The organism is Gabonibacter chumensis (assembly GCF_024741215.1).
GTDB classification, from domain to species: domain Bacteria; phylum Bacteroidota; class Bacteroidia; order Bacteroidales; family Marinifilaceae; genus Gabonibacter; species Gabonibacter massiliensis.
The window spans coordinates 1,211,097-1,268,767 of record NZ_JANSKB010000001.1; the positions used below are offsets into that span (position 1 = coordinate 1,211,097).

Consider the following 57,671-nt stretch of genomic DNA (forward strand, 5'->3'; position numbering starts at 1 on the left):
TACCGGTCGCTAAAATGACCGAAAAATAGAGATCCTACGGTGATACCTGTTAAGCCTGACGAGAAAACAAGACCTTGTAGCCAAGAGGAGAGTTCCGGATGATGGGTAATTGCTATGAGCGGAGCGATTACTCCGATGAGAACGGCTAATACTCCTCCGAAAAACTGTCCGGCAGATGCTATTATAAGTATACGGATATGTCCCCAACGCAAGGGCATCGTATCCATATTTACCATTTTATCTGGTGTCCTGTTTCCTGTCATATCGTTTATCATTAAGTTTCAATCGGGTTAACATACTCTCTGTCGTCACAATTGTTTCTGTGACGACAGAGAGAGTAAGAAAATTTTGTAATAGGTTATCCTGCTTGTAGTATTTTCTTATCCAGGTTGAGATGAGGCCAGAGGAATAACCAGGTGGCCACGCAGAACGGACCTGTAAGGGTGGGTAATCCGAAAGGGGTAAATAGGGTATCCATACCGGCTTGAATAAACACGGTGGCGAAAATGCCGACGAGACTCCATATGACGGTTCGCCAATTGACCTGATAAAACGTGATGCCTAAGGCGATTCCTGTCAAAACGGGACTGAAACCGAATAATCCGTTTGCGATATCGGCGCCGTTGCATTGATATAGGATGGCTGTCGCTAATGATAACGCCGAGGCGATTGCCGCCCAAATAGCTGCCCATTTGTTACTGATCGCCAATCCGATTAAAAAGAGTATGCCAGTTACCCATGAATTGATCAAAAATACCTGACTGATCCCTGTCAGCCAATAAATTACGAGATGGGAAAAGCCGGTGTCGAATGTCGAAGAGAAATTACCCGGTAATTCGGGAGCACTTAAGCCAGAATCCGGTAATCCGTGCATGATTCGGGCCGCTAATAAAACGAACCAGGTAATCAAGACAAAGGGAAACGTAAAAGAACTGACCTTGTATGGGACCAATAGATGATTCAGACCTACCATGACCCAGGTGGTCATGGACGAAAAGATGATTAAGGCTAACCACATCAAAGGAACGTTTCCCAGAAATGTAGGTAGAGCACATCCTACCAGTATTCCGTTAAATCCCCACAGGCCGATCGATCCTTTTTCAGCGGGATACTTCAACAGATATCCGGTGAGGGTGGATACGACGGTCCCTACAATAGCCCCCCAGGCTACGGCCGGATTTCCTGTTGCGTAAGATCCGTAAAATATCCCGGCCAGAAAAAACAGCCCCGTCCAGGCGTTGCCTTGGAACATGACTTGTCCGGCTCCTTTTAGTACCACTTTGATGAAACCAAAAGAAAAAATTCTTGGCATAGTAATTTCTGTTTCCATAATTTATTCGATGTTTAGTTATCTCCATACAAATTCGACCGGTACGGGTTTATTTTTTATCTGCATACGGACGACGGAACAAAATTCCCGGATGAAACGTTTTACGGGTTGTGTTTCTTTACCTAATACTTTTAAAATTAATCCGCATTTTTCCGGCAAATGAGTTATTCCTGCGGCAAGTTTTTGATGTTTATCCAAAAAAGCCCCGGTGTTTTTATAGATTTGTTCGGCATCTTTTTCCGGAGTTAATACCAGAACGTTGGCAAATACGTCGTAGTCGTGCATTATGCCGATACGACAAAGGGGATTTTCTTTCGGGGTTGCGACTAATTTTTCTCGAAAGAGAGGAGTGCCGTCCGGTCGATGTGCCCGGGTACAGACGGATAATAGATCGTATTCAAATGATTCGCCCTCACCGTAATACTTTCGTCCGCCCGTGTATATCTCCGAATAAAATAGTGTGGCGGTAGCGTCAATTTGAATATCCGTATCTGTAATGTATCGGCTATTTCTGCATGGAATAGTCGGTTCCGGGATGTATTCCAGGTATGCGTTTTCTTCCAGAACGAAAGATTGTTTCAAACCGGAAAAATTATAGACCATTTCGGCAATTTTTGTTGCCGCTCCGGTAGATAGGTGGGCGTATGCGTTTTTACATACCTTGAATTTGTTTACATAGCGGTCTCCGTCGATATTAGGGCCTCCTGAAGACAGAATGTATACGCAAGGCATTTCCGGCATTCCTTCGTCGAAATAGAGTTCTTGTTGCACGATCAGAGGAGCGCGTCTGTCCCAATGGCGCATGATGGATTTTCCGTTTTTGTCCAGTTCAAAAACGAGATCCAAAAGCCCGCATTTTCCCGGAGCTCCGACATGCATTGCCCGGGGTTCTGCCAGATAAGGGCGTAGCTCCCGGTTTTGTGAAAACTCTTTCATATTTTCATATCCTCCACCTCTTTTTGTGAAACGCGGTCGAACAGAGCCATATTCCGTATTAATCCGATTAACTCTTTGATTCCTTCTCCCGTCATGCAATTGGTAAAAACAAACGGTTTTCCGGGGCGCATGATTTCGGAGTCCCGTCTCATTACCTCCAAGTCGGCGTGGACATAAGGGGCGAGATCGGTTTTATTGATGACTAAAATGTCGGAATAGGTTATTCCCGGCCCGTCTTTTCGCGGAATTTTATCTCCGGCAGCCACATCGATGACATAAATAAAAAAGTCTACCAATGCCGGGCTAAAGGTTAAAGTCAGGTTGTCGCCTCCCGATTCTATCAAAACGATATCGCTATCCGGAAATTTCGCTTCCATCTCTTCCACGGCTGCAATATTCATGGAGGGGTCCTCGCGTACGGCGGTATGAGGGCAAGCTCCTGTCTCAACGCCGATTATACGGTCTTCCGCTAAATATCCTTTAAGCATTTTGCGGACATGTTTAGCATCTTCTGTTGTAACGATGTCGTTGGTAATGATTAAAACTTGTAAGCCTAATTTTAATAAATGGGGGGTTAGTGCCTCTATAAGTGCTGTTTTCCCCGATCCTACGGGGCCACCGACACCGATTCTGCATGTGTTACTCATATGGGTATATTTTTATTCGTTAATTCATAAACATTCTCATTTTTCCTTTTTCATGTAATGAAGCCATAATGTCCATTTCCGGTGCAAATGTTCTCATGTCGTCGAAAGTCATCTCTTTTATATTCTCGTAATCCGAAGCGGCCATGGAACAAAGCCGGTATAAAATGGATTGTGTTTCGTAGTGGGATACTTTTACACATCGTAAAGCCGCATTCAGTATCATATTTATGATGCCGTACTCGATAGAAACGAAAAGATCCTTTTCATGCAATCCGTTTTGCTGGAAAAAGATGGCTTGTGCAATCGGATAGGTGCCGGGAACCTTTTGATCAAATATGTCTTTTAACCATTGATTCATGAGAGGAGTTTCGGCGATTTGAATACTTATTTCCGCCATTTTTTTCCCCATTCGGGTAAGCATTAAGCGAGCTTCTTCATTCATTTTGCACCACATGATCTGTTGATCCGCCTCTTTTACGAGTGCGTAGTCGTTTTCGGCGACAGCCCGAAAAGCAATGAGTGCGGCGATGGCATCGCTGTATATGGTTTGTTGGACAGCCGTGCGCGTATATTGTTCGAGACTGTAAGCATCGGATACGATATTTTCAAAAGCAGCTGTTTCCAGTCCGTTGGAAAAAGAGAAGGTACCGACGGGAAATGCGGAGTCCGAAAATTCGAGAAGTCGCATCAACCTGGTAATTTCGTCAATCATAGTACTGAATTTTCAATGTAAAACTTCATGAGAATGACCCGTGTGTCCGTGTTCGTGATGGTGGTGTGATATTTCTTGCGTACTTCCCCCGAAAAGTTGGCGAATCTCGTGAGGTGCGAGGAAAGGAATCACCTCTTTACCCGGTTGGAATTCATAGGTGATGTCTTCGAAATGATGGGTATCCATAACGCTGGTCATTACTTTTTTGTCTACCGTTAACGGTACGTATAATTTATCTTTTTTGACAATGGCCGGCCAGTGTTGGTTACCGATGGCGTGTCCTATTTCGATACATTTACGTATGATTTCTTCCGGTTTTTTCTGTGCTATTGTTTTCAAATCTATGATAAGGACAGGTTTAAGATCGATACGAATTACGACAGCGCTATTGCTTTCCGGGTCGTACTCCAAAACATCCCCGTTTTCTATCTGAGAGTGACGTTTCAGGGCGACAGCATATTCGGCATGGTCGCTTTTAGCGATAAAACGACTTTTTTGAGCTGTCCATTGGTCCAGATCGAGGTAGGTTATCACACTATTTTTGAGTTTTTCCGCCCAAGTTGGGTCGGATATCATGTTTCCGATGACTTCAGAGAATATTTGCATACGAATATAATTAGTAAAGAAGGTTGCCTTACAAGTTTTCGGTCGGAAGACTTCAAGGCAACCTATCGATGAGTCTAAATGTTAACTAAACCAATATAATTGTGCCAGCGGGAATTTCTTGGCAGTTGGGATGTAAGCACTTTTACCGTCCACAAGTACCTCGAACGTTTCCGGATTGACATCGATTTTAGGCATGTTCCCGTTGAGTACCATATGAGGTTTGCCGATTTGCCGGCAACCGTGCACGGGGTATACGATTCTTTGGAGTCCGTATTTTTCCTTGATACCCGCATCGTGGGAAGCTCGTGAAACGAATGAGATGCAGCTATTGGGCATAGCTGAACCGAAACTTCCGTACATCGGTCGGTAATACACCGGTTGAGGAGTCGGTAACGAGGCATTCGGATCTCCCATAATTGCCCAATTAATCATACCTCCCTTGAGAACTAATTTGGGTTTGGTGCCGAAAAATTGAGGCTCCCACAGTACGAGGTCGGCCATTTTCCCTTTCTCGATAGATCCTAAAATATCAGAGAATCCGTATGTGATAGCCGGATTGATGGTCAGTTTGGCTAAATAACGTAATACCCGGAAGTTGTCATTCTCTGCGGAATCTTCGCTAAGTTTACCTCTTACCTGTTTCATGTAGCTTGCCATCTGGAAGGCTCTCATGAAATTTTCTCCTACACGTCCCATTGCTTGCGAATCGGAAGAGATCATGGAGATTACTCCCAAGTCGTGGAGTACGTTTTCGGCTGCTTGTGTTTCCGGGCGAACACGGCTTTCCGCGAAAGATACGTCAGACGGAATCTTGGGGTTCAGATTATGACATACCATGATCATATCGAACAATTCGGCCTGTGAGTTGATACCGAACGGTAGTGTCGGGTTTGTTGAAGAGGGTAACACGTTGGCCAAGGAAGCTACTTTCAGTAAGTCCGGAGCATGTCCTCCTCCGGCTCCTTCCGTGTGATAGGTGTGGATCGTTCTACCGTCGATGGCAGCGATCGTGTCTTCAACGAAGCCGCTTTCGTTTAATGTATCGGTATGAATCGCGACTTGTACGTCGAATTCGTCAGCTACACCCATGGTCTCCCGAATGGCGGCAGGCGTACTTCCCCAATCTTCGTGAATCTTGAAACCGCATGCTCCGGCTAACATCTGTTCGACTAACGGACGCCGTACCGAGCAGTTACCTTTCCCGAGGAGTCCGTAGTTTACGGGGAGTCCGTCAATGGCCTGTAACATCCTTTTCATATTCCAGGTACCGGAAGTTATGGTTGTCCCGTTCGTTCCGTCTGTCGGACCGACGCCACCGCCGACGAGGGTCGTAACTCCATTGCTTAAACAATGGTAAGCTTGCTGCGGAGCGATCATGTGTACGTGCCCGTCAATGGCAGCGGCTGTCAAAATAAGGTGCTCTCCCGAAATGGCGTCCGTGGCGGCTCCTGTTACCAATTCCGGGGTAACCCCTTGCATGATATTCGGATTCCCGGCTTTGCCGATTCCGGCGATTTTTCCGTCTTTGATACCGACGTCGGCTTTGATGACTCCTAATTTCGGATCGATAATCGTTACATTGGTGATGACAAGATCAAGGGTTCCTCCTTCGGAAGTTAAGGTATTTGCCAGTCCCATGCCGTCGCGCAAGGTTTTTCCTCCCCCGTAGATCACTTCGTCTCCGTATACGCAGAGGTCTTTTTCGATTTCCACGTAGAGATCTGTATCGCCTAAACGGATTTTATCCCCTACGGTTGGACCGTAAAGATCATTATATTGTTGTCTCGTTATCTGTGCCATATTACGTTATTTTTTGGGTTGTTTTTTTAGATTTGCTTCGGCGCTTGCTTCATCTATAACTTTGAAGCCTAACCTTCTGACATTTTCTGTCGCCTGCATTCTCCTCGGGTAGTAAGTAGGAGAATCTTCATTTCCGGTATATCCTTGCACGAGTCCGTTAAAGCCTATCACGTATTGTTTACCGGAGTAAGCGACGACTTCTACCTCTTTTTCGTCTCCCGGTTCGAAACGAATGGCAGTCGTGGCAGGAATATTCAAATGGCATCCGAATGCAGCGGCTCGGTCGAATTCCAGATAACGGTTCACCTCGAAAAAATGAAAATGTGAGCCCACTTGAATAGGACGATCTCCAGTATTATGAACAACTAATTTTGCCGTATATCTGCCTTCATTATACACGATGGGGTCAGTAGATAAAATTTCTCCTCCGACGGGAACATACTGTTTGGGCGTGAATCCCGGTGTAATTTCTTTAGGTGCAGGAGCACCCTTTTGTTTTTTATCCTCCATGATTTTCTACTTGATAGGTTGATGAATACTAACCAGGCGGCTACCGTCGGTAAAAACCGCCTCTACTTGTATCAGAGAGATCATATCGGCAACTCCCTCCATTACATCGTCTTTCGTTAAAACTTTAGTGGAGTCGGTCATGACTTCCTCTAATGTTTTGCCTTCTCTTGCCCCTTCCAAAGCTGCTGAACTGATGTAGGCAACAGCTTCCGGATAATTCAATTTAAGCCCTTTTTCTTTACGCCGTCCGGCAATAGCTCCAAGTGATAATAGCATTAGCTTATCAATTTCTTTTGGCGTTAAATGCATACTCTTTTACTTTTAGTGAATAAAATTGATTAAAACTCTCTGATTCATGAAGTTTATACCCCAATGAACATACTGTTCATATACGCTTGGGGTGAAGTCATGTTTCAAATATTATCAGAAATAATTTTAAACATGATTCGGTTTTACGAGATCATTGTTCGAACTTTTAGAATTTGTATGCCGTATGAGCAGGGGTAGCCAAATCAAAATTATATGACATGAAGAAATTTATTTTCGTTCCGTTTCTGTTGTTTGTAGTAAGCGTGTTTGCCCAAAAAGAAAAGGTGGATACCGTGTTGAATTTGCAAGAGGTTATTGTGACCGGATCGCGGGCGGAACGTCCATTGAGTCAGAGTCCCGGTCGTATTGATATTATTACGCCGTTGGTATTGAGGCATAGTCCGGCCTTGAGTGTCGATGACATTCTTTCTATGCTTTCCGGCGTGAACACGACTCGTTCGAGCGGTATGAGCACGATGCACACGAATGTTAGTGTCCGGGGGTTGGCGGGGGATGAACAGGGACGGACTTTGGTGTTGTTTGACGGAATTCCTATCAATACTTCTGACGAGGGGTCCGTGAACTGGAATAGTCTTCCTGTGGATAATATCGAGAGAATAGAGGTATTCAAAGGCCCCGGCTCTTCTTTATACGGGAATAATGCAATGGGAGGAGTGATAAATCTTATAAGTAAAAAAGCGGAACGTCCTTTTCTTGTTAATGCATCCGTGTCTTACGGTTCATTGGCGACCTGGCTTTATCATTTGGGAATATCGAGCAAGATCAATGATCGGTTTTCAGTCTTTGTCTCTGGCTATTACAATAGAAGTAGTGGATTTAATAACGTTCCGGACAGTTTGCGGACCGATCCAGATTACAGTGTAGCTCGTTTTATGAAAGAAGGAGGTTTTTACGGTAAGGTTTTATATACTCCTTCCGAATGGTTTAAAGTGGATGTATCCTATGATTTGTATAAAGATAAGCGTGGGGAAGGGGAAAAAATAAAGGCTCCTGACGGAGAGTATCGCCACTTTAATCATAACCGGTTTCAAGGGAGGTTTTACGGGGGAAAGAAATCGTTCTCTTATAATGTGGCTTTGTATTTCCAGAGACAAGATTATTTTAAGCTGGATGAGCGGATCACGAAAGATTCCTACCAGCGCTTTGATGTAAAATCGCATCGGGATGATTGGGGGGCTATCCTGCATGTGACTTTTTCCGGTAAATATAATCATTTCAGCATAGGTGCGGAATATAAAAACGGGAGTGTCGATGGAGGAGATTATTACGTGACTTCTACGGATAAGGTACTGAATAGGGGTACTATGACTTTTCTTTCGGCTTTCGTGCAGGAAGAGATTCAGTTTTTTAACAATAAATTCTGGTTGCAGGTAGCATTACGTTACGATAACGCTTATTTTCACAAAGGACGATTTGAAGCGATAGGTGATAACGTGGCTGATTTTAACACGTATAACGGTGATCTGAAAAACAATCGTTGGGAAAATTTTTCTCCTCGTTTGGCTTTACGTTATAATCCGATGGCGAACCTCTCTGTTTATGTCTCCTACTCGAAAGGATTCAGAGCTTCTATCCTCGATGATTTATGCCGTTCCGGTTGGATGTGGGTCGGTCCGAAAATTGCCAATCCCGACCTGGGACCGGAAAAATTGGATAATTACGAAATCGGGGGAACGTTTCGTTTTTTAGGAAATTTTTCTTTTTCTCCGTCGTTCTATTATGCCCGGGGAAAAGATTTTTTATACTATATCGCTACCGGAGAAAAAATGTGGGGAAAAAGAGATATTTATCAACGTCAGAATATATCCAAGGTTCACGTGAAAGGATTAGAGATGGATTTGAATTATTCCCTACCGGTAGGATTGCATATGAATGTAAATTATTCCTATAATGAATCCAAGATAAAACAATTTGATGAAAAACCGGAGCTTAATGATAAGGTGTTGACTTATGCTCCCGAACATCAGGTTAAGGGTACCGTTATGTGGATCGGGCGGATCGTAAATGCGACGATTCGGGGATGTTATAAAACCAAGCAATACACGACGGAGGACAATCAGTCTTCTATTCCCGGTTTTGCCGTTTGGGACGTGCAGTTGTCGAAATGGTTTTTTGACCGTCGGATTTACGTGGGAGGAGAGGTTATGAATATTTTCAACAATCGTCATATGAATACGAAAGATTATATCTCGACCGGGAGGCTTTTTAATGTTAAACTTGCTGTAAATCTGATGAGATGAATGGATTAGTGTATTTTTTCTGTTTTTGTTTGTTAATATCTTGTGGAGGAGTATCGAAAAAGAGCGAAAAAAAAGCGGTCCGTTCGGTCACGGATGCTTTACAGCGGGAAGTTGAAGTGCCGGATACCGTACGGAAGATCGTCTGTATTCGGGCTTCCGCTATTCGTTTGGTGACCTATGCGGGCGGAGTACCTTTTATTTGTGGAGTCGAAGAGCAGGAGACCAGAGACAATGAATTCACTCATCTTTTCGCACATCCGGAATTGAAAGAAAAAGCGATCATCGGTCCCTCCATGGGCGGGGATCCCGAATTAATAATGGGGGTTCAACCGGATGTGATCTTTATGTCTACCACTACCGTCGGGGATGCCGACGATTTACAAAGACGTACCGGAATACCGGTATTTACCATCGAGTACGGGGATATAGGAAAAAAACGGGATGTTTTTTATCATTCTCTTCGGTTGATCGGTAAGGTCCTCCGGACGGAAAATCAGGTCGATTCGTTGATACGTTTTGTAGATCAGCAAATTGAAGAACTCGAAAGAAGAACAAAAGAGACGGATAAATCTAAACGCGTGTACGTGGGAGCTATTTCTTACAAGGGACAAAAGGGGATTACCTCGACGGATCCCTATTATGCTGCGTTTGATTTCTTAGGAGTTGATAATGTCGCCTCCCGGATTGATTCGGCATATACCTCTCCCATTACCGGAACCTACATCGATTGGGAACAACTGGCGGAGTGGGATCCTGAGGTGATATTTCTGGATGTATCGGGTTGGCCTTTAGTGCTGGAAGATTTTAACCGTCGGAAAGAATTGAATGAGCTGCTTACGGCATATAAGGAGAAACGGATCTATATGTTATGGCCTTATAATAATAACCATACTAATTTTGAAGTGATGTTGATTAATGCCTGGTATGCCGGAAAGGTGCTTTTTCCCGACCGGTTTAAAGATATTTCCATTTCCGGCAAGGCAAATGAGGTTTTAACCCGTTTCGTGGGAAAACCTGTGGGTACCGTTTTGCGTAAACATTGGGGAGATTATCAGAATATATTCGATAAAGAGCGATGAATCCAAATGTTTTGAAGCAATATAAAGGATACCGGAACAGGAATAAGAAATTTATCTTTTTCCTGTTTGTTTTACTGATTCTCATCGGGGGAATATCTATGATTGCCGGGGCTCATCGGATAGGTTGGGAAGATATTGTAGCTTTACTACGGGGGGAAGGGAGTTCGCTTAATCGGCAAATTTTGATTAATATCCGTTTACCGAGAATTTTGGCTGCTGTGATTACCGGGATTATTCTTTCTATGTCGGGAGCGATCATGCAGATTTTACTGAGGAATCCGTTGGCATCCCCTTATACTTTGGGAATATCGAATGCGGCAGCTTTTGGAGCCTCTTTCGGAATTGTTTTTTTAGAGGCAGGTAGTGAAATTGCCCGTTCTTCGGATCTATTTTTGATTAGCGATCCTTACACGATTACTTTTTCGGCTTTTTTAGGAAGCCTTTTGGGTTTAGCCATTATATTGCTTTTGGCCCAAATAAAAAGGGCTTCCGTGGAGACCATTATTCTTTCGGGGGTCATTATCAACTCTCTGTTCGGAGCAGGTATCGCCGTGATGCAATATTTGGCGAATAATGTTCAACTGGCTTCTATCGTTTTTTGGAGTTTCGGAGATTTAGGACGGGGGGATTGGTATAAACTGATTTTCATGACAGCGGCTTTGGTTCCTGCTCTTCTTTACTTTTATTTAAAGCGATGGGATTACAAAGTTTTGAGATCAGGGGATGATTATGCCCGAAGTATGGGGGTGCAGCCCCAGAAAATCCGGATTGTCGGATTGGTAATCACCTCTCTGTGTACGGCTGTCGCTGTTTCGTTTTTCGGTGTTATTGCTTTCGTGGGCCTTGTCGTCCCCCATATCGTGAGAAAGTGCATAGGCAATAACGAGGAGTTTCTGATCACCGGTTCTGCCGTATTCGGAGGTGTATTTCTATTGTTGTGTGACACGGTCGCCCGTACGATCATTTCTCCTGTTATTTTACCGGTCGGGATATTGACTTCATTTCTGGGGGTTCCTTTGTTTTTATTTCTATTAATCCGGAGGAGAACGTCATGCGAATAGAAACAAAGAATATATCGTTTCATTATAATGGCGTACGGGCTTTGAGGAATGTGACTTTCGACGTGGATTCGGGAGATATGATTGCTATTATAGGTCAGAACGGTTCGGGCAAGAGTACTTTGCTGAAATGCCTGAATGGAATATTAAAAGTGGATGAGGGCAAGATAGAGGTCGGAGGGCGGTCTTTAGCTCGGATCTCTTCTCGTGAATTGTCCCGACTGATGGCCTATATTCCTCAGTCTGAAGAGATCACAATGGGAGTAAATGTTTTTGATACCGTATTGTTGGGTAGGAAACCTTATATCAAGGGAAGACCCTCTTCCGAAGATCTGGAGATCGTCGCCGGTCTGCTTTCCCGGTTGGAATTAGAACCGATAGCGATGAGAAATATGGATACGTTGAGCGGCGGGCAGCAACAACGCGTATTCATTGCCAGAGCCTTGGCACAACAGCCTTCCATTTTGCTGCTGGATGAACCGATCGCCAATCTGGATATTAATCACCAGATGAAAGTGATGAATCTTTTGCAACAATTGTCGGCAGAAGGAATAACTGTTGTCATTACCATTCACGATGTGAATATGGCCGCTCGTTTTTGTAATAAAGCGTTGATGTTGAAACGGGGGACTGTGTTTGCTTTTGGACCCAAATCCGTGTATACGCCGAAGAACATTGAGAATCTGTATGATATTCAGGTTGAAGTACTCCATCATAAAGATTGTATTTGTATTATACCGCAAAATAGTTAATTATGTCGAATTTATTAATGTTTATACTTATGATTGTGTTACAACCGATTGGTTACGTGTCCAATAAATGCACGACGAATCAGGTTCCGGAGCAAATAAAACAGGAGGCTTCCGTCATCGAGATTCTTCCGGAATACGGGGATGGGTTAGACAAAATTGAAACTTGCCGTTACTTAGATATCGTTTTCTACTTTCATCAGAATCATACTATACATCTAACGGGTAAAATCCGGACGGGAGAAACAAAGGGAGTATTTGCCAGTCGTTCGCCTAATCGTCCGAACCATCTGGGAATAACGACAGTAAAGCTTATGAAACGTGAAGGGAATAGGCTGTATATAGAAGGAATAGATGCTTTAAACGGTTCCCCCGTGGTTGACATTAAATCTTGTGATACTTCTGTCTATGATCAGGAAAATATACATAAAACCATCCGGGTTGATTCTCCCCGCATTGATATCGTTCGTAACATTATGAGTAATAATTTAAAGGAATTGCTTTTGCAATCGTCTCAATTACACGGACATATCTGTCCCGGATTAGCCCTCGGGGTTATGGGGGCCGCAAGAATCATGCAGCAGTTATATGATAGGCAACAGGATATAACTCGTTATACATTGACGGCCGGGATGGAGAATTGTTTGGTTGATGGATTTATGTTTGTCACGGGTTGCACGCCGGGAACACGCCGTTTCCGGACGGGAGATAAAAACGATATGTGTTTTTATTTGAGGGATGAATCCGGGAAAGGATGGAGGATAAAACTCAAAGAATCGAACCGGGATTACATGAAAAAGCATATTCCGGAGTCGCTTTCTCCCGCGGAAAAAGCTTTCGCTGTTTTTGAGCTTGATCTTGATAAACTTTTTGAAATAGAAACGATTGATGATTGAGGCTTAAGAGATTAGAGGATTGGGAGATATAGTGATTAAGGGATTGAGTGATTAAGGGATTTAGTGATTAAGAGATATAATGATTAAGGGATTGAGTGATTCGAAGATTCTGTGATTAAGAGATTAAAGAGATTGACGATTGTAGATTTAAGAAAATGCGTTCAATTTGCAATTAGGAGATTCAAATTAAATCACGGAGATTAAAAGAGAACAAGATCCGAATTCAATAATTCAACTAAAAAGCGCTGCCGATTTTTTCGGCAGCGCTTTTTAAAACGGTTTTATTTCGATTATTTTACTTCCCAAGTATCGCCGCTATTCAGTAAATCGGTAACCGAACGAATATTGGATTTGGCTTTTACCTCTTCAATCTGGGCCTCCAAAGCATCGTTATAAGTATCTCCTTCCACGTCCCGGATAACACCTAAGGCGACAGGATATTCAGGAGCCTTCATGTGTACCAGCATCCAATGAATAGAAGGATTCAACGAATGGGCATCGTGTACCAGAATATCAGCCTCTGTGATCCCGTTCTTACCGATCTCGACCACTTTCAATCCGGTGTTAGTCAACATAAGTCCCTTGTCCCGGTTTTTACCGAAGATCATCGGCTCGCCATGTCTTAAAATCAACTGACGATCTTCTTTGTTCTCCTTATCGGTAATAGCAGCATGAGCTCCATCAGCAAAAATCACGCAGTTTTGCAGTACTTCGATAACAGAAGTACCCTTATGCCGAACTCCGGCTTCGATTACTTCTGCCGTCAAGTTGATATTCATATCCAACGAACGGGCGAAGAACTTACCCTGTGCACCAATAACCAACTCTCCCGGATTAAACGGAGTTTCGATCGTTCCATAAGGAGAGGTCTTGGTTTTTGTTCCCAATTTGGTGGTCGGAGAATACTGACCTTTGGTCAATCCGTAAATTTCATTGTTAAAAACCAAGGTGGTAATATCGATATTTCTACGAATAGAATGAATAAAGTGATTACCTCCGATAGCCAACGCATCACCGTCACCGGAAACTTGCAGGATATTAACGTTCGGATTAGCACTTTTTGCACCTGAAGCAATAGCAGCTGCACGTCCATGAATCGTATGGAACCCGAACGTATTCATATAATAGGGAAACCGGGAAGAACAACCGATACCGGATATGACAGCCCACGATTCTTTCGGATAGCCCAATTCTGCCATCGCCTTTTGCACGGCATTAATAATTCCGTGGTCACCACAACCCGGACACCACCGGATTTCCTGATTACTCTTAAAATCTTTTGCTGTATATTGTGCCATGATTATTTCGATAATAATTCAAATACTTTTTCTTTTAACTCTGTCACGGTAAAGGGTAATCCGGCTACTTTATTGTATTGGTAATAAGTAAAGTGAGGATGTTTACCCCGTAAATATTGCGCGAACTGTCCCAAGTTCAATTCACAAACCAATATTTTCTTAAACTTGGACAATACCTCTTCCGTGTTTTTCGGAAGCGGATTGATGTAATTGAAATGAGCCAAACTAACGTCCTTACCCTCTTTTCTTAACTCGTTGACCGTGGACAAGAGGTGTCCGTATGTTCCACCCCAACCGACAATCAACAATTCTCCCCCGTTTTGGTTTCCAACAATCTCTTGATTAGGAATATAATCGGCAATTTTAGCTACTTTGGCAGCACGTAAATCCGTCATCACCTGATGGTTCTCCGGAACGTAACTAATCTCTCCGGTTATATTTACTTTTTCCAAACCGCCGATCCGGTGTTCCAATCCTTTTGTTCCCGGAACAGCCCATGTCCTGGCCAAAGTTTCCGGATCGCGCGCGTACGGCTTGTAGTCGTCACCTTCCTTGGCCAATCTCGGGGTAATCGAAGGATAGGTGTTCAGGTCTGGAATTCTCCAAGGCTGAGCGCCATTTCCCAAATAACCGTCCGTTAACAGAACGACTGGAGTCATATGTTCAATAGCTATTTTACCTGCCATGAAAGCAAAATCAAAACAATTTCCCGGGGTGCTGGCAGCAACAACAGGCATGGGACTCTCCCCGTTTCTTCCGTAAAGAGCTTGCAATAAATCGGATTGTTCCGTCTTCGTGGGCAGACCCGTAGAAGGCCCCCCTCGCTGTACATCAACAATAACCAAAGGCAATTCAGCCATCACGGCCAAACCGGCAGCCTCGCTTTTTAAAGCCAAACCGGGACCGGAGGTCGTCGTCACGGCAAAGTTCCCGACGTAACTCGCTCCGATTGACGTACAAATACCGGCGATCTCATCCTCTGCCTGATATGTTTTAGCGCCTAAATCCCTTCTTAATGCCAACTCCTGAAGGATATCGGTAGCCGGAGTGATGGGATAAGAGCCACAGAACAACGGAAGTCCGGCTTTTTCTGCCGCGGCTAAAAGTCCCCAAGCTGTTGCCTTATTACCGGTAATTGTCCGATAACGGCCTTTTTCAATCTCGGCAGGAGCCACGTTAAAATGAGTTGCCAAAGCATGTACGTTTCCGGCATAATTGAATCCGGCTTCCAAGACTTTTTTATTGGCAGCGGCAATTTCCGGTTTTTTACCGAATTTCTGGTTAATAAAAGCAACCGTATGCTCTACGGAACGGTCGAACATCCAATAGATCATACCCAACGCGAACATGTTTTTACATTTCACGATGGATTTCTGATCTAATCCGCTATCTTTCAGCGCCTCTTCGGTCAGGGTGGTTACCTTGACCGGAACGACATTATAATCTTGTAAGAGAGCATCTTCCAGCGGATTCATCTGATAACCCGCCTTCTCGATGTTCTTTTCGTTAAACGCATCTAAATTCACGATGATCGTAGCTCCTTTTTTAGCCCAGCGTAAATTTGCTTTCAAAGCGGCCGGATTCATCGCAACCAACACATCGGCAAAATCCCCGGGAGTCTTTACCGGATTATCTCCAATATGTACCTGAAAACCGGAAACACCTCCAACAGTTCCTTGCGGAGCGCGAATTTCAGCTGGATAATCAGGAAACGTCGATACACCGTTTCCAAATAAAGCGGCAGCATCTGAGAATTGCTGGCCGGTTAATTGCATTCCGTCTCCCGAATCTCCGGAGAAACGAATAACAATATTACTTTTTTCGATAACTTTTGTCTTTTCACCCATGACTTAGTTACTTATATTTATTATTACATTAAAAAAATACACGTTTAACTCCACATTTTATGTTGTAAAACATGCGTAAAGGTAGCCAATACTTATATCTAAACAAGTTTGTATCAGGATTTTTTTCTCATGAGATATGATATTGACAATCAATTATAAACTTGTTGAAAAACATGTTTTTCAGCAGAAATAAAATAAAAACAATCTAAACAAGGATTGCTTTCACGTCATTTTTCCCATCGTTTCTTGTTTCAATTAAACATTTTCTTCCCCCTTTGTTCTTACAATATAAAACAAATACATCCCTCAAACAGTATAAATAAAATCCAGTGTCTCATTATCCGGACCGGATACGCTATACCAATTCCGAAGATACGGGTTAAAGCAAATGATAATCCGTTACGGATAGAAATCCGTATCATTTAACTTGCAAAACGATTGTTGAGAAATGGAGACGAGTGATAAAATGAAAACTACAAAACAAAAGGCAACGCTTCAACGTCTACACCTTCACGAAGTGATACAAGAATTTCGTCATGACAGATCTTTGCAAAAAGAGAAAGCCTTCATCCAGGACATATAATCATTAAATTAAAATTAAGCAAAATGGAAAAGAAAAGATTGACGTCAGAAAACGGTCGTCCGATAGCGGATAACCAAAACATTCAAACTGCCGGCCCACGCGGTCCGGTTATGTTACAGGATCCATGGTTCATTGAAAAACTCGCGCACTTCGACCGCGAGGTAATTCCTGAACGGCGAATGCATGCAAAAGGTTCCGGAGCATACGGAACTTTTACCGTTACGCACGACATTACCCGGTATACCCGAGCCTCGATCTTTGCCGAGATAGGTAAAAAAACAGATTGCTTCGTCCGGTTCTCAACCGTAGCCGGAGAACGGGGGGCTGCCGATGCAGAACGAGATCTCCGGGGATTTGCCATGAAATTTTACACGGACGAAGGCAACTGGGATTTGGTCGGAAACAATACGCCCGTCTTCTTTATGCGCGATCCGTTAAAATTCCCCGACCTGAACCACGCCATTAAACGGGACCCGCGCACCAACATGCGCAGTGTCAACAATAATTGGGATTTCTGGACCCTATTACCCGAAGCGTTACATCAGGTAACGATCACCATGAGCGACCGAGGCATTCCCGCCTCCTACCGCCACATGCATGGTTTCAGTAGTCATACCTATAGTTTTTACGACAAAAATAACAAACGAACATGGGTAAAATTTCACCTGCAAACGTTGCAGGGTATAAAAAACCTGACCGATGAGGAAGCAGAGGCTATCGTAGCTAAAGACAGGGAATCGCATCAGAGAGATCTATTCGAGGCTATCGAACAGGGGCGTTTCCCGCGCTGGAAAATGCAGGTACAGCTGATGACCGAAGAAGAAGCAAATACTTATGCGATCAATCCGTTTGACCTGACAAAGGTGTGGTATCACAAAGATTTTCCTTTACATGACGTGGGTATTCTGGAGCTAAACCGTAATCCGGAAAATTATTACGCCGAAGTAGAGCAATCGGCGTTCAATCCGATGAATATAGTAGAGGGTATCGGTTTCTCTCCGGACAAAATGTTACAGGGACGCCTGTTCTCTTACGGAGATGCCCAACGTTATCGTTTGGGCGTAAATTATAACGAAATTCCCGTGAATAAGCCGCGTTGCCCTTTCCACGCTTTCCATCGCGACGGCATGATGCGGACGGACGGCAATTACGGCGGCACGAAAGGTTATGAACCCAACAGTTACGGCGAGTGGCAGGACGATCCCACCAAAAAAGAACCGCCCCTGAAATCGACGGGAGACATATTTAACTACGACGAACGCGAATACGACGACGACTATTTCACTCAGCCCGGATTGCTATTCAGGTTGATGACACCGGAGCAACAACTGGTTTTATTCGAAAATACGGCTCGGGCAATGGGAGACGCGGAACTGTTCATTAAACAACGCCACGTACGTAACTGCTCCTATGCAGACGAAATGTATGGTCGCGGCGTAGCCAAAGCACTCGGAATCTCTTTCGACGAAGCGATGAAAGCTGAGGATCCGGCACACCCGGTATGGGACCCGAGGAATAAATAGCAGCCGCTTTCAAGAAGGTAATCCAAGATTACCTTCTTGTCTGTCAAGTTCCCATTTCTTCTGAATTACCGCTATGGCTCCCTCTTCCACGTAACCCTGTCTAACGTTTTTTACGTATCTTTGTATAATTAACTTCTTAACTCAAACAAAATGGCACGTTTCCTCAAAGATCGTAAAAAGGCGCAAGGGGCAGCCCCAGGCTCTCTGATTTTTATCGGAAAACAGAAAATGGATCGAAATTCCATTCAGGTATTACAATACACTCCCGAAGGATTAAAAGAGTATTTTCCTGAAAACATAGAGAAAATCAAAGAGAGCATATCCAACGATCACATGACCTGGATCGGAATCAGCGGCCTGCACAACACCCAGTTGATCGCCGACTTGGGAAAAGTATTTACGATCTCTCCTTTGATTCTGGAGGATATCCTGAACACGGACCAACGTCCTCGTTTCAGTGAAGAAACGGATCATCTCTATGTTATCATCAAATCGTTCTATATCGGAACGGAAGACCAGGCCGTACATATGGAACAAATTTCCATGATCGTGGGAGACCATTACCTGCTCACCATACAAGAGACGGAAACCGATTACTTCAAAGCCGTAAAAAAACGGTTGTATGATTCTCAAAGTAAGATCCGAAATTTCGGTCCGGACTATCTCTGTTACGCCTTGTTGGATACCTTAGTAGACAGTTATATCATCAATATCGAAAGACTTGGAGTCGCTATTGAAGAGCAGGAAAAAAGAATCTTCTCTTCGGAAATCGAAAACGTGGAAGAGATCTATCATTTCAGAACCGAACTCTCCTACATACGAAAAAACGTACGCCCCGTAAAAGAACTGATGAACCGTTTTACCGGCTGCGATTCTCCTTTGATAGACAAACGCACTTACTCCTATCTTCACGATCTGGACGATCTGGTCGTACAAGTACAAGAAGCCATCGAAATATACTATACCATGACTTCCGACCAGCTAAACCTTTATCAAACAAGTATCAGCAACAGGGTAAACGACGTCATGAAAATATTGACCATATTTTCGGCCATTTTTATCCCTCTTACCTTTATTGCCGGAATCTACGGAATGAATTTCGAATACATGCCGGAACTACGTCACCGTTACGCCTATTTCATCCTTTGGGGTATCATGATTGCAGTCACTATTGTTATGCTTCTATTTTTCAAACGAAAAAAATGGCTTTAATAAATTATGGATCTTTTATGATTTAGTGTTTCTGTGATTAGAGGATTCTGGGATTAAGAGATTAAAGAGATTGACGATTGTAGATTAAAAAATCACGTCCAATTTAAAATTTACGATAGAAAAATTGACGGTTAAAGGATTAAATTCGAATCACCTGATCACAGAATCTTCGAATCACTCAATCTCTTAATCATTATATCTCTTAATCATTATATCTCTCAATCACTAAATCCCTTAATCATTATATCTCTCAATCATTATATCTCTCAATCATTATATCTCCAATCCCTTCATCCGCTCCTCTTCCGAACTGTCGATTACAATCGGACTCCTTATTAGGTATCAATTTCTTTAGTCGATTTCCCTTTTTGTCTGGTGATGTTCTAATTTTTCAGTAGAAATTAGTAATTTTGTTGAGGAAAACGGAATTCCATTTAATTAATATAATAATTATGCTGATTCAGATATTGTTGGGGATTACTTTGCCGTTGAATAATCCGGTGCTGATTTTTTCTGTCATTTTGTTTATTATTTTGCTGGCTCCTATTTTGTTGCATCGGTTAAAGATTCCTGATCTGATCGGTTTAATTCTTGCCGGGGCTTTGATCGGTCCCAACGGACTTCATATCATGGATAGGGACAGCAGTATTATTCTTTTCGGAACGGTGGGGTTGTTGTATATCATGTTTATGGCCGGATTGGAGATCGATATGGCTGATTTTAAGAAAAACAGCGTCCGTGGCTTAACTTTCGGTTTATATACTTTTTTGATTCCCATGTTAATGGGTACGGCTGCCGGTGTCTATTTGTTGGATTTTTCCTATCCGACCTCGATTTTGTTAGCCAGTATGTTTGCCTCCCATACGTTGATTACTTACCCGATCGTGAGTAAATACGGGGTGACGAAAAACCGGGCTGTAAACGTGACGATCGGGGCGACTATCGTTACATGTATTTTGGCATTGCTGGTGTTGGCTGTTATCGTCGGGATGTCCAACGGAGTTCTTTCTCATGAATTCTGGATTCGATTAAGTGTTTCTACTATACTCTTTGCTGCTGTCGTAATTTTTATTTTTCCCATTGTAGGACGTTGGTTCTTTAAGCGTTATGATGATAAAATCGGGCAATATATTTTTATTTTAGGATTGGTTTTCCTTGCTTCGTTTTTGGCAGAGGCTGCCGGATTGGAGGCAATTATCGGGGCGTTTTTAGCCGGGTTGGCGTTGAATAATCTGATCCCTAACACTTCTGCCCTGATGAATCGAATTGAATTTGTAGGGAATGCTTTTTTTATTCCTATTTTCTTGATAGGAGTGGGAATGTTGGTCGATTTTCATGTGTTCGTGGCAGATTGGACGACAGTCTGGGTTGCCGCCGTTATGGTTGTGGTAGCAACACTCGCGAAATACGTGTCTGCTTGGCTTGCCTATAAAAGTTTTCGTTATACCAAATCGGAGTTTATCTTGATGTTCGGGTTAACGAATGCTCAGGCAGCGGCAACGTTAGCTGCGGTATTAGTGGGTTATCAGGTTATCATAGGGACGGATGCGAACGGGGATCCGATTCGTTTGTTGAACGAAAGCGTGTTAAACGGTACGATTGTAATGATATTGGTAACTTGTATCATTGCTTCTTTCGCTACCCAAAAAGGCGCACAGGAGGTGGCTTTGGCGGATTTGGCGGAAGAGGAGATTGTGGATAGTGATGATACGGAAGATCGTATTTTGATTCCTTTGAGTAATATCGAGAACGTGGAGGAGTTGATCAATTTGGGAGTTACCGTAAAATCGAAAAAAGGGAAAGCCTCTTTGACGGCTTTGAGTATCATTCAATCGGATAATGCGGATTCCTCGGCTGAAAAGCGATCGAATCTATTATTGGAAAAAGCCACGAAAACCGCCGCGGCGACCGATAATTTGTTGACAACCTTATTGCGGTATGATTATGATGTGGCTAACGGTATTAAAAATGCCGTGAAGGAACATAAAATTACGGATATTGTATTAGGACTCCGTAAGGAGGGACAGATCTCGGATACTTTTTTAGGTAATCTGACGGATCGGGTGTTGAGTAAATGTGCGACGACGACTTTTGTCTATCGTCCTTCCCAACCCTTCTCAACCTTGAAACGTTGTATTGTTGTTATACCTTTTCACGCGGAACGGGAGATCGGTTTCCCTTATTGGCTGGTCAGGATATGGAATATCGGAAAAAACACGGGAAATAAAATGGTGTTTTACGCTTCTTCTTCCGTTCTTTCCGTTTTGAAGGAGACCCATGCGAAACATCCGATAGATGCTATTTTCAACGAATTCGATAATTGGGATGATTTTTTGATTATATCCCGGGATATAAGGGATAACGATGCATTGATGATTGTCATGAGCCGTAAGAATTATCCTTCTTATGCTAAGAATATGACGCAGGTTCCGACTTATCTTAATAAATATTTCTTTCAGAATAATTGTATTTTGGTTTATCCTATGCAAATGGGAGTTGGAGAACAGGAGGTGGGAGTATTCAAGAGTATTCCTCATGCCGAACCTTTCGAAAATCTGGAAGATATGGGAAAGGTCCTGGGAAAGTTATTTAAGAAAAATAAATGATTTAATTGTAGATTAGAGGATTAAGTGATTAAATGATTAAGTGATTGAAAAAATAGATGATTGTAGGTTAAAAGATTCTGTGATTGGGTGATTGAAATTGAATCATTCAGCCGTTTAAGCGATAATCATGGAATCCTTCTGATTTGCAATTTGAATAGGCTTCTGCCTATTGATATACTAAAAAAGAGCCATCAAATGACGGCTCTTTTCATTATTTTTATTCGGATTTATTTTTCTAATGCTTTTTTGATCTGACGTTTGGCAAGAGTTAGCGGAGCTAAAGAACAAGGTCCGTTAACACAACCTCCATCACAAGCCATTACTTCGACGAATTGGGCCTCCGGCTTTTTCGCCATCATCTTTAAGCTGTTCTGGTTCTTTTTGTCCAGCCCTTCTATAGATAGGGTGGTGTAACCGTTCCCCACGGCATTTACGATGGCATCCCGAACTCCTCCGGCTTGTGCGTATCCCCGGCTGAATTTGGTCACTTCCGGGTTAAGCGGCAGTTCTTCACAGTTTTCCACGTTGATATCGTAGGCTACCATAAAAGCTCCCAACTCTTCGAAACTCATCACGTAGTCGACTTCCGGTACGGATTCGGCCTCGTAACGTTTGGCCAGACACGGTCCGATAAATACCACTTCAGCATCCGGATATTGAGCCTTTACCCGGCGTGCCGCGTAAACCATAGGACTGCGGGTATCGGAAACGAAGGGTTTCAGCATCGGCGCATGTTTGTTTACCCATCCCACGTAGGCCGGACAACAAGAGGTTGTCATAAAGGGTTTACCCTCGTGCATCCGTTCCAAAAATTCTGCCGATTCGTTATTTGAAGTATCTTCAGCTCCTAACGCGACTTCGACGACCTCGTCAAAACCGATTTGTTTGATGGCATTCAGTATTTGTCCCGGACTTGCGTTGAATTGACCGTATATGGCCGGGGCGGGAATGGCAATGATCTTTTTCTCCGGGTTGGAAATGCTCTTGTATACATCGATAACTTTGGAACGTTCCATGATTGCCCCGTAAGGACAAGTCTGCATACATTTTCCGCAATAAATACATTTATCCTTATCGATGTGTTCCACTCCGTCCGGGCCTTTGGTGATGGCTTTCACCGGGCATACGTCCTCGCAGGGAACCGGAGTGTAGACAATAGCGTGGTAAGGACAGACTTTGGAACAAAGTCCGCAACTCACGCAATCCTCCTGGGTAATGGTTGCCTTACCACCCTTGAAAGAGATGGCGGCTTTCGGACAATTCATCAGACAGGGACGTCCCTCGCAACCGCGACACATGTTGGTCACGAAATATTGCGATTGCATACAAGCACTGCATGCCTCGTGTACTACCGAGAGTATGTTCTCTTTCGTGTTTTTATTGTCTAACGCTTTTTGGGCAAAATCGCTCAATGGAATGAGGTCGATCTCTTCGTCTGTAATTTCGAAACCGAGAATGGAGATCACCTTGTGTTTCAAAATGTACCGGTCTTTATGCACGCAACATTTGATCGGCTTTTTGTTTCTGGGTCTCATTTCCACCGGGATATATTTAACCCCGTCAACTAAATTTTTTTCTTTTAATAGCTTTACGATTCTAATCAGCAGCTCACGTTTCGTGAGCATTGCAAAATTATCATACAACATCTCTTACTTCTTCTTTAACTATTTGTATCAAATTAACTTTACTAACACCTGCTATTATTTGTCCGTTTAATTCGATAAACGGCGGTTCCTGCCTTTCCGTGCAACAACCGAGACATGGAGAATAGCTAATGTTTAAATGTTCTTTGATGTGTTGGGGAAGAGAATCGATAGCATCTTTTAACTCGGCTCCTCCCATTACGTAACACATGGTACCCATGCATATTTTCAAATCGATTTTTTTCATAGCCCTTGTAGATTATTTAGAGATTTTACACGCTAAATATACATAATCTCCACGTCTTTTAAATATTTTGTTTCTAATAAATATTTTATTTTTTTTACTACATTTCTTCTGATTTCCAATTCAACCGGCAGATTGGGGTCTTGGTGTGCCGTGTTGATTCTTGTTCCTACTAAAAGTGTGATTTTATCACTATCCAATAAATATTTTACTAACATTTCAGCCGGACCGTACTCCTTGGGATGTTCATTTTCATTCGCGGTGAGTATGCGTTCCACCTTGCTCAGCGTCAAGATTCCTTCGGTTACCAAATCCACTCCTTCCATCCTGGAAATAGGAGGGAGGTTCTTGTCCACGATGTTCATGTCGATTTCCATCTTTGCCCCGAGTTCCCTGGAAACAATGGTGGCTGTCGTCCCCCCGCAAAGGATCTTCTTTCCTTGAAATTCACGTACTCTGCTGGCCAGGTACTTATCGTTCTTTTCGTCGTAGGGAGGACCTGTGCAAATTAGGAGATTGCGGGGCTTTCTCATGTAGATGACACAGCAACTCGTGTCATCTTTTAATTTGTAACCGTCGTTTTTTTCGGCTTGAATGACGATCTTGTGAGCCAATTCTTTGGCTGAAATATCGTTTTTTTGTTCTACCAATTTGGCAATATACTCTTTTGCCCCGTCTTCCCATCCGAAAGGCATCCTGTTGGTTCCCATGCCCGACTGGCTGACTCCGTCACTGAAGAATATAATCCGGTCTTCTTTTTCTAAATTGAATTCCGAAATCCAAAGATAGGTATTGTCCAGATCTTCTCGTTCAACGGGGATCTTTTGTTTGGGGACTTCGACAAATACTCCTTTCCGGTATAGATAGAAGGAGGGAGATTCGTATTCGATGATTTTGACGTACCCAAAGCAATCGATGTCACAGATACAAAAGGTAGAGTAACTGATCTTTCGGACCATATCCCGGGGGAGGGTATTCATGATAGAGGTAGATGTTTTGAGGATACTTTCGTTCATAGCCGTAAAACGCATGGCCATAGTGGCTGTCATAGTCGAAAGAACACATGCCTTAATGCCGCTACCCAGTCCGTCCGATAATACGCTGATAACCCTTCCTTCCCCTTTCAATTTTTGAGACATAAAACAATCTCCGCAGACCACGTTGCCTGCTTTGTTCTTTTGAAAGAACTCGACCTCTATGAAATTACCGTTGTTTCTCAAGGGATATTGTTTTTAAAGGGTTGTCAGATCATCTTGCTTTTTATAGGCTTCCATGACTGTCCTCAACGTGGCATCGGTGAATGCTGCATTTTCTCCTAACAAGCAGGCTACTTGCTGCACGGTCTCCATGTGTTTTTTTATCACTTCCTGCGTCTTTTCCAGCATCCACTCCTTTTGTACGCCAGGCTCTCTCAAGTCTTGCAATAGACCGAATACCAACCGATGAGGCTGTATGTTGTAAATGGACAAGATCCAGGTTTTGTCGTCCTCCCGGATCTGACGTTCCGTGATCTCTTTGCCCGTAGTAAGAACGGCTCTGAACAGGTCCTCGAAAGAACATATATTTTTTAAATCCACTCCATATAAACCGGGGTCCACTTCATAAATGGAAGCGATATCTTCCCCCATCAGCGTGGCACACCTTTGATTCATGTCCATCACTTTCAGCTCCGCGTTGACAAGCAGGACTCCGGCAGGGATTTTTTGTAAAAGCACCGTCGCCTTATCGTGGGCAATTTTTCGCATGTAGGAGACACACATGTTCTCTTCGGCCCGTCCTTCCAACATGGCGATGGCAAAATCCCGGCATGAATCGTAACCGCAACCGCTGCAATTCAGCTCGTCTTCCGGCCCGTTCTTCCCCACGACGGCCATAGCCTGTTTAATCTCTTCTTCCGTGTATCGGTGCTCTACAATATGAGGGTCTTTACAGAATAGAATTTGTAAGTCGATGTCTTTGAAGTCTTCTTTCGGATTACCTAAGTCGGCTTTATGTATGATTTCATACCGTTTTAAAGCGGGAGACACGTGGCTCAATTTGGCCGGTCCGTTGATACAGCCGCCTTTACAAGCCAACAATTCCAAAAAGATAGAGTCTTCCTTACGCTGAGAATCCAAATGCTTGAGGACGTCTTTTATCGTGGATAAATCGGAAAAGGCCATGTTGTGGACGGGCTTTTTCGGTTTATGCAGTCCTTGTAACATACCTCCTTCAATCGGATAATAGGCTCCGAGACCGGAACGGTAAGGAACGAATTTTTCTTCGGATTGCTCTAAAGCCTTATCTTTTAAGTTGATTTCCGCTTTTTCCAACCACTCTTTCAAATCTTTGAACGTGATTACAACATCCACTAAGTTGTTGAAATAGTCGGCTTCTAATTTTTTACAGATACAAGGTCCCGCGAAGACGATTTTTATATCTTCTCCGTATAGCTTTTTTAAAATTTTAGCGTGGGCCAGCATCGGGGAAACGATGGGGGTGATATTCCGTACATGCTCGGAAGAGTATTTGCGAATGTACTCGACAACCACGGGACAGGCAGAAGAGATATAAACGCCGTTTTCGGCCTGTTCCAAAAATTTTTCCGTCCGGTCGGAAACAATTTCAGCTCCCAAAGCAGTTTCTGAAACGGCCGTAAACCCCAAACGCTTGATGGCAGCAATAAGGACATTGGAGGCGATGCCTTCAAATTCACTCACGTATGACGGGGCCAGGGACAGCATGACTTTGGGATATTTCTCCAATGTCAGCTTTGCTCGGGTAAGTCCGTCCCGTACTTTTTTCGCTCCGGTCGGGCATACTTGTGTACAGTGCCCGCAATAAATACAACGGTCTTCGATGATAGAAGCTTTATTGTCTTCGATGCGGATTGCCTTTACGGGACATTCCCGGATACATTTATAACAATCCTGACAGTTGTCCGGTACGGTGTAAATAGGTCTTAGTTGCATGGGAACTCCTCTTGTAAGATTTTATATAAACGGGAGAGATTAACCTCTTCATACACTTTATCGTCTATTCTGATAATCGGTCCTTTACTGCATAGTTCTTCACAGAGATGACCGCAGAAATCGATTTCTGCCTCCAAATGATTCTCGTTCAGGTATTTTTTTATGATTCCCAGATTCGTGTTGTTTCCTCTGGAAAAGCAAGAACTACCTAAACAAATTCTGATTTGACGCTTTGCCATAATTGTAAAACTTTGATTATCGAATAGATGCCATCCACGCTACAAAAGTATAATTCTTTTTGTAATAAAACCAATTATCTTGTAATTTTAATATGATTTCCCTTGATTTGGTTTCAGATTGTAAGCTTTTTTCCCTCGCAAGAGAAATTAAGGGCAAAATTACCGGATGTTTTTAAAAAGGAAAGGTACTGCCCCATGAAAAAGGACAGTACCTTGCCTATATCGTTTATAAATACTTATTCTTTTCCTTTTATCTCTTTTTTATCGAACTTCCGGCTCAAATCGAAAGAGATGGGAGTGGCGATAAATAAAGAAGAGTAAGTTCCGACAATGATACCGATTAACAAGGCGAATATGAATCCCTTAATAGATGCACCGCCGAAGATGAAAATCGCTAACAATACGACGATGGTAGATAATGAGGTACTGAATGTACGACGTAAAGTCGAATTCAACGCATCGTTAACCACGATTTCATCGTCCCGTTTCGGGTATAGTTTCCGGTATTCGCGGATACGGTCGAACACGACTACCGTGTCGTTGATAGAATAACCTACTACCGTTAGAATTGCCGCGATAAATGCCTGGTCTACCTCCAATGAGAAGGGAAGAATACCGGCAAACAGGGAGAACATACCGATAACGATAATGGTATTGTGTGCCAAGCCGACGACAGCTCCTGCTCCATATTGCCATTTGGAGAACCGGATCATAATGTAAAGGAATATTCCGATCAGTGCGAATAGAACGGACCAGATAGCGGCTCTTGTCATGTCTTCGGCAACGGCCGGTCCGATTTTCTGTGACATCTGTAAATTGATATCGCGGAAAGTCGGGTAATCTGTTCCGGCGGGTATGTATTCCTGTAGCCCCACGTATAGAAGTGAATCTACTTCCGCATCTACATCCGCACCGTTCTCGTCGATTTTGTATTTGGTCGTAATCTTTACCTGATTGGCCGTACCGAATGTTTTTACCTCCGGAGCACTTCCGTAAACTTTCTCTAAGCTGGAAGCGACATCGTCGACCCGTACGCTTTCATTGAAGCTGACGGTATAAGTTCTACCTCCCACGAAGTCGATACCCTTGTCCAATCCCCTCGTGAACAGAGATATGAAGCAGATTAAGATAACGATTCCGGATAATGTATAGCTGATCTTCCGTTTGCTCAGGAAAGGGAATTTCGTGTCTCTCAACCAATTGGCCGTAGCACTTGTGGTGAAGGTTACGTTATCGCTCTTTGATGCGGCCCTTTCGAGTATCAGACGGGTGATAAAGATAGCTGTGAACAAAGAAGAGAGAATACCGATGATCAACGTCGTGGCGAAACCTTTAATAGGACCTTCTCCGAAATAATAAAGGATAAAACCGGTCAACAAAGTAGTCAGGTTACCGTCAATAATGGCAGAGTAGGCGTTGTTGTAACCCTCTTTGATGGCTAACTTCAATCCCTTGCCCGAACGTAACTCTTCCTGTATGCGTTCATATATCAATACGTTGGCATCTACCGCCATACCCATCGTCAGTACGATACCGGCAATACCCGGTAATGTTAATACGGCCCCGATGGAAGCCAAGATACCGAACAAGAAGAATAGGTTGGCGAAAAGAGCGATATCTGCAGCCCAACCCGCGTTCTTGCTGTAGAAGAATAACATGTAAGCCAATACCAGTGTGAAGGCGATGATGAATGACCACATACCGGATTGAATGGCTTCCTGTCCCAAAGACGGTCCGACCACTTCGTCGGCTATGATACGGGCAGGAGCGGGTAATTTACCGGATTTTAAGATGTTGGCCAAGTCCTCCGCTTCTTTTACGTCGAAACGGCCTGAAATTTGAGAACTACCGCCTTTGATTTCGTCGTTTACATTAGGAGAGGAAGCCACTAAACCGTCCAAAACAATAGCAATACAATGTCCGATGTTTTCTTTTGTCAATCTGGCCCAGGTTTTGGTTCCTTCTCCGTTCATATTCATGGAGACAACGGGAGCTCCCGATTGGTCGAAATCTTTGCGGGCATCAACGATAGCATCACCTTCCAACGGGGCTTTTCCGTTACGGGTGGTGATTTTTATAGCGTGCAAGGCGACCGCTCCGTTTACACTCTTCATTTCCCACAAAAGTCGGGAATTACGAGGTAACATGGCCCTTACCTGCGGCATTGCCAGGTATTTGTTCACTTTGGAGGTATCTTTTACTAAGGCATAACCCACCGTAGATCCGTTGCCGGGACCTTGTTGGGTGATGTTGGGTTGAAGAACGGCGAACAAAGGATTGTTTTTAAAAAATTCGCTTTCTGACGTGCTGGACAAAGAGTCTTGTCCCTCTTTCAAGGCACTTAAAATGGCTGATTCCTTGTCTTCGCTTTTCGCTTGATCCGCCTCTGTTTTTTCCGGGGTAGTTGTTGCGCTTTCGGTTAATGCTCCTTGAGCTTCTAATACTTCCCGCAATTTGTCGTTGGCTGCTACTAAATATTGATAATATTCAGGATTGTCATAGGTTTCATAAAATTCGAGGGCAGCGGTTCCCTGCAATAACTCCCTTACCCGTTGCGGATCTTTAATACCCGGTAACTCGATAACGATTCTTCCGGATATATCGGCTTTCCGAATATTCGGTTGAGCTACGCCGAAACGGTCGATACGGGTACGTAAGATATTGAATGTGTTATCTATCGCTCCGTCCGCTTCTTTTCTGATGATGTCCAGCACCTCTTTATTCGTGGCTCCGATTTTGATTTTTTCTTTCATTTCGTGCGTACCGAATATAGCCGGAGAAGCTAATTGGGCCCCCGGGGCAATTTTTTCGAAAGCCTCACCGAAAAGAGTTACGAAATCTTTCGGGCTGGAAACCCTCATCTTAATAGCTTCGTTGATAGCCTGATTAAACGCGGGATCCGCACTATGGTTGGCTAAACTTCTTACCACGTCAGCCACATCGACTTCCATGGTCACGTTCATACCGCCTTTTAAGTCCAAACCTAAATTTAATTCCAGCTCTTTACACTCTTTGTAAGTGAATTTGGCTATTCCCAGAAAATTGTAAACAGGTTGATTCGCAATGGAATCCAAATAGGCTTTTTCTTTGCCCGGGTCTCCCTGTGCAAATACTCTTGCTGCCTTCTCTACCTGGTTTGTTTTATAAGTAAAAAACAACTGATAAAGACTCACCAATGCCAAGGCAACAGCGAGTAATGTGATCGCTCCTTTATTCTGCATTTGTTTAATAATTTTATAATTACTTAAGCTCCAATAATTCTTTTAACTGTTATTTAGTGCGCAAAAGTATAACATTTTTTTTAAATATCGGCACACTTAGACAGATACTTTTAATGTTAATACCTTATTTTCATAATCGATGACCGCATTGTATTTCACACAAAAATCGCAACCCAATAGCCCGGCAACTCTTCGCTGGAGGTGTTTTTCGTATAAAGAATTCACGTATTGCAGGTCTATCAGCGCCATATGAACATTTTCAAGGGTATGATCGCCGATTTGCAACGCGGCAATGTTTACCAACTGAACCTCATTGATTTCTCCGTTTACTCCTCCGGAATTAATTTCCGAAGCATCTTCTACCGGTTCGTAGCTGAAAGGGGTGTATTTGTCTATAACCGAGACGGAAGCACCTGTATCAATAATAAAATCTCCCTCTAAACTGCCGATCTGCAACACGGTGATGATATGAAAGCTGTTCTCTTCCAATTCTACCACCTCTATCGGTACTTTTACTTCATATCTTTTCATTAACGCAAACATAAACATTTTCGGCGAAATCCGAAAAAACAAGATGTTAATTTCAAAAAGAAATAGTTATGAAGATAAAAGAGGATAAATGACTTTTCCGGATTCGTAAAATAATAGTAATTAGAACGGTTGAAAAAAATAGGGTGAAATTCGTATCGATATGACCGTGATCTGCCTTACGGTAATGAATCTACTTCGCTTTGTCTTGTACTGATAAAGTAATGTCCGAGTTTATTCTGTCGTATTTCGTATTTTCCCGGATGATGTACGGGAAAAAAGAGCGGCAATGATTATTCCGGTAAGGTATCCTTGAAATAGTTTGTGGTGTTTTATCTTTGGCGGTTTGATACGGTTCTTTTTTCGCTTCCTTAGCGTTATGAGTGGTCGTGGTATCGGCTTTGAAATAGATTTCCGGACACGAAAACGGAAGAGTACCCGGAAATCGGAGATGGAATTGTCGGATTTAATTTAGTGGGTGACGAATTCCCAAGTTTGCATGGAGTCTTCCTCCAAGGATAGAATAAATCCTATTCCTTCTTTGGTAAACCCTATTCCTTTACTGACAGGATGCGGAAATGAGGCGACCTTTACCCAAGTTTCGGTTTTGGGGTCTAAGCCCCAGCAGTCGGATAACGGTTTGTATTCGGTCGGAGTATCGGTTTTTGCCCCTCCCGCGATATAGGGATAGTCGGTGCCGTTTTGCCGGATGACGAAAGAGGCGGCGTTTATGCACATCGGGCCTTCTTCCGTGGCTACCGTCGTGAAAATGCCTTTCCAGGTTTTGGTTTCCGGAATGAATTTAGTTACATGACGGATGTAACTGTTCTCTGTTTTTCCGAGGCAGACGTATGCCGTTCCGTTGGCGACGAATGCGGTGGCTCCGTAACGTCTTTCGTCGATATCGGCAATACGTGTCCAGCCCGTTTGGGGATCGAATTCGTAAAAATCTCCCAAGATTTTCCGTTCTGCCGACAGTCCGCTCCCCACGTACCCCTTCCCGTTCAGGCTAAAGGCAACTGCCTGTTGACGGGGAACTCCCGGAAAATCATAGGGCAATCGTGTCCAGGTTTTTTCCTGACTGTCGTATACCCAAAAGTCCGTAAAATATCCTGCTGAAGGATCGTCTGTCTGGTAAAAAGTATAACCTAAACCCACGTAGGCTTTATGCCCGATGGTAAAGGCAACAGCTCCTCCTCTGCCTTTACCGGGAAAAGGCGGAAGGTGTTTGTTGGGGTTCCAGCCCGACTTCAGATCGAAATTTATAAATTGATTGAAATGTTGTGGCCAAAGGGCATTATAATGTCCTAATCCCAGGCAAACCTCCTCGTTTACGGTGAAAATAACAGGTTCGTTCCTTGCTTCTATCGAGGGCGCTCTTCCTTTTTCCCAGTTTCCCTGGGGAACGGATGGTTTTATCTCTTCTTTATCGCATGCGATAAAAAAGAGGAAGAAAAACATGTAAAAAAAATATTGAGGCATGATTAATTAGGTATTTCTGTAAAGTCTTTAACTTCATAAGTTGAAGTGGTTCCACGTTCAATATTTCTGAAAAAAACGTCCGAAATGGAAGATCTTGTGAAACCAAGCATGCTAAAAGCTACTGGATCAGTTAACTCTAAATATGGATATGCGGTTAAAACATATGTATATGGTTCATTTGTTGTTACGGGATTCTTTCCGTCTAAAAATAAATTATAAGACGGGTAGATGGTAAACCATACATTTGACCCTGTATTGAACGAGTATAGAATGATTTCATTACTTCTAACACCATTTGTCTCAGTTGTTAACTTTATGCCTATTTTGAAAGCAAACGATTTAAAATTATAAGAATTTGTTCCATTAATTTTTTCTTGTCCAATGGCACGCATGTACAGTTCTCTAATATAGTTGTCTGGAAGAGCTAAGGCCATTTTGTCATAATAAACAAAAGAATATCGTTTATTGTCTTTTATGATTGATAGTCCAGATGTAATATTGGGTGGAGATGCAGGGAAAGATATTGTACGAGCTTGTGGTTTTGAAGTATAATCATATACGAGAATATTTTTTTTAGGATCAGAGATTTTGCATTCAGATAGGAGTTTGGTGTTTTGGATATCACCTTGAAACCATATTTTGAATTGATTTGCTGTGACTTGGAATATGGTGTCATTAACGGCAAAGAAGCCTTCATTATTGACTACTTTTGCATAATATGGAGCAGCAAGGTTAAGATCGTAGGAAGATGATCCATCGGTATAGAATACTTTTCTTATAACCCCTTTTTTTAGTGCTTCGTTATAAGTGTTACTATGTTTCGGAGCTTGTTCCAATGTTTTTCCGCTTAGTTGATCTAAATAATCCATTTGTTTACGTTCGGCTGCAATAATTTCGTCCAATAGATTTTGTTGAGAAGTAAATTTAGTTACAAGATTATTTGTGGATATTTCTATCTTATCATTAAGAATTGAAGTTAATACTTTATGATTAGGTAAAATTAATATCCCATTTGTTATTTTCATTTCTGATGGAGAGGGTGTCGCGTTGGCAATTCCTTCTTCTTTTATTGTACAGCAATGGAATAATCCAATTGTAAATAATAATGTAAATAGTTTAATTGAATTGATTTTCTTCATGATATATGAATTTTTATTATTGGCAATAATGATGTCATTGTTGGTGTAAATTAAGTGTAAAGATAATAGATAAAATATTATATCAAACAATATTCATGTAAATATTATATTGTTATAGATCAATAATGGGTTTTATGTAAACAAAAAACCGTTCCGGTACCCCGGAACGGTTCTAACAGAATGATCGTGAAGTATTATTGTTAGTTAAAGATTTTCATGTTGTCCAAAACATCCATTACGGATCTCACGGCTTTAGCCGATTGTTCCAACAAAGCTTTTTCTTCTTTGTTCAAGGAAACTTCGATAATTTTTTCAATACCGTTTTTACCCAAGATGACCGGAACACCCAAATAGATGTTTTTCATGCCGTATTCACCGTTCAGCATGGCACAAACAGGGAATACCCGTCTTTGGTTGCGGATGATGGCTTCGACCATTTGGGCTGCAGCGGCACCCGGGGCATACCAGGCGGAAGTTCCCATCAGTTTTACCAGTTCGCCACCGCCTACTTTGGTTCTTTCGATGATGGCATCCAGTTTCTCTTTTTCAATCAATTCGGTAACGGGGATACCGCCGACAGTCGTATACCGGGGAAGCGGAACCATCGTGTCGCCGTGACCGCCCATCAATAAAGCTTGAATATCTTTCGGAGAAACATTCAACGCTTCGGCTAAGAAAGCCCTGTAACGGGCCGTGTCCAGAATACCGGCCATACCGAATACCCTGGAAGAGTCGATTTTGGCAGTCAGGTAAGCGCAATAACACATCACGTCCAACGGGTTGGAAACGATGATAATAATGGCTTTCGGTGAGTGCTTGATGATATTTTCGGTTACTGATTTTACGATACCGGCGTTGGTTGAGATCAAATCGTCGCGGCTCATACCCGGTTTGCGGGGAAGACCGGAAGTGATGACTACTACATCCGAATTGTTGGTTGCTTCGTAATCGTTGGTAACTCCCTTGATACGGGTGTCATAAAGATTAATCGGAGCGGTTTGCCACATATCCAAAGATTTTCCTTCTGAAACACCTTCTTTGATGTCCAAAAGAACCACTTCGCCGACGATGTCTTTTTCGGCGATGCAATTGGCGCAAGTAGCACCAACATTTCCTGCTCCTACAACTGTAACTTTCATTTTTGCAATTTTTTTATTGTTATACTATCCTGTTTTATTAGTGTCAGCTTTAAATGCCGACCCAAATGTATACCTTATTTTTTACATCAACAATCTTTATACCGAAAAATTACAGAATTTTTTCTGTAATAATAGAGATGTCTTGGTCGGATATATTATTTCTTACTCGGGACAGGGATTTTGAAAAAAGTATAGGGATAGAAATCGTATGAGTTATTCGTTTTATTCGTCTGTTTTGGAATCTATTTTTCTCTTTTCGTTAAATTGAAAGAAGTCGGTCGTTATTCTGGAAATGCTGTCAAGGGAGGATTTCAATTGAATTGTTGCCAGAGACGGGTGGCAACGGCTTGCATGCGTCCGAGGATACCGGTGGAATGGAAGCGGATACGGGGTAAATTCTTTTGGAATGAGTGATACCAGACGGCTAATACGACACCTTTCAGCACGCTGGAAAGAGAGATACTCCACCAGATACCGTTCAGTCCCAAAGCGGGGAGGGTGATGAGGTAATAGGCCATGGGGATCCGGGCTCCCGTGAGGAGAATACCCACGATGGCCGGAGGGGTGGTACGGCCGCACCCGTTGAATGCTCCGGCCGTGACGGTTTCGATCGCGGAGAATATTTGCGAGATGGCCAAAATCTTCAGGTAGTCGCTTCCGGCATCTAAGGTGGCGGGATCGTTGATAAATACGCTGAAAATACTTCTGCTGCCGAATAAAAAGGCGGCTCCGGCGAAGAAAGCGATACTGGCGGCTAATTTAAGAGTATAATGATACCCTTGCCTGATCCGGGTGTAGTCGCGTGCCCCGTAGTTTTGTCCGACAAAAGCGGCAAGGGCCGTGGAGAATCCGGCGGCGGTCATCCAGGTAACGGCTTCGATCTGGGCTCCCACGCTTTGTACGGCGACCCCGATATGTCCCCATTGGGCGGCCACGGTGGCTAACGTGAGCGAGAACATGGCGAAAAGTCCGCTCTGCATGCAGACCGGTAGTCCCAATAGGGCAATTCGTTTGATAAAACGGATTCTTAACCGGGTGATGAAATAGAGTTTTCCGATGGAGGATTCCTTCAGGTAAAGATTCCGGATAAAGATGGAGAAAACGACAAACTGGGAAAATACGGTAGCGATAGCGGCTCCGGCGGTTCCCATTCCTGGAAGGGGACCGTACCCGTAGATCAGTAGGGGGTCGAGCACGATATTGCATAGCAAACCCGTGGCCACGATCTTCAACGGTGTTTTGCTGTTTCCCTGCCCGTTGTACAGCCCGCTATAGGTGTTGTTATTGAAGGTGAAGAAAATGCCGGGAACGATAATACGCATGTAAGTGACCGAAAGGGTTGAGATCTCGGGTTCTAAATGAAAAACTCCCACCAGCAGATCGGCAGCAAACCAGATAAAGCAGGCGTAGAACAAGGCGATAGCGGAGGATAGCAGGGCTGCCTGGTTGGCATAGATCCGGGCCCGTTTTTTTTGTTTGGCTCCCAAAGATTGGGCGATGGAGACTTCGGCCCCGATCTTGCTGATGAAAGAGAGTGCGTTGCATAACCACGTGAAAAAGCCGGCAACCCCGACGGCGGCTACACTCTCGCTGCCCAGGTGTCCCAGCCAGATCATGTCCGTCATGCTGTAGGCCATCTGTACGAATGAGGCGGTAATCAAAGGAATGGCCATGCTCCATATGCCTTTGCTGATGCTTCCCCTCGTAAGATCGTTTGTGTGAGCCATAGTTACTTTTTTAGCGTTGCAAAAGTATAAACCTTTTGCTTAAAGTCTAACTCTTTTTTATACTTTTGTCGAAGAGTTTACAAATTTATTGACGGATGAAAAATGTTGTGGTAATAGCAGGAGGGAACTCCTCCGAGTACGTGGTTTCGATAAAGTCTGGAAGTTATGTTTACGAAATGATCGATGAAACCCGGTACAATAAATATTTGATGTTGCTGAAAGGGCGGGATTGGCATGTGGTGATCGGGGATCAAAACTATCCCGTGGATAAGAATGATTTCTCTTTCACGAAAGACGGAAAAAAGATAGCTTTTGATTTTGCTTATATAACGATACACGGTAATCCCGGTGAAAACGGTATGCTGCAAGGGTATTTGGATATGATGGGAGTCCCTTACGGGGGATGTGATACGCTTTGCTCCGCGTTGACTTTCGATAAATATACCTGTAATACCTATTTGAAGAGTTTAGGTATGAACGTGGCCGATTCGGTATTGCTGACCCGGGATAAAGAGTACGGGATAGAAGAGATTATCGAAGAGGTCGGGCTGCCCTGTTTTGTAAAACCCAATGCCGATGGTTCCAGTTTCGGTATATCCAAGGTGAAAGAGATCGGGGAGATGGAAGCTGCTTTAAAAAAGGCTTTTGAACATTGTCATGAGGTGTTGGTCGAAAGTTTTATCGACGGTACGGAGTTTACCTGTGGCGTGGTGAAGGGTAGGAACATGGAGTTGGTGATGCCTATTGCAGAGGTCATTTCTAAAAAGGAATTTTTCGATTTTGAGGCGAAATACGACCCCCAAATGGCCGATGAGATCATCCCCGCTCCGATACCCGACGAGTTGACGGAGCGGATAAAAAGTTTATCTTCCGCTATCTACGATATCCTGCGTTGCAGGGGAATTATTCGTGTCGATTATATCGTGCGGGATAACGAGATTTTTATGTTAGAGGTAAACACCACTCCGGGTATGACCTCCAATAGCTTTATTCCCAAGATGGTCCGTGCTATGGGCGGTTCCATACGGGATATATTCACGAAAATAATTGACGACTCTTTAATGATTCGATGATTAAAAAGATTGACGATTGCAGATTGGGTATTGTTTTTTTAATCTGCAATCGTTAATTTACAATCTACAATTTACAATGAAGGGATTGAGAGATTCGGTGATTGACGATTTCAGGATTAAAATCGAATCACTAAATCGCAGAATCATTAAATCATAGAATCCGTTAGTCTATAATCGAATGATTCCTCCCCCGACGACATCTGTTCCTTCGTAAAAGACAGCGCTTTGTCCGGGGGTAATGGAGTCCATGCCTTCGCGAAAAACCACCCGGAATTTTTTTCCTTCCGGATAGACGGAGGCGAGGGCTCCCCGGTTGCGGTAACGAATCTTGGCCGTGACCTCGAAGCCCGGGGGAAGCGAGGGATATTTCATTAAGTTCGCCTCTTTTATGTAAAACTCTTTTCCTTGCAGTTCTTCTTTGGTTCCTAAGACGACTTCGTTTTTTTCGGCGTCGATGGAAACGACAAACATGGGGTGTCCCAAAGCGATACCCAATCCTTTTCGTTGGCCGATGGTGTAGTTCGGGAATCCTTTGTGTTCTCCCAATTTTTTACCTGAGGTATCGACGAAAAGCCCCGGGCCGTATTTTTCCGTAAAATTTTCTACCTTTTCGTTTAGAAAGGTACGGTAATCGTTGTTCGGAATAAAACAGATCTCCTGGCTTTCGCTTTTTCGGGAGAGTTGTTCGTATCCTCGTTCCAAGGCAATCCGACGCACCTCGGGTTTGGTCAATTCTCCTAACGGAAAAATTGTCCGGGCTAAGTTTTCCTGCGTGAGCGACCATAGAAAATAGGTCTGGTCTTTGCTTTCGTCTATGCCTTTCCGGAGGAAATAACGTCCGTTCTCCTGACCGATGCGGGCGTAATGTCCGGTGGCGATGTAGTCACAACCGAGGGAATCGGCCATATCCATCAGTTTCCCCCATTTTATGGTGGAGTTACAAAGAACACAGGGGTTGGGAGTACGGCCATGCAGGTACTCGTCGATGAAATTCCGGATGACTAAGGCGTCGAACTCTTTTCGGATATCCAGAATATGATGTTCGAATCCTAATTGGCGGGCCATGTTCTTGGCTTCAAAAAGAGCGTTGACGCTACAACACCCTTTCTCTTTTTCCAGGCATCCTTGTGCAATCTGATCGTAAACCCGGTAGGTTACTCCGACCAACTCGTATCCTTGTTCTTGCAGCAGCATGGCTCCGACGGTACTGTCTATTCCTCCGCTCATGGCCATTAAAACTCTTTTTCCCATATGATGTTGATTAGTGAAAGGAAGTGAACTTTCCTCCTGTTACGGGTTGACTTTTTTATTCATAAACCGGGCTTCGCTGTGGTAATCGTCTTTTTCCAGTTCGATATCGGGCTCAATCCATTCCGTCGCGTGTTCTAACGCGAATTGCAGGTATTTTATCGTCTTGCCGCGCGTAAGCCATTGTTGTTCATAAAAAGTTTTGATATTCAGTATTTTATCATTATATCCGGAATGATACAGATCCTCCGTGTTGACGAAATAAGGCAGGTGATTTACCCGTATTACCTCCTCCGTGTAACGGTATAGAAAAGGACTATCTGTTTTTAAATGGATGATTCCGTCGGGCTTCAACATTTTTTTGTATAGTGCTAAAAAGCGGGTACCGGTCAGTCGTTTTCTCGCTTTAGCCATTTGCGGATCGGGAAAGGTAATCCAGATTTCCGAGATTTCGTCCGTTGCGAAAATAGATTCCAGTACTTCGGCATGTGTGCGGAGAAATGCCGCATTTTTCAGTTGTTGTTCCTGAGCCGCTTTGGCTCCGGTCCACATTCGGGCTCCTTTTATATCCAACCCGATAAAATTTTTTTCGGGATACAACCGGGCCAGACCTACCGTGTATTCTCCTTTCCCGCAACCCACTTCCAGCACGATCGGGTGGTCGTTTCCGAATACCGTTTCGTTCCATTTTCCTTTAAGCGTGTATTCGGTACGAAAGACCTCTTCGTGAGTAGGCTGGAAAACGTTTTCCAACGTCTCCATTTCAGCGAATTTGGCTAATTTGTTTTTTCCCATGTATTCTTATTTGAAAAATTACTCTTTTGTATTGCCGGAAGTCTCTAACTCGATGCCTATATTTTTTATTCCTTTTAACTCCTTATTTCGCATGCTGTGCCACAAATAGAAGGTATAGCTGCTGCATGAGTCCGACGGGGCAATTTCCCCGACAGGTTGAATGATTGTTTTCAATCCTTTCATCCCGTCTCCTAACCAATCTCCGTTATCATCGGCCAGAATGAGGTTGATCGTATCTATTTTGATCGGTTGATTGTCGCGGTGGATGGACAGGAAACACCTTAAATTGGCGTACATATAGTCTGTCGTGTGCCGCAGTCCGATTTTCAGTTGATATTCACCGGGAGCCAGATCCTGTGCTTTAAACGTGATAACACTATCCCGTATCCATCTCTCTTTTGATAAGGTGCGGTAGCTTTTATAGGAAGAGAGGTCTAAATGGCATCCTGTGCATCCCAGTAATATTATCCAACAACAGATCTTATTCTTCATTCTTATCTAAACGGTTTTACATCCTCTTTTAGCAAATATTCCAATTCGGCGATCATCATGGCTGTCGCTCCCCATATGAAATGTTCCCTGACCCTATAACCGGGAGCTACGATTTCATAATCGTGACGGAAAAAAGAGAGGGAAGTTTTATTCCTGTCGTCGAATAGTTCGCTTAACGGGACGAGAACCACTTCCTCCACTTCATTTTTCGAGAGCACAAAATTAGGTATTTTCGGCGTGGTTCCAACAAACGGCGTAATATTAAAGTTACTCAATGGGATATAAACATCGCTTAACCTTCCCATGATCGTCACCTCTTCGGGTGGAACGCCGATCTCTTCCTGACACTCCCGGAGGGCCGTACTTCGGCTATTGATGTCTTCCCGTTCGCTTTTTCCCCCGGGGAGGGCCATTTGTCCTCCGTGGTATTTTCCGGCTTCTCCGCGTTTGATAAATGGAATCGCCCATTCGTTCCGATAGGGTACCAACAATATCATAACGGCACTTTTAATCGGGGGAACCGTGTGTATTCCGTCGACCCCTTCGATAAATTTGGGATAGGGGGCCATGCGAATGTGTGCTTTTTCGCCGGGGAGGGTCTGGCCTAATTTTTCTTGTATACGGGATAGTGTCACTTCTTTCTGTTGTTTTTACGGGTGTTTTACTCTTGATATTGTTGCGCCTGGTTCAGAACCCGCAATAGGTTGTCACCCCATAGCTTGTCCAACTCTTCAGGAGTATATCCCTGGCGGAGTAATTCTACCGTTAAGGAAATCAATTCATTGGAAGCCTTACAGCCCTTTAGCTTTTCCGTGTCGTCACCGTCGAAGTCCGTACCGATGCCCACGTGGTCTATTCCCACGAGACGAACGATGTGATTGATGTGGTCGATGGCGTCTAAAATGTTCGGATTCGGTTGCTTACTGATAAACCAATTGTATAAACATACCTGTACGACACCCCCTTTTGCCGCAATCGCTTTGATCTGATCGTCCGTCAAATTACGGGGATGATCGCATAGGGCTTTGGCGGAAGAGTGGGAGGCGATGACGGGAACTTTACTTGTTTCCAGTACGTCGTAAACCGTTTTCTCGCTGGCGTGGGAAATGTCGATGATAATTCCCAAACGGTTCATTTCCCGGACAACCTCTTTCCCGAATTCGCTTAATCCGTTGTGTTCCTCCTCGCCTTTGACGGAATCGCAAATATCGTTGCTCCCGTTATGACATAAAGTAATATAGGATATTCCCATCTGTTTGAAAAGGGCTAAGTTGCGTATCTCCTTTCCGATAGCATAGCCGTTTTCGATCCCCAGGAAAATGGCTTTCTTTCCTGCATTCTTTAATTGGATCAGGTCGTCCGGCGTATAGGCTAAGCCGATCCGGTCGGTGTTACGCTCCACCTGTTCCGCAATTTTGTAAAGAATGTCGATTGCCTTTTGGGTGGCAGCCTGGGACGCTGTTTCGTTCCGGTCCTCCTGTTTTAGATAAGCGACCATAAATACGGCGTCAACCATTCCTTCTTGCATCTTGGGAAGATCGATCTTTGTAAAAGAGGTGCGTTTCCCCAAATCGAAGTCATCCGTAAATTTCATCGGGGTGTCGCAATGGGAATCTATGATAAAACTTCTTTTGTGTACCGCTTTTGCCCGCTTGAACAGGTCGGCTTCTTTCATGAAATGGCGGAATAATCCGAGCATTTGTTCGTTGGGAAGAGGTGCCATTTTTTCCGGATGCCATTGTACGCTGAATATCGGATATTCCGGCATGCCTTCCATGGCCTCGATGATTCCGTCCGGAGAGGTTGCCGTTACCTTAAATCCGGGAGCCACCTCTTTTATCGCTTGGTGGTGAAAGGAGTTGACGATTATGCTTTTTTGGCGGAATATGTCGGCGAGTACGCTTCCTTCTTCAATATTTACGGAATGAGATCCGTACTCCCTGTTCAGGCTTTGGCTGTGCTTGAGGAGATTTCCCGGGCACTGGGAATAGATATCCTGGTAATTGGTGCCCCCGAAGGCGATATTAATGATTTGGTGTCCGCGGCATATGCCGAACACCGGAATTCTTCGGTCTGCGGCTAATTTTACGAGTGTAAGATCGTATTGGTCCCTGGCGGCATCCATTTCCTGCAAAGCCGGAATCGGTTCCTCGTTGGCATATAGCGGATTTATATCTCCGCCGCCTGTTAGCATAAGTCCGTCCAATCCGGAAACAATATCTTTCAGAGAATCGATGTCCGTATGCACGGGAATCAACAGGGGGATTCCCCCTGCTTGCAGGATGGAGTGTACGTAGGTATTATCGATGCAGGAATTGCCTTCCTTGAAGTTAGAAGAGATACCGATCAAAGGACGATCGTTATTTGAAATTCGATTATCGATGGCATCGTTTAAAATTTTTAGATTTGCCGGATAGATGGGTGTATTCATTAGATTGAACAATATTACTAAAATTAATTTCATGATTAAGTAAAACGAATCTCGCAATTTTCAGGACTTACGGAAAGTACGGTATCGGCTCCTAATATAACCGGAAAATTATTCCGAATGTGTCCCGCGGGAAATCCGAAACAAACCGGATAGCTGTACTCTTCCACTGCCTTTCGAATGAGGTGGTAAACCTCTTCTGTAAATCCGGGATTTTCGTATTCTGCGAATTCTCCCACGATTAATCCTTGAAGGTGTTGTAATTGCCCGGCATATTTCAGACACTGGATGCTGCGGTCGATGTCGTATATGTTATCTCCTTTCTCTTCTATGAAAAGAATGGTTCCTCTCGTATTGTGATCTATACTGGTATCATGTAAGCTGTGTACCCAGTTCAGCATGCCTCCGACCATTTCCGTTTCAGCGAATCCGGTTCGATTTAACGGGTGAGCTGGGATGGAATATGAGGAGATGATTCCGAACAGAAAATTTCTCAGTTGAGTCATCGCCTCCGGTGAAGTCATCGAGTAATCTTCCGGCATAAAGGCGTGTAGACTCTCGATTCCTAAAAAATGAAGTTTTGCATGTAGAATGGTAATGTCATCCATCCCGATTATCCATTTGGGATTTCCTTGGAAGGTGGAGTAATCGGCTTCTTCGACGAGACGAAGGGTTCCGTATCCTCCTGTCGTACACCAGATAGCCCGTATCTCTTCGTCATCGAGCATAACCTGTAAGTCTTCTAATCGTTCTTGATCCGTTCCGGCGAGTTGGCCGTTCCGGGCATAGATGTGCTTGCTTAAAACCGGAATAAGTTCCCAAGAACGCAATAAGTTTACGGCATAGTCGATGTTGTCTGTTTTCGGAACTCCCGCCGGGGAAATCAAAGCGACTTTATCTCCCGGTTGTAAATATATAGGTCGTAACATAATTGAACGTGTTTATTTTTGTACGAAGATAAGATTTTTAATTGTAAATTGACGATGGTAGATTCAAAGAATTATAAGGATTCTGGGATTGAAAGATTAAGAGATTAAGAGATATAATGATTAAGAGATTGAGAGATTAGGTGATTGGGGATTAGAAAGATTGACAATTGTAGATGGACGATTTAAATTATAAAAATCGGAATTGAATCGTAAATCAATTTATACTCTACGATCTAAAATTTGCAAATTACAATCACAGATTAGGTAATATTTTTCTACCTTTGCGAATTCTTAAAGATCATGAAGTTTACGAGGTTATAGAGCTTTGAATACGAGTGGCTTTATGGATTTAGGGGCGTTTTAACTTTACAAACTCAAATAAAGTATGAGCAAATTCAAGAGAAATTTAGTTACCACTGCGTTACCTTACGCGAATGGTCCGGTGCATATCGGACATTTGGCCGGGGTATATGTGCCGGCAGATATTTATGTGAGGTATTTGAGAAAAAAAGGAGAGGAGGTCGTTTTTATCGGAGGTTCGGACGAACACGGGGTGCCTATCACGATTAAAGCCCAGAAAGAAGGGGTGACGCCGCAGGATATTGTAGATCGTTATCATAAGATAATAAAGGAATCGTTTGCCGAATTGGGGATATCTTTCGATATCTATTCAAGGACGAGTTCCAAAACCCATCACGAACTTTCGTCTGCTTTTTTTAAAAAATTGTATGATGAGGGTAAATTTATCGAGAAGACCTCCATGCAATTCTACGATGAGAAGGCAGGGCAATTTTTGGCCGATCGTTATATTATCGGAACCTGTCCGCATTGTGGAAACGAGCGGGCATACGGAGATCAATGCGAGGCGTGCGGTACGAGTTTGAATGCCACGGACCTGATTGATCCGGTTTCAGCGATTACCGGAAACAAACCGGAATTGAAAGAGACCAAACATTGGTATTTGCCTTTGAATGAGTATGAGGATTGGTTGAAGAAATGGATATTGGAAGAACACAAGGAGTGGAAGCCGAACGTGTACGGACAGTGTAAATCATGGTTGGATAACGGCTTGCAGCCGCGTGCCGTCACTCGGGATTTGGACTGGGGTGTACCTGTCCCGATCGAGGGAGCCGAAGGCAAGGTCCTTTACGTGTGGTTTGATGCTCCGATCGGGTATATTTCGGCCACGAAAGATTTGACGCCGGAATGGGAAAAATATTGGAAAGACCCGGAGACCCGGATGATTCATTTTATAGGAAAAGATAACATCGTGTTCCATTGTATAATCTTTCCGGCCATGTTAAAGGCCGAAGGATCTTATATCGTTCCGGATAACGTTCCGGCAAACGAATTTTTGAATTTGGAAGGTGATAAGATTTCGACTTCCCGGAATTGGGCGGTATGGTTACACGAGTATTTACGTGATTTCGAGGGGAAACAGGATGTATTGCGTTACGTTTTAACGGCCAATGCCCCGGAAACGAAAGATAACGATTTTACCTGGAAGGATTTCCAGACCCGGAACAATAGCGAATTGGTAGCGATATACGGTAACTTTATCAATCGTACCTTGGTGTTGACACAAAAATATTTCGATAACCGGGTACCGGAACGGGAAGAACTGACGGATTACGATCGGGAAGTATTGGACGAGATTCCTCGGATTGTCGAACAGGTGGAAAAGAACCTGGATACTTTTCATTTCCGGGAAGCTTTGAAAGAGGCTATGAATCTGGCTCGTTTGGGGAACAAATACTTGGCGGATACAGAACCTTGGAAAGTGATTAAAACGGACGAGGGGAGAGTGAAGACGATTTTGAATATATGTCTTCAGGTTTCAGCCGATCTTTCCACCTTGATGGAGCCTTTTATGCCGTTCTCTTCGGAGAAACTGCGAGGTTTCCTGAATATAGAACCGATAGCCTGGGAGGCTATGGGCGATCAGGTTATTCCGGCAGGACATCGTTTGGGTGAAGCAGGGTTGTTATTCGAGAAAATTGAAGATGCCCAAATACAAGCTCAAATCGATAAACTGTTGGCAACGAAAAAAGCGAATGAACTGGCTGCAGTAAAAGCAGCTCCGGCAAAAGCCAATGTCAGTTTTGAAGATTTTTCAAAGATGGATATTCGTGTGGGGAAAATCATAACCGCCGAGAAAGTGGCTAAAACTAAGAAATTGATGAAGTTAACCGTGGATACCGGGATAGATCAACGTACGGTCGTGTCCGGTATTGCGGAATATTATACCCCGGAAGAAGTCGTCGGTCGTCAGGTCAGTATATTGGTGAACTTGGAGCCGAAACCTTTGAAAGGGATAGAATCTCAAGGAATGATTTTAATGGCGGAAAATGCAGACGGAGCTCTTTCTTTTATAGCTCCGGAAAAAGAGTTAAAACCCGGGTCTGAAATTCGTTGACAACTGCAATAAATAGCATATTTTCAAAAATATTTTTAAGAGGTGTTGTTCCCGTGATGTAGCTGGGACAACACCTTTTTTATAGGAAAAATTAACATCTGATGAAAAGAACTGTCTCTCTTTTGATAAAATGTTAAACTCGTCTAAAAAATAGATATATTGAATCGAAATACTACCTTTGTAGCTCTCTTAATAAAAAATAAAAAGAAGTGTGAAATGTGATTTTTTTCTTACAAGAAATTAATAATTGATTAACATTAAGGGTACTATTTTGCTTACGAATTAAAAAAGTTAGATTATGAGAAAAGTGTTATTAAAATGCCTGATGTTGTTTATTCCGATGCTTTGTATGTCGTTGGTTACGTTGGCGGACGGCGTTATCAAAGGGAAAATTATTGATGCTAAGACGAACGAGGCATTGATTGGAGCGACTGCAACGATAGATGGGACTTCCATCGGGGCTGCCGCCGATATCGATGGGAACTTCGTGATTAAAACGAAAAAGGAGGGGAAAATGGTCATTTTATTCAGATACGTGGGGTACGAGGAGTTGAAGAAAGAGATAGATTTGAAAGGCAAGGAGTTGGATATGGGAACGATAAAACTTACTCCTGTGACGGTAGGTTTGGATGAGGTGAAGGTAACAGCTTCTATTGTGACGAAAGATCGTGAGACTCCGGTGGCTATTTCGAATATCACGCCCTTAATGATTGAAGAAAAATTGGGAAGTCAGGAGTTTCCCGAAATTATGAAATCTACCCCTTCCATCTACGCGACGAAACAAGGCGGTGGGTACGGAGATTCTCGTATTAATATGCGGGGCTTTGATTCCAATAACATAGGTATTTTGATTAACGGTATTCCTATCAATGATATGGAGAACGGGAGAGTATACTGGTCGAATTGGGCCAGTCTTTCTGACGTGACTCAATTTATTCAGGTACAGCGCGGTTTGGGGGCTTCTAAATTGGCTGTTAATTCCGTGGGAGGAACCATGAACATGATTACGAAGAGTACGGATGCTATTAAAGGCGGCGGTTTATATTACGGAATAGGTAATGACGGTTACTCGAAAGCCGCTGTAAATGTTTCGACCGGATTGATGGAGAACGGATGGGCTGTAAGTTTAGCCGGATCCAGAACAGCAAGTACTCATGGGTATGTAGATGCGACTAATTACGAGGCATGGGCTTATTTCGTGAATGTGTCCAAGCGAATCAATGATAATCATCGTCTTTCTTTTACTGCTTTCGGTGCTCCGCAATGGCACAATCAACGCGGACAAATGCATACGATCCAGGAGTATCGCGATAACCAGAACGGGACGAGATGGAATTCCAGTTATGGTATCTTGAACGGTGAAATATTCAATGGCCCTTATGCCTATAATGAGTATCATAAACCTCAGATGTCCTTGAATCATTACTGGACGATTGACGAGCGTTCCTCTTTATCTACGGTGGTTTATTTATCTTTCTCTAACGGAGGCGGAAGACGTAGCTATGGTGTTAATAAGAATTGGTTACAGTACAACTATACGGACGGAAAGCCTTACGAAGAGACGAAACTTACCCCGGACGGTTTGTTGGATTATGATGCCGTGATGAGAGAAAATCAGGCTTCCACGACCGGTTCATTGTTGGTTTTGGCAAATACGATAAACTCTCATGACTGGTACGGTGCATTGAGTACCTATACCAATCAGTTAACCGATAATATCAAATTAACGGGAGGTTTGGACGTTCGCTACTATAAGGGGTATCACTTTATAAAAATTACGGATTTGATGGGGGGTGCTTATTATAACAATAAGTCTGATTTATTGGCTTACCAGGATCCTAACGTGGCTTTGAAAAAAGGAGATAAGATCGCTTTTGATAATACCGGAGAGGTTCTTTGGGCCGGTATTTTCGCGCAGGGAGAGTACGTGAAAGATAATTTTTCGGGATTCCTCTCTTTTTCTTTGACGGACGAGGCCTATCGCCGTATAGATAACGGTGCCTATAAAAAAGGCGATCCGATGCGTAAAACAAGCTGGCAAAACTTTTTGCCTTGGGGACTGAAAGCCGGAGCTAATTATAAATTCGGTGCTTTTCACAATGTTTATTTGAATGGCGGTTACTTTAAACGGGCTCCTTATTTTAATGTGGTTTTCAAGAATAACACGAACGTAATTACACCGAATGTGAAATACGAGACCGTATACACTATTGAGGGAGGATACGGTTTAGAAATGCCCACTTTGACGGCCAAGATAAATTATTACTATACCCGCTGGAATGATCGCGGTTTGACCAAGAGTGTCGGTAACGGAAACGTGGCTAATATACGCGGCCTGAACGCCTGTCACCATGGTGTCGAATTTGAAGCCGAATACAAACCCGTTTATAATTTTAACCTAAAGGGAATGTTCTCGTGGGGTAACTGGGTTTTAACCGATAACCCGACGATGGTAGTTTTGGATGCGAGTAACGAAGTTATTAGCGAGAATGAGAAATTATACGTGAAAGACGTACATGTGGGCAATTCGGCTCAGATGACAGCTGCTTTAGGAGCAAGTTACGAACCGTTCCCTCGTTTTAAGATCGGAGCCGATATGAATTTCTTCGGTAAAAACTATTCCGATTACACGATTGAAAACCGTGTTGCGGCGAGAGAAGAGGGGATTGATTCATGGAGAATGCCGAATTACGTCACGGTAGATGCCAATTTACGTTACGGTTTGGATTATAAGGGCGTGCGTTTTACCCTGTACACGAATATCAATAACGTATTTAATGCAAAATACATTGCCGATGCGAAGGACGGAGCTTATCATAATGCCGCTTCTTCTTTGGTATACTACGGATTCGGTAGAACTTGGACACTGGGATTGAGATTGAATTTCTAATGATTAAAACTGAAAGATATGCGTAAAATATATAGTTTGATAACATTGGCATTGTTGGGGTTGGCATCCTGTAATCCCATGTCGGATGTGTATGATGATTTGGATGCCAATAAAGAACCTGTTCATGCCGATATTGTTTACACTCTTGCGGATGCGGACTATGCCACGATCGCCTCTTTAGCTTATAAACATTGCGAAAACGCTGCAGACTCTGCAAAGGTGAAAACTATCGCGGATAATAAGAATTTTTCTTCTTCTGTTCCGGCTAAAAATTATATTCCTGATTTTTTAACATCGAAATATCCGGCATTGAATAAAAATTCAACAGCTATGGTTACCTATAATTTTTATACGGCGGCAACCAGAATAAATAAAAAGACGTTGGGGGTAGCCGATTATAAAAAAGTAGGAGGAAACGTGGCTCAGTATCTTTGTTTTACGGGGGGAATGCCCGCAAACCGGGATAATATGACAAAAGCTATCGATGCCGATGGAGAAGACGGAGAATTGCTGATCGTGACTTATAACGAGACCTCCGATGCGGTTGACGGAAAAACGGCCAATGTGGTGAACTTCGAAATGAATAAGTATGATTATAAGAGTATTCTGGATTGGGTGAAGAGCAACAAAGAAGAGTTCGTGGATGGAAACAAAGAGTTTTATTTCGGTGTGGATGCAGATCGTCCGAATTTTAATCTGAGCAAAAAAGATTGGGAGAAGTACCAGGAAAAGCACGGTGCGACCATAACGGATGCATTTATCCTGCAACAGGTTAGAGCCGGTATAAAGATTATGTTGGTCAATAAATTGGGAAATAAGGCTGTAAAGGATGTGATTTACAATGTCAGATATGCCACTTACGGAAACAATAGCGCTCCGAAAAGTGTCGCTTATGAATGTACTTTAGCCGGAAAGACTCCCGAGTTCGAGATCGTAGAGGGTGTGGATCCCGTGTCGACCAAGGAAGTGGTTACCGTATTCTCGTATAGCGAGAGGTATGGAAACTGGAGTCCCTACACGAAAAAAGATGTCTATATCGTGACGGCCGACGATTTCAGCCAGATGGGTAAGACCGATTGTTTCAGTAGTGATGCGGACAATTATTTACCTCAATTGTTGACGTTAAAATTCCCGTACGCTCAAGACAAGGATGTGGTGACGTTTATTTATAAAAATGACGGAGGAAGCAGTTACTCCATTTATACGGACGAGTATACTTTTACCGCGGGTGCCTGGATGAAATACAATCCGGTTTCCCAAAAAGCAGAACAATTCATGCATAATGGAGAGAAGTGGTTTGCCAATCCTCACATTACATTCGAAATGGGAAAATCGGATTATCAGTATATGTTGGATTGGGTTGATAAAAACAAACATGCTTATTTGGACGAAAAATATCCGGATACCGGAGAGTTCTATTTCGGTTCTACGACCTATAACGTGAATATCAATATGGGCGTGTCTTTATTGGTGAAATATGACGAGTTGGCGGGTGTTAACGAGTTAGCGGGTAAATCCGATGAAGAAGTATTGGAAATCCAGAAGCAGCGTTTGATTACGGAAGGTTTCCCGGCCGTGTTAGAAGGAAAATATCCGGAAGCGGAGCCGGTAGTTGACGGAACGCCGATCGAATACACGATTCGTTTCAAGAGCTATTCTCCGCGCGCTAACTGGGAAGTGAAGTATAAAGGAGCATCGAAGGGTAAATTCGAATACATCGAAGATAGTTATAAAGAACTCCAGTAAATAAAAGTTTTTGGATAGGAAAATCCGGTTCATTCATGAACCGGATTTTTTTATTTGTGAATAATTAAAGATTCAGTGATTAAATGCCTGTCTCGCCCTCTTTCCTTACTTGATTGTAAATTAGAAGAATGCTGAGATTCAGAGATTCCATGGTTAGGTGATTCGATTTTAATCCTCCAATCTCTCGATCTTAGAATCCTTTAATCACCTGATCTTGTAATTTCCCGATTGTTTTCGGTAGTTTACAATTAAGTAGCACGTCGTACTCACCCCTGAAGTTTTTACGTGTGAATTTCATTCCGGAGAATGGTGTGTGAGAAAATGATTACTATTTATCTGAATCTATTGTTTTTTTTTGCTGGTGACGACCTTTTCTCTTTATGCCAATCAGGCGACTTCGGGTCTGCAATGCGAGTTTGAAAGTCATTATCGGCATGCTTGTAAAGCAGACCCGGTAGGGTTCTGTGTACAACGAAAAAGAGGTTGTCCCGGTTAAGTCTGATGTTGGTTATGAAAGAGATAGAGGTTGAAAGATTGGTTTTATTTGTAAAAAGGGTTGCTTCGATAAAAAGCAACCCTTTTGTTCATTTGTTGTATAAAAGTTTGTAATCCTGTTCTTTTCCTTTTTTAAACCATTTTTCGGGAATAACCTTCCATTCGTTTCGGGGTTGAGGATCCAATACTCTTTGGCGTTTGATATATTCCGCGATGTAATAGCGGATATCTTTTTCTCGAATGTCGACGATGCGTTTCGTTAATTCGGCCTTGGGAATTCCTGCTCCGCGGGTGAGATGTCCTCCTCCTCCGTTACCCTGGTAAGAGTTTACAGCTACCTTGTACATCTGTTCCGGATAGAAAGGAGTACCGTCGGTCATGGAGAGGATGGTGACCCGGTGACCCGGTTCCTTACTTACGTCCACGGTATATTTTATACCTGATGCGGCAGAGAAATTGAAAAAGTCGTTTTGTAAGAACGGATACCCTTTTTTATTCGTTAGAATTTCTCCTTCCGCATTTTTTTTAAAGTTTAGCAGATGATCTTTGGGGGATTGCATGGTATTGAACTGCATCGCCGCAGCGTATTCCAAGTATTTGCGTATTTCTTCGCCGGAAAGCCGCATCGTGTAGAGAGAGTTCTCGTAAGCGTAAAGATTAAACATGTCTTTCATGGTAATTATACCGGCTTTGATGTAAGCATCCCGCGAAAGGATGGAGGCGAAGGAGATTTCCGCTCCGCTTTCTGCTAATTGGGCTTCGTTGATAAAATCGATGAATGCCGAGGGGCCGAACATGGCGTCCCGTCCCGAAAGCGGACTTTTGAACGTACCTAATTCCGTGTCGATGTATGCTTTGGCCGTATCTATTGCCGGAGTAAAAGTTGAAATGTAATCCTTATCCGTAGTTACCTTGCCCAGATCGATCAATTCGCTTTGGTAAGATTTCCGATACCGGTTGCCTTCCCGTTTCAGGGAAACGACAATTTTACCGAGATAAGTACCGTGGGATTTTGGATCCATTAATAAAACCTTATGGCCGAAATTGTTCGTCAGCTCTTCCTGCTTCTCCGTATGATCATGGCCGAAAATAACGATATCGAATCCGTCTACCTGTTGAGCAACTAATTTACTGGCGTTTTCGTTTTTAAGCGTTTTTTCGTTGGCTCCTCCATAGGTATAGTCGTACCCGGAATGAAAAAGTCCTATGACCATATCCGGTTTTTCCTGTTTTCGGAGGATGTCGATCCATTTTTTCGAAGATTCGATCATGTCTTCGAATTCGATTCCTTGCCAAAGATGCTCCGGTAACCATTGAGGAATATTAGGAGTCGTCATTCCCAAAATAGCAATTTTAATTCCTTGTCGCTCCACTATTACATAGGGTGTAAAATAGGGTTTACCTGTTTGGCTGTCGATTAGATTTGCAGATAGCCAAGGAAATCGAAATTCTTTCTTTATGCGGTCATAAACCGGGTGACCGGCTTCAATATCATGGTTTCCCACGGCGGCGGCATCGTATTTCAAGTAGTTCATCACCTGAGCTTGGATATGGGGGTGAACCGTATCGATGAAGTTGTAATAGTAGATCGAGGGTTGGCCCTGAAGAAAATCGCCGCCGTCTAACAGGAGCACACTTAATGAGTCTTTGGCCCGGGCTTCTTTGAGGAGGGTCGAAGCGTTGGCGAGACTATGAGAAGTTTCTTTTCCTTTTTTTAAATCGTAATTGAAAATACTGCCGTGGACGTCACTGGTACAGTAGATGGTCAGGCGGGCTTCTTCCGGTTTGGATGAACAAGCTTGTAGAAGGTTTAGCAGAAGTAATATTCCGGAAAACCATGAAATGATTTTTCTCATAGATATGGATTTATTCGTGTGTTTCAATAATATAAGATATAAGGATCGTATCCGGGGCAAAACTATGGATTTTTTTGTTAAAAAGAATCTTTTCTATCGCTAAAAAGAGTAAATTCGCCCTGATTACTGCTAATAAAGCAGGTGCGTTTAATAATATAATGAACATCAATAACAATAGAATATGGGTAAGATTGGAAAAATAACGGTACTGACGATGGGATTGTTTATGTTGGCGGCAGGGAATCTTTTCGCTCAGGCCGGAGGAGGAATACATAGTGCGGTGAATATTGAAAGTCATATTTCGTTTATGTCTATTTTGAGGGGAGTTATAGGTATGGTGAGTATACTCGGTATAGCCTGGTTGTTCAGTAGCGATCGTAAAGGGGTTTCCTGGAGGGTTGTGGCGATTGGCTTGGCCATACAGTTGATTTTGGCCATAGGTATTTTATATCTTCCTCCGGTTCAGGCCGTATTTGATTTTGTGGGAAAAATATTCGTTACCATATTGGATTTTACGCGTGCCGGAAGTGAGTTTTTGTTAGGAGGATTGATGGATACGACCAAGAGCGGGTATATTTTTGCTTTTCAGGTGTTGCCGACGATTATTTTCTTTTCGGCTTTGACTTCGTTGTTGTTTTATCTCGGGATCATACAGAAAGTGGTATACGGAATGGCTTGGGCAATGACTAAATTGATGAACTTGACCGGACCGGAGTCTTTGTCTGTTACGGGAAATATTTTTTTAGGACAAACGGAAGCTCCTTTAATGGTTAAGGCTTATTTGGATGATATGTCTCCTTCTGAAATATTTTTGGTAATGACGGGTGGAATGGCGACGATTGCCGGTGGCGTGCTTGCTGCTTATATCAGTTTTTTGGGTGGGGAGGATCCGGTACAGCGCTTGTTGTTCGCCAAGCATTTGTTGGCGGCTTCCGTGATGGCGGCGCCGGGAGCTGTTGTTGTCGCTAAGATATTGATTCCTCAGACACGGAAAATTCAAAATACGATAGAGGTGCCTAAGAATAAAGTAGGCAAGAATGTTTTGGACGCGATCTCCAATGGTGCTTCCGAAGGGGTGAAATTAGCCGTGAACGTGGCCGGTATGTTGCTTGTGTTTGTTGCTTTTATCGCCTTTGCCAATTATTTGTTTGCCAAATTTGGACATATCGTGGGATTGAACGATTGGATTGCCGAGCTGACGGATGGGAAGCAACATGAATTGTCCTTGCAATTGATCTTGGGGTATTTGTTTGCACCTTTGATGTGGTTGATCGGTATCTGTCCCGCGGATATCGTACACGCGGGCAGTTTGTTGGGACAAAAAGTGATTATGACCGAATTCATTGCTTATGTGGATCTGGCGAGTTTGAAGACGGCGGGGGCTTTTGCCGAGATGAAGTCCGTAATTATGTGTACTTACTTTTTGTGCGGGTTTGCCAATTTTGCCTCGATCGGGATTCAAATCGGAGGTATCGGAGGATTAACTCCCAAAAATAAGCCGCTTTTGGCTAAATTCGGTTTAAGGGCTCTATTGGCGGGGACCTTGGCTTCGTTGATGTCGGCCACGATTATCGGTATGATTATAGGATAGGAGGATTCTGTGATTAGGTGAGAGATTAGGTTATTGGGGATTAGAAAGATTACCATTGCAGGATTAAAATCGAATCATTTAATCACTGAATCACAGAATTTTATAGGGTTCGATCGTCAATCAAAAATCTATTTGCCTTATAAGTTTTTATGTATTTTCCGGGCGGCCAAAAAGCTGGGAATAGTACAGAGCATGATCCAGATAAAGAAATGCTGGTACCCGACCTCTTTTTGAATCCACCCGGAGAGCATGCCGGGAAGCATCATGCCTAAGGCCATGAAACCCGTACAAATGGCATAATGGGCCGTTTGTTCCTTTCCTTTACTGAATAGTATCATAAAGAAGGTCAAAGCCGTAAACCCGAAACCGTAACCGAGTTGTTCGATAGCGACGCAGGAAGATATCAGGTATACGTTATCGGGGCGGGCGTAAGCTAAATAGAGGTAAACTAAATTGGGTAGATTCATGGCTGCCGTCATCCACATGATCCAATGTTTGAGGCCGTTGCGTGCTATCACGACTCCTCCGGATATTCCTCCGGTTATAAGGGCTATCAGGCCGACTACGCCGTATAAGGTGCCTACTTGCAACGTGCTCATCCCTAATCCGCCTACTTCCGGTTTGTCTAATAAGAAAGGAGAGGCGATTTTCACTAATTGGGATTCGGCTAAACGGAACAGGAGCATGAACAGCAGGGCCGTGACGATACCCGGTTTCCGAAAAAAGGATAGAAAAGTGTCGAAAAAGGCTTTCAGATAATCATCGTTTTTAACCGCGGTATCCTCTTGGGGTTTGGGTAACACGAATTGATGATAAAGAAAGAGGATAAGAAATATGCCGGTAAGTAGATAAAAAGTGATCGACCAAGCCTTCGATACGGCGATCTCCTCCGGAAGTTGAATAGAATAGGTTTTTTCGAGCCACCCGGCGAGCATAACGATAAGGCCTTGCCCGGTGAGCATGGCCAGGCGGTAGAACGTATTACGTATACCTACGAAAAAAGCCTGTTGTCGGGTATTTAGTCCTAACATGTAGAACCCGTCGGCGGCAATGTCGTGTGTGGCAGAGCTGAATGCTAATAACCACATAAAAGCAAGGGAGTAGCGAAAGGCATTAGGTCCGGGAAGGGTCAGGGCAATGCAGGCTAAGCTGCCGCCGATCATTAATTGCATGGAAACGACCCACCATCGTTTGGTTTTCATGATATCGACCAACGGACTCCACAGGGGTTTAATCACCCAGGGAAGATAAAACCAACTGGTATAAAGAGCTATGTCCGTATTGTTTATTCCGAGACGTTTATACATGATGACGGCTAAGGTCATGACAATTACGTAGGGAAGTCCCTGGGCAAAATAGAGCGTGGGTATCCACGACCAGGAAGACTGCTGTGTAGGATGGGTTTGTTTATTCATGGTCTATTTTTTCAATGTTGGTTCCCGGAAAGTAGTGTGCTAAAATTTCCCGGTAGTTGTATCCCTTTTCGCTCATGACGGCGGCACCGATTTGGCAAAGTCCGACACCGTGCCCCCAGCCGGCTCCTTTGAAGGTAAATCCGATCGTATTGTTTCGGGAATCTTTCAGGGGATCGACAACAAAAGCCGAACTATAGAGATGGCTGGCGGAAAATGCTTTACGGATAACCAATTCTTTCCCGATGATCATACTTTTCAAGGTTCCCACGATCTTGACCTTCACGAGTCTGCCGGAAACGCCTCTTTCGATAGGCTGAATCTCCAAGATTCTTCCGAAGTCGATTCCGAGCCTTAATTTTACCAATTCTGAAAGTTCGGTCGTTTCGTAAGAGACTTCCCATCGAAAGAAGTTCCGGGTCTCTTGATCGTAGTCGTTTAAAACGTTGGACAGTATGGCTTTGTCTCTCGTGTTGCAAAAAACATCGGGAGAAGACAATATCCATTTTCTGGCTTCTTCTTCCTGACGTAAATCGGGTGTCGAAGTTTGTACGGGAGTGTCTATGACCTTAGTCAGGTACGCGTGATTAACAGGCTCCCAGGTGTTTTCAAAAAGTTCGGATACTCCGCCGCAACATTTGGAGAATCGGGTGTCGCAAACTTCTCCTTCGTAAGTCAGAATTTCTCCTCGAGTTGTCTCTACGGCTTGAGAAACAATAGGTGTGTAAGCTTTGCTGATTCCTTGATAACGCTGACAATGATCATCGGCGCATACATCGAAATGCAGGTGGTCTTCCCGATCGTACCAGCGGATGTATTCCGTATCCGTCTGTACGCGGGAAGGATTTGCCGTCTTTCGGAAAGATTTGTTTTTTTGGGCCAACAACCAGCTCCGGGAGATAACGGCATGTGCTTTTAGCAATTCGAGTGAGGACGTGGCGCTCATTTCCGATGAGATGACGCTGACCAAATAATCTTCTAAAGGTAAGATGTTGATTGCCGTGAGATGTTTCCTTTCGTCGATTATTTTAAGAGAGCCCTTAAATTTTTGATTTTCCTTACGTTCCCAGTGGAAGTGGATGCCGATAATTACATCCAGCAATTCGAAGTGGGACGAGATATAATCGGCGGGAATAAGGGTAAAGCCGGAAAGAATGACTTCCTCTTTTTCTTTTTGTCGGAATATGATTCTTTCTTGTCGTTTGCATACAGTGTATTCTCCCCGGTATGTTTTTCCGGATTTTTTTTCTATGAATTCTCCGTGTAAATGGAAACGGATTGAGGGGGAAAAGAGTATTCCGATTTCAATATGTGGTATCATAGATTATAAGTTAGGGTGTTCGATATACCGGATTAAATCGTTCCATTGGTTATCGTCCAAGGTTAATTGCCCGAAAAGGTCCAACAGTAAAGGAGCATCGAGCCGTTCGAAATCTTCTTTCCGGGGGGAGATCACCAGTCCGGCGAAATCGACACATCCGGGACTAAAAAGAATATGTTCCTTCCCTTCCGCGAAAAATTGCCACGGGCGATGTTTTTGTCGGGGAAACAGGACGACGTACCACTCTCCGTTTTCGTGCCAGACAAACAGGTTAAGCATAGGTTCGGGATCGTTCGGGGTTACCTTGCCTATTTCTATCAGGAGGTATTGGAAGGCTGTCTGCATTATTTTCTCATCTGCCGTCCGTAGAATCAGATTCTTTCGGATGTAACGCGGGATACTTTCGATTTTGAAAGTGACAGGCGAAGCGATGGAACTTATCTCCTTCTGGCCTGTCAGAAAAGCCGGGAGTATGGTCTTTTTGGAACAATTAACCACGTCGTTTTCCAAGGGCATCGAATGTCTGGGGACCAGTTGAAAATGCAAATGATCCGGTGCGGAAGCTCCGCTTCGGGGTCCATTATAGAAAACGGTATAATCCGGAAAATCTTTTGCTATGGAAAGTATGTCTTTAAAGTAATTCTCCAGTAATTGCGGGATATGTCTTTTGGCCGGTACGGTAAAGTGCGGGGTAAAAATAGGAA

Annotated in this window: 45 protein-coding genes (2 of these 45 cut by a window edge); 13 read left to right on the plus strand and 32 right to left on the minus strand. The window is 43.4% G+C overall.

Annotated elements, in window-relative coordinates:
- From NVS78_RS05210 to NVS78_RS05250, 9 genes are all read right to left on the minus strand, one after another.
- Nucleotides 1-263 carry the 5' portion of an MFS transporter gene (locus NVS78_RS05210; RefSeq protein WP_286358210.1) on the minus strand. Its footprint begins 1,117 nt before the window's first position, so only the first 263 of its 1,380 coding nucleotides appear in the window; it begins with the start codon at nucleotides 261-263; its stop codon lies off the left edge, out of view.
- A 95-nt stretch (nucleotides 264-358) separates the two neighbouring features.
- Nucleotides 359-1,330, minus strand: coding sequence for an urea transporter (gene yut / locus NVS78_RS05215; protein WP_041504199.1), 972 nt, complete (start codon nucleotides 1,328-1,330; stop codon nucleotides 359-361).
- Between the two features lie 18 nt (nucleotides 1,331-1,348).
- The gene (locus NVS78_RS05220) at nucleotides 1,349-2,266 is read right to left on the minus strand and encodes an urease accessory protein UreD (protein WP_286358211.1); all 918 of its coding nucleotides are present in this window, start codon (nucleotides 2,264-2,266) and stop codon (nucleotides 1,349-1,351) included.
- A complete protein-coding gene (ureG, locus tag NVS78_RS05225) occupies nucleotides 2,263-2,913 on the minus strand; it encodes an urease accessory protein UreG (RefSeq protein WP_041504201.1) in 651 nt (216 codons plus the stop codon). The genes NVS78_RS05220 and ureG overlap by 4 nt, the downstream gene beginning before the upstream one ends.
- A gap of 19 nt (nucleotides 2,914-2,932) precedes the next feature.
- Nucleotides 2,933-3,625: an urease accessory protein UreF gene (locus NVS78_RS05230; RefSeq protein ID WP_286358212.1), complete on the minus strand. Its 693-nt coding sequence runs from the start codon at nucleotides 3,623-3,625 to the stop codon at nucleotides 2,933-2,935.
- 12 nt (nucleotides 3,626-3,637) lie between these two features.
- On the minus strand, nucleotides 3,638-4,231 hold the full coding sequence (locus tag NVS78_RS05235; RefSeq protein ID WP_286358213.1) for an urease accessory protein UreE: 594 nt from the start codon (nucleotides 4,229-4,231) through the stop codon (nucleotides 3,638-3,640).
- 81 nt (nucleotides 4,232-4,312) lie between these two features.
- Complete coding sequence (locus NVS78_RS05240; RefSeq protein ID WP_286358214.1) at nucleotides 4,313-6,031, minus strand: urease subunit alpha; 1,719 nt, start codon at nucleotides 6,029-6,031, stop codon at nucleotides 4,313-4,315.
- A gap of 6 nt (nucleotides 6,032-6,037) precedes the next feature.
- Nucleotides 6,038-6,541 carry an urease subunit beta gene (locus tag NVS78_RS14225; protein WP_286358215.1) on the minus strand — a complete coding sequence of 168 codons (504 nt, stop codon included), beginning with the start codon at nucleotides 6,539-6,541 and terminating at the stop codon, nucleotides 6,038-6,040.
- A gap of 6 nt (nucleotides 6,542-6,547) precedes the next feature.
- Nucleotides 6,548-6,850: an urease subunit gamma gene (locus NVS78_RS05250; protein ID WP_059026444.1), complete on the minus strand. Its 303-nt coding sequence runs from the start codon at nucleotides 6,848-6,850 to the stop codon at nucleotides 6,548-6,550.
- Nucleotides 6,851-7,068: 218 nt separating this feature from the next.
- Here NVS78_RS05250 and NVS78_RS05255 point away from each other — a divergent pair, with 218 nt between their 5' ends.
- Genes NVS78_RS05255 through tsaA form a run of 5 tightly spaced genes read left to right on the plus strand, consistent with a single transcriptional unit; the run spans nucleotide 7,069 to nucleotide 12,893 of the window.
- Complete coding sequence (locus NVS78_RS05255) at nucleotides 7,069-9,111, plus strand: TonB-dependent receptor plug domain-containing protein (protein ID WP_286358216.1); 2,043 nt, start codon at nucleotides 7,069-7,071, stop codon at nucleotides 9,109-9,111.
- Nucleotides 9,108-10,190, plus strand: coding sequence for an ABC transporter substrate-binding protein (locus NVS78_RS05260; protein ID WP_286358217.1), 1,083 nt, complete (start codon nucleotides 9,108-9,110; stop codon nucleotides 10,188-10,190). The genes NVS78_RS05255 and NVS78_RS05260 overlap by 4 nt, the downstream gene beginning before the upstream one ends.
- A complete protein-coding gene (locus tag NVS78_RS05265) occupies nucleotides 10,187-11,251 on the plus strand; it encodes a FecCD family ABC transporter permease (protein WP_286358218.1) in 1,065 nt (354 codons plus the stop codon). Before NVS78_RS05260 ends, NVS78_RS05265 begins: the two co-directional genes overlap by 4 nt.
- Nucleotides 11,242-12,000, plus strand: a complete 759-nt coding sequence (locus NVS78_RS05270; RefSeq protein ID WP_286358219.1) for an ABC transporter ATP-binding protein — start codon at nucleotides 11,242-11,244, stop codon at nucleotides 11,998-12,000. The genes NVS78_RS05265 and NVS78_RS05270 overlap by 10 nt, the downstream gene beginning before the upstream one ends.
- 2 nt (nucleotides 12,001-12,002) lie before the next feature.
- Nucleotides 12,003-12,893: a tRNA (N6-threonylcarbamoyladenosine(37)-N6)-methyltransferase TrmO gene (tsaA, locus tag NVS78_RS05275; RefSeq protein WP_286358220.1), complete on the plus strand. Its 891-nt coding sequence runs from the start codon at nucleotides 12,003-12,005 to the stop codon at nucleotides 12,891-12,893.
- A 290-nt stretch (nucleotides 12,894-13,183) separates the two neighbouring features.
- Here the strand turns inward: tsaA and NVS78_RS05280 are convergent, their stop codons facing one another.
- A complete protein-coding gene (locus NVS78_RS05280) occupies nucleotides 13,184-14,191 on the minus strand; it encodes a 2-oxoacid:ferredoxin oxidoreductase subunit beta (protein ID WP_041504211.1) in 1,008 nt (335 codons plus the stop codon).
- Nucleotides 14,192-14,193: 2 nt separating this feature from the next.
- Nucleotides 14,194-16,038 carry a 2-oxoacid:acceptor oxidoreductase subunit alpha gene (locus NVS78_RS05285; RefSeq protein ID WP_286358221.1) on the minus strand — a complete coding sequence of 615 codons (1,845 nt, stop codon included), beginning with the start codon at nucleotides 16,036-16,038 and terminating at the stop codon, nucleotides 14,194-14,196.
- A gap of 606 nt (nucleotides 16,039-16,644) precedes the next feature.
- Here NVS78_RS05285 and NVS78_RS05290 point away from each other — a divergent pair.
- The 3 genes from NVS78_RS05290 (at nucleotide 16,645) to NVS78_RS05300 (ending at nucleotide 21,962) form a co-directional block, all read left to right on the plus strand.
- Nucleotides 16,645-18,144: a catalase gene (locus NVS78_RS05290; protein ID WP_286358222.1), complete on the plus strand. Its 1,500-nt coding sequence runs from the start codon at nucleotides 16,645-16,647 to the stop codon at nucleotides 18,142-18,144.
- Nucleotides 18,145-18,294: 150 nt separating this feature from the next.
- Nucleotides 18,295-19,356, plus strand: a complete 1,062-nt coding sequence (gene corA / locus NVS78_RS05295; RefSeq protein ID WP_286358223.1) for a magnesium/cobalt transporter CorA — start codon at nucleotides 18,295-18,297, stop codon at nucleotides 19,354-19,356.
- 452 nt (nucleotides 19,357-19,808) lie between these two features.
- Nucleotides 19,809-21,962: a cation:proton antiporter gene (locus tag NVS78_RS05300; protein WP_286358224.1), complete on the plus strand. Its 2,154-nt coding sequence runs from the start codon at nucleotides 19,809-19,811 to the stop codon at nucleotides 21,960-21,962.
- A gap of 227 nt (nucleotides 21,963-22,189) precedes the next feature.
- Here the strand turns inward: NVS78_RS05300 and NVS78_RS05305 are convergent, their stop codons facing one another.
- From NVS78_RS05305 to NVS78_RS05355, 11 genes are all read right to left on the minus strand, one after another.
- Nucleotides 22,190-23,608 carry a monomeric [FeFe] hydrogenase gene (locus tag NVS78_RS05305; RefSeq protein WP_059026434.1) on the minus strand — a complete coding sequence of 473 codons (1,419 nt, stop codon included), beginning with the start codon at nucleotides 23,606-23,608 and terminating at the stop codon, nucleotides 22,190-22,192.
- Nucleotides 23,598-23,852, minus strand: a complete 255-nt coding sequence (locus tag NVS78_RS05310) for an NAD(P)H-dependent oxidoreductase subunit E (RefSeq protein ID WP_041504217.1) — start codon at nucleotides 23,850-23,852, stop codon at nucleotides 23,598-23,600. Before NVS78_RS05310 ends, NVS78_RS05305 begins: the two co-directional genes overlap by 11 nt.
- Nucleotides 23,853-23,884: 32 nt before the next feature.
- Nucleotides 23,885-25,069, minus strand: coding sequence for a SpoIIE family protein phosphatase (locus NVS78_RS05315; RefSeq protein WP_059026432.1), 1,185 nt, complete (start codon nucleotides 25,067-25,069; stop codon nucleotides 23,885-23,887).
- Between the two features lie 12 nt (nucleotides 25,070-25,081).
- A complete protein-coding gene (locus NVS78_RS05320) occupies nucleotides 25,082-26,800 on the minus strand; it encodes a [Fe-Fe] hydrogenase large subunit C-terminal domain-containing protein (protein WP_286358225.1) in 1,719 nt (572 codons plus the stop codon).
- The gene (locus NVS78_RS05325; RefSeq protein WP_286358226.1) at nucleotides 26,791-27,039 is read right to left on the minus strand and encodes a (2Fe-2S) ferredoxin domain-containing protein; all 249 of its coding nucleotides are present in this window, start codon (nucleotides 27,037-27,039) and stop codon (nucleotides 26,791-26,793) included. The genes NVS78_RS05320 and NVS78_RS05325 overlap by 10 nt, the downstream gene beginning before the upstream one ends.
- 236 nt (nucleotides 27,040-27,275) lie before the next feature.
- Nucleotides 27,276-30,260, minus strand: a complete 2,985-nt coding sequence (gene secDF, locus NVS78_RS05330; protein WP_286358227.1) for a protein translocase subunit SecDF — start codon at nucleotides 30,258-30,260, stop codon at nucleotides 27,276-27,278.
- A gap of 96 nt (nucleotides 30,261-30,356) precedes the next feature.
- Entirely contained in the window at nucleotides 30,357-30,791 is a 435-nt protein-coding gene (locus tag NVS78_RS05335) for a retropepsin-like aspartic protease (protein ID WP_286358228.1), read from the minus strand.
- A gap of 468 nt (nucleotides 30,792-31,259) precedes the next feature.
- Complete coding sequence (locus NVS78_RS05340) at nucleotides 31,260-32,270, minus strand: Kelch repeat-containing protein (RefSeq protein ID WP_286358229.1); 1,011 nt, start codon at nucleotides 32,268-32,270, stop codon at nucleotides 31,260-31,262.
- Between the two features lie 2 nt (nucleotides 32,271-32,272).
- Entirely contained in the window at nucleotides 32,273-33,409 is a 1,137-nt protein-coding gene (locus tag NVS78_RS05345; RefSeq protein ID WP_286358230.1) for a hypothetical protein, read from the minus strand.
- Between the two features lie 200 nt (nucleotides 33,410-33,609).
- On the minus strand, nucleotides 33,610-34,548 hold the full coding sequence (mdh, locus tag NVS78_RS05350) for a malate dehydrogenase (protein WP_041504223.1): 939 nt from the start codon (nucleotides 34,546-34,548) through the stop codon (nucleotides 33,610-33,612).
- Nucleotides 34,549-34,859: 311 nt separating this feature from the next.
- Nucleotides 34,860-36,275: an MATE family efflux transporter gene (locus NVS78_RS05355; protein ID WP_286358231.1), complete on the minus strand. Its 1,416-nt coding sequence runs from the start codon at nucleotides 36,273-36,275 to the stop codon at nucleotides 34,860-34,862.
- A 95-nt stretch (nucleotides 36,276-36,370) separates the two neighbouring features.
- Here NVS78_RS05355 and NVS78_RS05360 point away from each other — a divergent pair, with 95 nt between their 5' ends.
- On the plus strand, nucleotides 36,371-37,348 hold the full coding sequence (locus NVS78_RS05360; protein ID WP_286358232.1) for a D-alanine--D-alanine ligase: 978 nt from the start codon (nucleotides 36,371-36,373) through the stop codon (nucleotides 37,346-37,348).
- Between the two features lie 168 nt (nucleotides 37,349-37,516).
- Here NVS78_RS05360 and mnmA read toward each other — a convergent pair whose 3' ends face one another.
- Genes mnmA through NVS78_RS05390 form a run of 6 tightly spaced genes read right to left on the minus strand, consistent with a single transcriptional unit; the run spans nucleotide 37,517 to nucleotide 43,240 of the window.
- Nucleotides 37,517-38,599 carry a tRNA 2-thiouridine(34) synthase MnmA gene (gene mnmA, locus NVS78_RS05365; protein WP_286358233.1) on the minus strand — a complete coding sequence of 361 codons (1,083 nt, stop codon included), beginning with the start codon at nucleotides 38,597-38,599 and terminating at the stop codon, nucleotides 37,517-37,519.
- A gap of 39 nt (nucleotides 38,600-38,638) precedes the next feature.
- Nucleotides 38,639-39,391 carry a tRNA (guanosine(46)-N7)-methyltransferase TrmB gene (trmB, locus tag NVS78_RS05370; protein WP_286358234.1) on the minus strand — a complete coding sequence of 251 codons (753 nt, stop codon included), beginning with the start codon at nucleotides 39,389-39,391 and terminating at the stop codon, nucleotides 38,639-38,641.
- Between the two features lie 18 nt (nucleotides 39,392-39,409).
- Entirely contained in the window at nucleotides 39,410-39,883 is a 474-nt protein-coding gene (locus NVS78_RS05375; RefSeq protein ID WP_286358235.1) for a gliding motility lipoprotein GldH, read from the minus strand.
- A 2-nt stretch (nucleotides 39,884-39,885) separates the two neighbouring features.
- Nucleotides 39,886-40,518 carry an NUDIX hydrolase gene (locus tag NVS78_RS05380; RefSeq protein WP_286358236.1) on the minus strand — a complete coding sequence of 211 codons (633 nt, stop codon included), beginning with the start codon at nucleotides 40,516-40,518 and terminating at the stop codon, nucleotides 39,886-39,888.
- A 26-nt stretch (nucleotides 40,519-40,544) separates the two neighbouring features.
- Complete coding sequence (locus tag NVS78_RS05385; RefSeq protein ID WP_286358237.1) at nucleotides 40,545-42,314, minus strand: gamma-glutamyl-gamma-aminobutyrate hydrolase family protein; 1,770 nt, start codon at nucleotides 42,312-42,314, stop codon at nucleotides 40,545-40,547.
- 35 nt (nucleotides 42,315-42,349) lie between these two features.
- On the minus strand, nucleotides 42,350-43,240 hold the full coding sequence (locus NVS78_RS05390) for a S66 peptidase family protein (RefSeq protein ID WP_286358238.1): 891 nt from the start codon (nucleotides 43,238-43,240) through the stop codon (nucleotides 42,350-42,352).
- A 385-nt stretch (nucleotides 43,241-43,625) separates the two neighbouring features.
- Between NVS78_RS05390 and metG the strand changes: the two genes are divergently transcribed.
- The 3 genes from metG (at nucleotide 43,626) to NVS78_RS05405 (ending at nucleotide 50,292) form a co-directional block, all read left to right on the plus strand.
- On the plus strand, nucleotides 43,626-45,656 hold the full coding sequence (gene metG, locus NVS78_RS05395) for a methionine--tRNA ligase (protein WP_286358239.1): 2,031 nt from the start codon (nucleotides 43,626-43,628) through the stop codon (nucleotides 45,654-45,656).
- A 298-nt stretch (nucleotides 45,657-45,954) separates the two neighbouring features.
- On the plus strand, nucleotides 45,955-48,546 hold the full coding sequence (locus tag NVS78_RS05400) for a TonB-dependent receptor (RefSeq protein WP_286358240.1): 2,592 nt from the start codon (nucleotides 45,955-45,957) through the stop codon (nucleotides 48,544-48,546).
- Between the two features lie 18 nt (nucleotides 48,547-48,564).
- The gene (locus NVS78_RS05405; protein ID WP_286358241.1) at nucleotides 48,565-50,292 is read left to right on the plus strand and encodes a hypothetical protein; all 1,728 of its coding nucleotides are present in this window, start codon (nucleotides 48,565-48,567) and stop codon (nucleotides 50,290-50,292) included.
- Nucleotides 50,293-50,876: 584 nt separating this feature from the next.
- On the opposite strand, the gene NVS78_RS05410 is transcribed toward NVS78_RS05405, so the two are convergent.
- The gene (locus NVS78_RS05410; RefSeq protein ID WP_286358242.1) at nucleotides 50,877-52,643 is read right to left on the minus strand and encodes a bifunctional metallophosphatase/5'-nucleotidase; all 1,767 of its coding nucleotides are present in this window, start codon (nucleotides 52,641-52,643) and stop codon (nucleotides 50,877-50,879) included.
- 307 nt (nucleotides 52,644-52,950) lie between these two features.
- Between NVS78_RS05410 and NVS78_RS05415 the strand changes: the two genes are divergently transcribed.
- Nucleotides 52,951-54,234 carry a NupC/NupG family nucleoside CNT transporter gene (locus tag NVS78_RS05415; protein ID WP_434802123.1) on the plus strand — a complete coding sequence of 428 codons (1,284 nt, stop codon included), beginning with the start codon at nucleotides 52,951-52,953 and terminating at the stop codon, nucleotides 54,232-54,234.
- Between the two features lie 137 nt (nucleotides 54,235-54,371).
- On the opposite strand, the gene NVS78_RS05420 is transcribed toward NVS78_RS05415, so the two are convergent.
- The 3 genes in view from NVS78_RS05420 to NVS78_RS05430 are tightly spaced (at most 3 nt apart) and all read right to left on the minus strand, a layout consistent with a single transcriptional unit that may run on beyond the window.
- A complete protein-coding gene (locus tag NVS78_RS05420) occupies nucleotides 54,372-55,649 on the minus strand; it encodes an MFS transporter (RefSeq protein WP_286358244.1) in 1,278 nt (425 codons plus the stop codon).
- The gene (locus NVS78_RS05425) at nucleotides 55,642-56,967 is read right to left on the minus strand and encodes a SpoIID/LytB domain-containing protein (protein ID WP_286358245.1); all 1,326 of its coding nucleotides are present in this window, start codon (nucleotides 56,965-56,967) and stop codon (nucleotides 55,642-55,644) included. Before NVS78_RS05425 ends, NVS78_RS05420 begins: the two co-directional genes overlap by 8 nt.
- Nucleotides 56,968-56,970: 3 nt before the next feature.
- Nucleotides 56,971-57,671, minus strand: the 3' portion of a protein-coding gene (locus tag NVS78_RS05430) for a DUF4922 domain-containing protein (RefSeq protein WP_286358246.1). It continues 277 nt past the right edge of the window; 701 of the gene's 978 nt are visible here — the last part of the coding sequence; its start codon lies beyond the right edge, outside the window; its stop codon occupies nucleotides 56,971-56,973.

Bases quoted from the DNA above. Each gene is read 5' to 3' on its own strand.
- yut (WP_041504199.1), bottom strand. From the start codon at position 1,330: ATGGAAACAGAAATTACTATGCCAAGAATTTTTTCTTTTGGTTTCATC.
- NVS78_RS05220 (WP_286358211.1), bottom strand. From the start codon at position 2,266: ATGAAAGAGTTTTCACAAAACCGGGAGCTACGCCCTTATCTGGCAGAA.
- ureG (WP_041504201.1), bottom strand. From the start codon at position 2,913: ATGAGTAACACATGCAGAATCGGTGTCGGTGGCCCCGTAGGATCGGGG.
- NVS78_RS05230 (WP_286358212.1), bottom strand. From the start codon at position 3,625: ATGATTGACGAAATTACCAGGTTGATGCGACTTCTCGAATTTTCGGAC.
- NVS78_RS05235 (WP_286358213.1), bottom strand. From the start codon at position 4,231: ATGCAAATATTCTCTGAAGTCATCGGAAACATGATATCCGACCCAACT.
- NVS78_RS05240 (WP_286358214.1), bottom strand. From the start codon at position 6,031: ATGGCACAGATAACGAGACAACAATATAATGATCTTTACGGTCCAACC.
- NVS78_RS14225 (WP_286358215.1), bottom strand. From the start codon at position 6,541: ATGGAGGATAAAAAACAAAAGGGTGCTCCTGCACCTAAAGAAATTACA.
- NVS78_RS05250 (WP_059026444.1), bottom strand. From the start codon at position 6,850: ATGCATTTAACGCCAAAAGAAATTGATAAGCTAATGCTATTATCACTT.
- NVS78_RS05255 (WP_286358216.1), top strand. From the start codon at position 7,069: ATGAAGAAATTTATTTTCGTTCCGTTTCTGTTGTTTGTAGTAAGCGTG.
- NVS78_RS05260 (WP_286358217.1), top strand. From the start codon at position 9,108: ATGAATGGATTAGTGTATTTTTTCTGTTTTTGTTTGTTAATATCTTGT.
- NVS78_RS05265 (WP_286358218.1), top strand. From the start codon at position 10,187: ATGAATCCAAATGTTTTGAAGCAATATAAAGGATACCGGAACAGGAAT.
- NVS78_RS05270 (WP_286358219.1), top strand. From the start codon at position 11,242: ATGCGAATAGAAACAAAGAATATATCGTTTCATTATAATGGCGTACGG.
- tsaA (WP_286358220.1), top strand. From the start codon at position 12,003: ATGTCGAATTTATTAATGTTTATACTTATGATTGTGTTACAACCGATT.
- NVS78_RS05280 (WP_041504211.1), bottom strand. From the start codon at position 14,191: ATGGCACAATATACAGCAAAAGATTTTAAGAGTAATCAGGAAATCCGG.
- NVS78_RS05285 (WP_286358221.1), bottom strand. From the start codon at position 16,038: ATGGGTGAAAAGACAAAAGTTATCGAAAAAAGTAATATTGTTATTCGT.
- NVS78_RS05290 (WP_286358222.1), top strand. From the start codon at position 16,645: ATGGAAAAGAAAAGATTGACGTCAGAAAACGGTCGTCCGATAGCGGAT.
- corA (WP_286358223.1), top strand. From the start codon at position 18,295: ATGGCACGTTTCCTCAAAGATCGTAAAAAGGCGCAAGGGGCAGCCCCA.
- NVS78_RS05300 (WP_286358224.1), top strand. From the start codon at position 19,809: ATGCTGATTCAGATATTGTTGGGGATTACTTTGCCGTTGAATAATCCG.
- NVS78_RS05305 (WP_059026434.1), bottom strand. From the start codon at position 23,608: ATGTTGTATGATAATTTTGCAATGCTCACGAAACGTGAGCTGCTGATT.
- NVS78_RS05310 (WP_041504217.1), bottom strand. From the start codon at position 23,852: ATGAAAAAAATCGATTTGAAAATATGCATGGGTACCATGTGTTACGTA.
- NVS78_RS05320 (WP_286358225.1), bottom strand. From the start codon at position 26,800: ATGCAACTAAGACCTATTTACACCGTACCGGACAACTGTCAGGATTGT.
- NVS78_RS05325 (WP_286358226.1), bottom strand. From the start codon at position 27,039: ATGGCAAAGCGTCAAATCAGAATTTGTTTAGGTAGTTCTTGCTTTTCC.
- secDF (WP_286358227.1), bottom strand. From the start codon at position 30,260: ATGCAGAATAAAGGAGCGATCACATTACTCGCTGTTGCCTTGGCATTG.
- NVS78_RS05335 (WP_286358228.1), bottom strand. From the start codon at position 30,791: ATGAAAAGATATGAAGTAAAAGTACCGATAGAGGTGGTAGAATTGGAA.
- NVS78_RS05340 (WP_286358229.1), bottom strand. From the start codon at position 32,270: ATGCCTCAATATTTTTTTTACATGTTTTTCTTCCTCTTTTTTATCGCA.
- NVS78_RS05345 (WP_286358230.1), bottom strand. From the start codon at position 33,409: ATGAAGAAAATCAATTCAATTAAACTATTTACATTATTATTTACAATT.
- mdh (WP_041504223.1), bottom strand. From the start codon at position 34,548: ATGAAAGTTACAGTTGTAGGAGCAGGAAATGTTGGTGCTACTTGCGCC.
- NVS78_RS05355 (WP_286358231.1), bottom strand. From the start codon at position 36,275: ATGGCTCACACAAACGATCTTACGAGGGGAAGCATCAGCAAAGGCATA.
- NVS78_RS05360 (WP_286358232.1), top strand. From the start codon at position 36,371: ATGAAAAATGTTGTGGTAATAGCAGGAGGGAACTCCTCCGAGTACGTG.
- mnmA (WP_286358233.1), bottom strand. From the start codon at position 38,599: ATGGGAAAAAGAGTTTTAATGGCCATGAGCGGAGGAATAGACAGTACC.
- trmB (WP_286358234.1), bottom strand. From the start codon at position 39,391: ATGGGAAAAAACAAATTAGCCAAATTCGCTGAAATGGAGACGTTGGAA.
- NVS78_RS05375 (WP_286358235.1), bottom strand. From the start codon at position 39,883: ATGAAGAATAAGATCTGTTGTTGGATAATATTACTGGGATGCACAGGA.
- NVS78_RS05385 (WP_286358237.1), bottom strand. From the start codon at position 42,314: ATGAATACACCCATCTATCCGGCAAATCTAAAAATTTTAAACGATGCC.
- NVS78_RS05390 (WP_286358238.1), bottom strand. From the start codon at position 43,240: ATGTTACGACCTATATATTTACAACCGGGAGATAAAGTCGCTTTGATT.
- metG (WP_286358239.1), top strand. From the start codon at position 43,626: ATGAGCAAATTCAAGAGAAATTTAGTTACCACTGCGTTACCTTACGCG.
- NVS78_RS05400 (WP_286358240.1), top strand. From the start codon at position 45,955: ATGAGAAAAGTGTTATTAAAATGCCTGATGTTGTTTATTCCGATGCTT.
- NVS78_RS05405 (WP_286358241.1), top strand. From the start codon at position 48,565: ATGCGTAAAATATATAGTTTGATAACATTGGCATTGTTGGGGTTGGCA.
- NVS78_RS05410 (WP_286358242.1), bottom strand. From the start codon at position 52,643: ATGAGAAAAATCATTTCATGGTTTTCCGGAATATTACTTCTGCTAAAC.
- NVS78_RS05415 (WP_434802123.1), top strand. From the start codon at position 52,951: ATGTCTATTTTGAGGGGAGTTATAGGTATGGTGAGTATACTCGGTATA.
- NVS78_RS05420 (WP_286358244.1), bottom strand. From the start codon at position 55,649: ATGAATAAACAAACCCATCCTACACAGCAGTCTTCCTGGTCGTGGATA.
- NVS78_RS05425 (WP_286358245.1), bottom strand. From the start codon at position 56,967: ATGATACCACATATTGAAATCGGAATACTCTTTTCCCCCTCAATCCGT.